Source organism: Dactylosporangium sp. NPDC049140 (genome assembly GCF_040648435.1).
This window is the reverse complement of sequence record NZ_JBEZDS010000039.1, coordinates 56028-113698: the sequence shown is the minus strand read 5'-3', so window position 1 is coordinate 113698 and position 57671 is coordinate 56028. Positions and strand designations below refer to the sequence as shown.

Below are 57671 nucleotides of genomic sequence, written 5' to 3'. Positions count from 1 at the left end.
CGTGATCATGGAGAACTGGGGTCACGAGGACCTGGCGAAGAAGTACATCACCGAGCAGAAGGTGGCCGTCGACTTCGGGCCGACCAAGAACACCGGCTACATCGGCTGGTACGTGCCGCCGTGGCTGGCCAAGCAGTACCCGGACATCACCAAGTGGGAGAACCTCAACAAGTACGCGGAGCTGTTCAAGACCTCCGAGTCCGGCGGCAAGGGCCAGATCCTGGACGGCGACCCGTCGTTCGTCACCAACGACGCGGCGCTGGTCACCAACCTGAAGCTGAACTACAAGGTGGTCTACGCGGGCAGCGAGACCGCGCTGATCCAGGCGTTCCGGCAGGCCGAGGCGCAGAAGAAGCCGGTCATCGGCTACTTCTACGAGCCGCAGTGGTTCTTCAGCGAGCTCAAGCTGGTACGCGTCGAACTGCCGCCCTACACCGCGGGGTGCGACGCCGACCCGCAGAAGGTCGCGTGCGGCTACCCGCCGTACACGCTGAACAAGGTCGTGAGCAAGAAGTTCGCCGACTCGGGCAGCCCGGCGGTGGCCGTGGTGAAGAACTTCAACTGGACCAACGACGACCAGAACCTGGTCGCCCAGGACATCTCGGTGAACAACCTGACGCCGCAGGCGGCGGCGAAGAAGTGGATCGACGCCAACCCCGACAAGGTCAAGGCCTGGCTCGGTTAGGCAGCGTTCGGCCGGCGGTCGCCGCGCCCTTGACGGGCGTGGCGACACGACTGAAAATTGTTGCGTAATACGGTGTGCGTTGCGCAATACGAAACAAGGAGGAGGTGCCATGCCTCGGGTCGTCATCATCGGCGCCGGCATCGTCGGGTGCGCCCTCGCCGACGAGCTGACCGCGCGCGGCTGGACCGACCTCACCGTCCTGGACCAGGGGCCCCTGTTCGCCACCGGCGGCTCCAGTTCGCACGCGCCGGGGCTGGTGTTCCAGACCAACGGCGCCAAGACGCTGGCGGACTTCGCGCAGTACACGGTGCGCAAGTACCTCGCGCTGGGCTGCTTCAACCAGGTCGGCGGCCTGGAGTTGGCCACGACACCGCAACGCCTCGCGGAGCTGCACCGCCGGCACGGCTGGGCCACCGCGTGGGGGATCGAGGCGGCGGTCATCCCGCCGGAGGCCTGCGCCGACCTGCACCCGCTCATCGCGGCGGACCGCGTGCTCGGCGGGCTGTACGTGCCCAGCGACGGCCTCGCCCGCTCCGTCGCCGCCGGCGAGGCGCAGGCCCGCGCGGCGCAGGCCCGCGGCGCGACGTTCCTCGGCGGCCACGAGGTGCTCGACGTGCGGGTCACCGGCGGACGGGTCCGCGCGGTCGTCACCGCCCAGGGCGACTTCCCCGCCGACGTCGTGGTCTGCTGCGCCGGCATCTGGGGCCCGCGCGTGGCCCGCATGGTCGGCATGACGCTGCCGCTCACGCCCCTGGCGCACCAGCTGGCGTGGACCGGCCAGGTCCCTGCGCTCGCCGGGCAGACCGCCGAGGCGAGCCACCCGATCCTGCGCCACCAGGACCGCGACCTGTACTACCGGGAGCGCTACGACCGCCTCGGCATCGGCTGGTACGGCCACCGTCCGCTGCCGATCGACGCGTACGACATCGTCGCCGTGGACGCGGCCGAGACGATGCCGTCGATGCTGCCGTTCACCGAGGCCGACTTCGCCCCCGCCTGGCAGCACACCCTGCAGCTGCTCCCGTCGACGCGGGAGGCGAAGCTGGACACCGGCTTCAACGGGCTCTTCTCCTTCACGCCCGACAACATGCCACTGATGGGCGAGTCCGCGCAGGTCGGCGGCTTCTGGGTCGCCGAGGCGGTCTGGGTGACGCACTCCGCGGGCGTGGCACGCGCCGTCGCCGAGTGGCTCGTCGACGGCGCCGCCACCACGGACCTGCACGACTGCGACGTCAACCGGTTCGAACCGCACCAGCGCGGCCCCGAATACGTGCGCATGCGCGACTGCCAGAACTACGTCGAGGTGTACGACATCATCCATCCGCTGCAGCCGATGCAGGCGCCGCGGCCGCTGCGGACCAGCCCGTTCTACCCGCGGCAGCAGGAGCTGGGCGCGTACTTCCTGGAGGCGTCCGGCTGGGAACGCCCACAGTGGTACGAGGCGAACGCCGGCCTGCTCGACGGCCGTGACATCCCGCAGCCCAACGCGTGGGCGGCCCAGCACTGGTCGCCGATCGTCGGCGCCGAGGCACAGGTCACCCGCGAGCGGGTCGCGCTGTTCGACATGTCGGCGCTCAAGCGCATCGAGGTGAGCGGGCCGGGCGCGCTGGCGTTCCTGCAGCGGCTGAGCACCGGCCAGTTGGACAAGTCCGTCGGCTCGGTCACCTACTGCCTGCTGCTCGACGAGCGCGGCGGGATCCGCAGCGACGTCACCGTCGCCCGCGTCGGCCCCGACGAGTTCCAGGTCGGCGCCAACGGCAACCTCGACCTGGACTGGCTCAACCGGCGGGCGGCCGGGACGGGCGACGGGGCGCCGGGCGTCGTCGTTCGCGACGTCACCGCCGGCACGTGCTGCGTCGGGGTGTGGGGGCCGCTCGCCCGGCAGCTCCTGCAACCGCTCACGAGCACCGACCTGTCCAACGACGGGCTGCGCTACTTCCGCGGCACCCGCACGTACGTCGGCACGGTGCCGGTCACCGCGCTGCGACTGTCCTATGTGGGCGAGCTGGGCTGGGAGCTGTACACCACCGCGGATCTCGGGCTGAAGCTGTGGGACACGCTGTGGCAGGCCGGGCAGCACCTCGGCGTCATCGCCGCTGGCCGGGGCGCGTTCACCAGCCTCCGCCTGGAGAAGGGGTACCGCGCGTTCGGCGTGGACATGACGCCCGAGCACGACCCGTACGAGGCGGGCCTCGGCTTCGCGGTCCGCATGGACAAGGGCGACTTCGTCGGCCGGTCGGCCCTCGACGGGCGCGACGAGCCCGACCGGAAGTTGACCTGCCTCACCATCGAGGACCCGGTCCAGGTGGTGCTCGGCAAAGAGCCGGTCTACCACGGGCAGCGCTGCGTCGGCTACGTCACGAGCGCCGCGTACGGCTACACGATCGGCCGCGGCATCGCCTACGCGTGGCTGCCGGCCGACCTGTCGGTGCCCGGCACGGGCGTGCAGATCGGCTACTTCGACGAGCGCGTCGACGCGGTCGTGAGCGCGGAGCCGCTGTTCGACCCGGGCATGCAGCGGCTGCGATCATGACGGCGCCGACCGAACCGCCGGCCTTCCTGTGGGCCGAGCCCGAGCTCCGGCGCGGATACGACGTCGTCATCGTCGGCGCCGGCGGGCACGGCCTGGCCACCGCGTACTACCTGGCCCGCAACCACGGCATCACGAACGTCGCGGTGCTGGAGCGCGGCTGGCTCGCGGGCGGCAACATGGCCCGCAACACCACGATCATCCGCTCCAACTACCTGTGGGACGAGAGCGCCGCGATCTACGAGCACTCGCTGCGGCTCTGGGAGACGCTCGCCGACGAGCTCGACTACGACATCCTGTTCAGCCAGCGCGGCGTGCTCAACCTCGCGCACAACCCGTCCGACGTCCGGGAAGGCCGGCGCCGGGTCAACGCCAACCGGCTCAACGGGATCGACGCCGAGTGGCTCACCCCGGCCGAGGTGCAGCAGCTCGTGCCGATCATCAACATCTCCGAGGACCTCCGGTACCCGGTCATGGGGGCCACCTACCAGCCGCGCGGCGGCATCGCCAAGCACGACTACGTCGCGTGGGCCTACGCGCGGGCCGCGCACCGCCGCGGCGTCCACCTCATCCAGAACTGCGAGGTGACCGGGTTCGTCCGCGACGGCGAACGGGTCACCGGCGTCACGACGAGCCGGGGAACGATCGAGGCCGGCCGGGTGGCGCTGTGCGCCGCCGGGCACACATCGGTGCTGGCCGCATCGCTCGGGTTCCGGCTGCCGCTGCAGAGCCACCCGCTGCAGGCGCTCGTGAGCGAACTGCTCGAACAGGTGCTCAACACGGTCGTCATGTCCAACGCCGTGCACGTCTACGTGTCGCAGGCGCACAAGGGCGAGCTGGTGATGGGCGCCGGCATCGACGCGTACAACGGCTACGGCCAGCGCGGCTCGTTCCACGTCATCGAGCACCAGCTCGCCGCCGCGGTCGAGCTGTTCCCGATCTTCGCCCGCGCGCACGTGCTGCGGACCTGGGCCGGCATCGTCGACGTGTCGCCGGACGCCTCGCCCATCCTCGGGCTCACCCCGGTCGAGAACCTCTTCATCAACTGCGGCTGGGGTACCGGCGGGTTCAAGGCGACGCCGGGCGCCGGCTCGGTCTACGCCGCCACGATCGCCGCCGGTCGCCCCCACCCGCTCGCCGCACCGTTCACCCTCGAACGGTTCAGCACCGGTGCGCTGGTCGACGAGCACGGCGCCGCTGCCGTGGCGCACTGAGGGGAGGGATCGCCGATGCTGTCCATTCCGTGCCCCTGGTGCGGACACCGCGACGAGACCGAGTTCCGCTACGGCGGGCAGGCCGGCGTCGCCTACCCGCCGGACCCGATGGCGCTGCCGGACACCCAGTGGGCCGAGTACGTCTTCATGCGGGACAACCCCAAGGGATGGTTCGCCGAGCGGTGGTGCCACACGGCCGGCTGCCGCCGCTGGTTCACCGTCACGCGGCACACCGTCTCGAACGAGATCCAGCCCGCCGGACCCGCCACCGGAGACCTGCGATGACCGCGGCGGAACCGTTCCGGCTGCCGGCCGGTGGCCGCATCGACCGGACCCGCGTCGTCACGCTGCGCTTCGACGGCCGGGAGTACCCGGCGCACCCCGGCGACACCCTCGCCTCGGCGCTGCTGGCCAACGGCGTGCGGACCGTCGCCCGCGGCCCGTACACGGGTCGCCCGCGCGGCGTCGCCGACCTCGGCCCGGCCGAACCGCACGCGTTCGTCCAGGTCGACAGCGGTCCGGGTGAACCGATGGCCCGCGCGACCACCCTCGAGGTCTACGACGGCCTGATCGCCCGGTCCCTCGCTGGCAGGGGCGAGCTGCCGGACACCCCGGACTCCTCGCGGTACGACAAGACCTGGATCCACGTCGACGTGCTCGTCGTCGGTGGCGGACCGGCCGGGCTGACCGCCGCACTCGCCGCCGGCCGGACCGGCGCCCGCGTCCTGCTCGCCGACGAACAACCGGAGCTCGGCGGTGCGCTGCTGGCCGAGCGGCCCTCGCCGGCGCTGGACAGGGTGCCGGCGATGGCCGCCGAGCTGGCCGCGCTGCCCGACGTGCGGGTGCTCAACCGGACGGCCGTCACCGGCGCGTACGACCACAACTTCCTCGTCGCGGTGCAGCGGCGCACCGAGCATCTTGGCGACGCCGCACCGGCGCACGTGGCGCGGCAACGGCTCTGGCACATCCGCGCGCGCCGCGTCATCCTGGCCACCGGCGCGCACGAGCGCCCGATCCTCTTCGCCGGCGGGGACCGGCCCGGTGTCATGCTGGCCGGCGCCGCCGTCGGGTACGCCTGGCGCTACGGGGTGCGCACCGGCCGGCGCGCGCTCGTGTTCGGCGCCCACGACGGCGCGCTGCGCGACGCGCTGGACCTGCTCAACATGGGCGTGGAACTGGCCGGTGTCCTCGACGCTCGCGCCGGCGCGCAGGGGCCGCTCATCGAGGCGCTGCGGGGCGGGGGAGTGCCGGTCTGGACCGGGTACGGCGTCACCGGCACGGACGGCGACACCGGCGGCGTGCTCACCGCGGCGCACGTGGCGCCCATCGACGGGCACGGCGCGCCGTGCGGTCCGGCACGGCGGATCGAGTGCGACCTCCTCGCCGTGTCCGGCGGCTGGAACCCCAACGTGCACCTGTACAGCCAGGCCGGCGGGCGCACCACCTGGTCCGACGCCGTCGCGGCGTTCGTGCCCGGCACGGCCGTCGACGGGCACCGCTCGGTCGGCGCGGCCAACGGCACGTTCGACCCGGCCGAGGCGATCGCCGAGGGCGAGGCCGCCGGTCACGGGGCGCCGCCGCGCCCGCGGGCGACGCCGGTGGCGACGGGCGCCGGGGCGACCACTGGGCCGGCCGCGCTGTGGCTGGTCGAACCGGGGCCCGGGCGGGAGGACCAGGTCTTCGTCGACGCGCACCGCGACGCGACCCTGCACGACCTGCGCCGGGCCGTCGGCGCGGGGATGAGCTCCAGCGAGCACGTCAAGCGGTACACCACCATCGGCACCGGCGCCGACCAGGGCCGGTCCACGGGCGTGGCCGGTGCCGGCGTGCTCGCCGCGACCCTCGGCCGGCCGGTCGGCGAGCTCGGCACCACCACCCACCGGCCGCCGGCCACACCGATCGCGTTCGCACTGCTCGCCGGCCGGGACCGCGGCCAACTGCTCGACCCGGTGCGCCGGACCCCGATCCACGAATGGCACGAGGCGAACGGCGCGGTCTTCGAGGACGTCGGGCAGTGGAAGCGCCCCTGGAGCTACCCCCGGCCCGGCGAGGACCTCGACGCCGCGGTGCTGCGCGAGTGCCGCGCCGCCCGCGAGGGCGTGGCGATGATGGACGTCAGCACGCTCGGGAAGATCGACCTGCAGGGCCCCGACGTCGGGGTGCTGCTGGACCGGATCTACACCAACAGGTTCTCCTCGCTCGCCGTCGGCCATTGCCGGTACGGCGTGATGTGCCGCCCGGACGGGATGATCTTCGACGATGGGGTGACCGCCCGGCTCACCCCGGACCGGTATCACCTGACCACCACCACCGGCAACGCGGCCGCGGTGCTCGACTGGCTCGACGAGTGGCTGCAGACCGAGTGGCCGGACCTGCGCGTGCACGCCACCTCGGTCACCGAGCAGTGGGCGGCGGTGGCGGTCGTCGGGCCGCGCGCCCGCGACGTCGTGCGGGTCCTCGCTCCCGACCTCGACGTGTCGGCCGAAGCGTTCCCGTTCATGACGGTGCGTGCGGCGACGCTGCAGACCGCGGACGGTGGCCTGCCGGCGAGGATCTTCCGGATCAGCTTCACCGGCGAGCTCAGCTACGAGATCAACGTGCCGGCGTGGCACGGCCTCGCGCTGTGGCAGGCGGTGCACGCGGCCGGCGCGCCCTACGGCATCACCCCGTACGGCACCGAGGCGATGCACGTCCTGCGCGCCGAGAAGGGGTTCATCATCGTCGGGCAGGACACCGACGGCACCGTCACCCCGGCCGACGCCGGCCTCGGCTGGGCGGTGTCGACAGCGAAGCACTTCATCGGCGAGCGGTCGTTCCAGCGCGCCGACACCGCCCGCGCCGGCCGCAAGCAACTCGTCGGGCTGCTCCCGGCCGACCCGGACACCGTCGTCGCCGAGGGCGCACAACTGGTGGCGGGCATCCCGCCACCGATCCCGGCGGCGATGCTCGGGCACGTCACCTCCAGCTACCGCAGCGCCACGCTGGGCCGGACGTTCGCGCTCGGCCTGCTCGCCGGCGGGCTCGACCGGCGGGGCGAGACCCTGTTCGCGGTGTCGGACGGGCAGGCCCATCCGGTCGTCGTGGTCGAGCCGGTGTTCTACGACAAGGAGGGCGCACGCCGTGACGGCTGACGTCCACAGTGGACCGCACCCGCGCCGCAGTCCCCTGGCGCACCTCGCGGGCCAACTCGCCGCGACCGGCAGCGCGGCGACGGTACACCTGCAGGAACTCGCGTTCCTGCAACAGCTGGAGGTGCGCGTCGAGCCCGGTGGTGCCGCCGCGGCCCGGCTGGCCGCCGTCGCCGCCACCCGCACCCTGCTGTGGCTCGGCCCGAGCTGGCACCTGCTCGTCGACGAGCCCGGCGAGCCGCTGGAACCGTTGCTGCGCAGCGAACTGGGCGACGAGCACTACGCGGTCGTCGATGTCTCCGCGGCGCGTACCGTGCTGCAGCTCGCCGGCCCGTGCTCGCGCGACGTGCTCGCCCACGGCTGCTCGCTGGACCTGCACCCGGAGGCGTTCGCCGTCGGCGGGTGCGCGCAGACCAACCTGGCCAAGGCGCAGGTCGTGCTGCACCGGCCCGGACCGGACCACTACTACGTGTTCGTGCGCGCCTCGTTCGCCGACTACCTGGCCCGCTGGCTGCTCGACGCGATGGTCGAATACGTGACGGCGGGGGTACCGGCATGATCGCGGTGTGCGCCCTCGCAGCGCTGGCGCCCGGCGAAGCCCGGCGGCTCGACGTCGACCCGCCGATCGCGGTGTTCCGCACGGAGGGCGGCGACGTGTACGCGATCGACGACACGTGCACCCACCAGGACGCGTCCCTCGCCGACGGCTGGCTGGAGGGGTGCGAGGTCGAGTGCCCGCTGCACGCCTCGCGGTTCGACCTGCGCACCGGCCGGGTCGACGCGCCGCCGGCGAAACGGCCGGTGCGCACCCACCGGGTCGACGTGGTCGACGGCACCGTGTACGTGACGCCGTCGGTGAGCGCGCCGTGAAACGGATCGTCGTCGTCGGCGCCTCGCTGGCGGGCCTGTGCACCGCCCGCGCCCTGCGAGCGTACGGCTTCGACGGCGAGCTCGTGCTCGTCGGCGCCGAGGCGCACCGCCCCTACGACCGGCCGCCGCTGTCCAAGGAGTTCCTGGCCGGGCAGTACACCGAGGAGGACCTGACCCTGGAGGGCGACGAGGAGGACCTCTCGGCACGCTGGCTGCTCGGGCGGGCGGCGACCGGACTCGACCCGGCGTCGCGAACCGTCCACCTCGACGGCGGCGCCACGTTGCCGGCCGACGGCGTCGTCCTGGCCACCGGTGCCGTCGCGCGCGAACTGCCGGGCCACCCCCGGACCGGGCGGCCGCCGGGCGTGCACACGCTGCGGACGCTCGAGGACGCCCGGGCACTGCGCGCCGACCTGGCGTCGGCGCGCCGCCTCGTCATCGTCGGCGCCGGCTTCATCGGCGCCGAGGTCGCCTCGACCGCCCGCACGATAGGCGTGGACGTCACCGTGGTCGAGGCGCTGCCGACGCCGCTGGCCGCCCCGCTCGGCGTCGCGATGGGCGCGGCGGTCGCGGCCCTGCACGCCGACCACGGCACGACGCTGATCTGCGGCGTCGGCGTGGACCGCCTCACCGCCGGCGGCACCGGGCACGTCAAGGGCGTGGACCTGCGCGACGGCCGGCACCTGCCCACCGACGTGGTGGTCGTCGGCGTCGGCAGCCGCCCGGCGGTCGACTGGCTGGCCGGCTCCGGCCTGACCGTCGAGGGGGGCGTGCGCTGCGACGCGCACGGCGCGACCGGTGCGCCCGGGATCGTGGCGGTCGGCGACTGCGCCAGCTGGTACGACCCGGACCTGGGTGTCCACCACCGCACCGAGCACTGGACCTCGGCGCGCGAGCGGGCCAGGACGGCCGCGGCCACGCTGCTCGGCGCGGCACCACCCGCCCCGACGCCCGCGTACTTCTGGTCCGACCAGTACGGCGTCCGGATCCAGTTCGCCGGGCACGCGCTCGCCGGCGACGACGTCGGCATCGAGGACGGCGACGTGGCCGGCCGCAGCTTCCTGGCGGTGTACCGGCGCGCAGGGCGCCCGGTCGCCGTCCTCGGCATGAACCGCACGCCGGCCTTCTCCCGTTGGCGACGCCGGCTCGCTGCCCCACTCCCCTTGGAGGCGCCGTGACCCTCAGCCTGCCACCCAGTCTCATCGCCACGCTGCCGGGCAACGCGTACACCGACCCGCAGGTGTTCGCCCAGGAGCAGGAGCGCATCTTCGAGGCGATGTGGTTCTGCGCGGCCAGATCCGACGAGCTGGCCGCGCCGGGCGCGTTCCGGACCGTCCAGGTCGGCCGCGAGAGCATCCTGGTCACCCGGGCCCGCGACCAGTCCGTGCGGGCGTACTTCAACGTCTGCCGGCATCGCGGCGCCCGGCTGTGCCCGGAACCGAGCGGCACGGTGCAGCGGGCGTTCCGGTGCTACTACCACGCGTGGACCTACGACCTCGGCGGCCGCCTGATCGCGGCCCCCAACCTGACGAAGATGGCCGATATCGACCGCGACGCCTACGGCCTGGTGCCGGTCCACGTCCGCGAATGGCTCGGGTACGTGTGGCTCTGCCTCGCCGACGTGCCACCGTCGTTCGAGGAGACGGTCATCGGCGCGGTGACCGAGCGCCTCGGCGACCCGGCCGCCATCGAACGGTACGGCATCGAGCAACTGGCCCTCGGCCGCCGGATCGTCTACGACGTCAAGGCGAACTGGAAGCTCATCGTCGAGAACTTCATGGAGTGCTATCACTGCGCGACCATCCACCCGGAACTGGTCGAGGTGCTCCCCGAGTTCGCCGACGGCTACGCGGCGCAGTACTTCGTCGGGCACGGCGCGCAGTTCGGCGACGGCATCGAAGGGTTCACGGTCGACGGCTCACCCGGGCTCGACCGGATCCCGGGCATCGCGCCGGAGCAGGACCGCCGCTACTACGCGGCCACCATCCGGCCGCAGGTGTTCCTCAACCTGGTGCCCGACCACGTGATCCTGCACCGGATGTTCCCGCTCGCCGCCGACCACACCATCGTCGAGTGCGACTGGCTCTACCTGCCCGGCGTCGTGCAGGCCGGCACGGACATCGAGCACTCGGTCGAGCTGTTCCACCGGGTCAACCTGCAGGACTTCGAGGCATGCGAGCGATGCCAGCCGGCGATGAGCTCCCGCATGTACGCGCGGGGCGGCGTGCTGGTCCCCAACGAGCACCACATCGGCGACTTCCACGCCTGGATCACGGCGAAGATCAACACGGAGACCGACGCAGGGCCGGGCGCGCGATGACCGACGTCGACTTCGTCATCGTGGGTGGCGGATCGGCCGGCAGCGTGCTGGCCAACCGGCTCTCCGCCGACCCCGCGCACCGGGTGCTGGTCCTGGAGGCCGGCCGGTCCGACTACCCGTGGGACGTGTTCGTCCACATGCCGGCGGCGCTGACCTTCCCGATCGGTAGCCGGTTCTACGACTGGCGGTACTCCTCGGAACCGGAGCCGATGCTGCACGGGCGCCGGATCTACCACGCCCGCGGCAAGGTGCTCGGCGGATCGAGCAGCATCAACGGCATGATCTTCCAGCGCGGCAACCCGCTGGACTACGCGCGGTGGGCCGCCGCCCCGGGCATGGCCGCCTGGGACTACGCGCACTGCCTGCCCTACTTCCGGCGGATCGAGACGTGCCTGGCCGCCGAGCCGGACGACGCGTTCCGCGGCCACGACGGCCCGCTGGTGCTGGAGCGCGGACCGGCCGGCAACCCCCTGTTCCAGGCCTTCTTCGCCGCCGTGCAGGAGGCCGGCTATCCGCTCACCGACGACGTCAACGGCTACCGGCAGGAAGGGTTCGCGCCGTTCGACCGCAACGTCCACCGCGGACGGCGGCTCTCCGCGGCCCGCGCCTACCTGCACCCGGTGATGCGGCGACCGAACCTGCGGGTGCGGACCCGAGCGTTCGTGACGCGGGTGCTGTTCGAGGGCACCCGTGCCGTCGGCGTCGAGTACCGGCGCGGCGGCACGGTCAGGCAGGTCCGCGCCGGCGAGGTCATCCTGTGCGGCGGCGCCATCAACTCCCCGCAGCTGCTGCAGCTGTCCGGCGTCGGCAACGCCGCGGAGCTGGCCGCGCTCGGCATCGACGCGGTCGCGCACGTGCCGGGCGTCGGCGAGAACCTCCAGGACCACCTGGAGGTCTACGTCCAGCACGCCTGCACGCAGCCCGTCTCGATGCAGCCGAACCTGCAGCGGTGGCGCTACCCGTGGATCGGCTTCCGCTGGCTGTTCCTGCGCGCGGGCCCCGGCGCGACGAACCACTTCGAGGGCGGCGGGTTCGTCCGCGGCAACGACGAGGTCGCCTACCCGAACCTCATGTTCCACTTCCTGCCGCTGGCGGTGCGCTACGACGGCTCCGCCCCGGCCGGCGGTCACGGGTACCAGGTGCACGTCGGCCCGATGTACTCCGACGCGGTGGGCTCGGTCAAGATCAGGAGCACCGATCCACGGATGCCGCCGGCGCTGCGCTTCAACTACCTGTCCACCGAGAAGGACCGGCGGGAATGGGTCGAGGCGATCCGCGTGTCGCGGCACATCCTCGGGCAGCCGGCGCTGCGCCGGTACGACGGGGGAGAGCTCTCGCCCGGCCCCGCCGTGGAGACGGACGAGCAGATCCTGGACTGGATCGGCCGGGAGGCGGAGACGGCGCTGCACCCGTCGTGCTCGTGCCGGATGGGCACCGACGAGCAGGCGGTCGTCGACCCGTCGAGCCTGAGGGTGCACGGCGTCGACGGCCTGCGCGTGGTCGACGCCTCGGTCATGCCGTACGTCACCAACGGCAACATCTACGCGCCGGTGATGATGCTCGCCGAGAAGAGCGCCGACCTCATCCTCGGCAACACCCCGCTCGCGCCCGCCGAGGTCGAGTTCTACCAGCACAGGGTCGCGGACCGGCGGCAAGCATGATCGTCATTACGGGCCATCGAATCGTTACCGACACTCCCGCCCGGCCGCAATGTCCAGGCCATCTGGGTCGTGCCGGCGCCGGTCGGCGGACCGTACACGCTGCGGCTGGTCGACCTGGACCGCTACAGCGGGCAGCCGCACGGCTCAGCCGACATCAAGCTCACGGTTCCGTCGGCCACGCCATCCAGCTCAACGTCGAAACGAGCGCGCACAGGCCGCACCATGACCTGGTCGGTCGCGCGTCCTGAGCCTGGCGGAGGAGGTCGACCGACTGCTGCGGGTCGAGTGCGAGGCGGACGAAGACCTCGTCGAGCGCCGGGTCGGTCCGGCGCGCGTGCTCGGGCCCTTGAGCTCGACCGACCCGCAAAGCGCCCGGATCCGGCCCGGGTAGGCACGGGTAAAGCCGGAAAGGAGTCGCTGGGTGGTTGCCGGATGTCCACGTCCGAGTGGCCCGGCCGGTCACCCGGTCGGGCGATGCGGGCGGCCCCTTGCGTTCCCGCAAGAGGCAGTGCCAGGCCTCCACCGTGCAGCACGGGCGGGTGAGGCGCCGGCGGCGTGGAAACGCAAGTGTCATGGGAGCGAAACCGTCGATGTCGTCAAGACCACGAGATTGTTGATGTGGCGAACATCGTGTCGGCCGCCTGGGAGGTCGCCCGAGCGGCCTGTCCCAAGCACATGGCACACGGCCCCTGCGCCGGCGTGTCGGACTCCGGCATGTGCGAGGTGCCGTCGTTCGGCCCCTGCCCGTACACCGGCGCGTGGCCGTTCCCGATCGCGTTGGAGCCGGCCGCACGCCGGGAAAGCGCGAGGCCGTTCGTCCTCACCGACCTGCCGGCCGCGCCGTTGGACGCCGCGAGCCTGCGGGCGAGCGCGCGCATCCTCTCCGGTTCGGCCGACGCGTTCCTGCTCGGCGACCACGGCGCCGAACGGGTCCAGTTCCCGCCGTCGTACCGCGCCCGCCTCCTTGCCGACGAGGGCGTCGCCGCCTGGCCGGGCGTCAACTGCCGCGACCGCAACCGCGTCGCGCTCGAAGGGGAGCTTGCCGCCTGCGCGGACGCGGGGGCCGCCGGGGTGCACTGCGTGACCGGCGACCATCCGGCGCTCGGCCACCGCCCCGACGCGATGCCGGTGTTCGACCTCGACTCCACCGATCTCACCGCCCTGGCCCGCCGGGAGGGGCTGCGCGTGTCGGTGGCCCACGCCCCGGCGAGCCCGCCGGCCGGGCTGCGGCTGCCGCGCCTGCTCACCAAGGTCGCCGCCGGCGCCGACGTCGTCGTGGTCGACCACTGCGGCGGCGCCGAGCCGGTCCAACGAGCGGTCGACGCGTTGCGGGGCGCGGGGTTCGCCGGGACGGTCCTCGCCTGCGTTCCCGTCGCCACGGATGCGGTTTCCGCAGATGTACTGGCCGGCTTCGCCGCCGGCCGGCTCCCGCCCGGCTACCTGGCGGGCCTGTTCGAGGCCCCGGACCAGCGTGTCGCCGGCATCGACGCGGCGATCTCGCTCGCCCGCGAGCTGCTTGCGCACCCCGGCGTCGACGGCGTCAACCTGTCGGCCGGCACCCGGGCCGGCCACGAGCTCGCCACCGCGCGCGACCTGGCCACGATCGGACGGGAGCTGCGCCCATGACCGGTCCGGAGCGAAGCGGAGGGGCCGGGCATCATGGGCTCAGCTCGGAGGTCGTGCGGCCGGAGCGAAGCGGAGGTCGCATGACCTGGCTGCGCAACGCGACGTTGCCCGACGGACGTCAGTGTGACGTCCGGCTGGCGGACGGCACCATCTCGGCCGTGGTACCGCCGGCAGGTTTGGACGACGGCGATGCCGACCTCACCGGCTACGTACTGCTGCCGTCGTTCGTGGAGCCGCACGCCCATCTCGACAAGGCGCTCACCGCCTCGCAGGTCGACAACCCGACCGGCGACCTGCTCGGGGCCATCCGCGCGATGCAGGCCGCCGCGGACCGTTTCACCAAGGCCGACATCGCCAGGCGGGCCGACAAGGCCCTGCGGGTCATGCTCGCCCACGGCACGACGGCGGTCCGCAGCCACGTCAACGTCGGCTCCACGATGGGCATGCGCGCGCTCGAGGCTCTCGTCGAGGTTCGCGCGGCGTGGGCCGGCACCGTGGACCTGCAGCTCGTGGCGCTCGTCGGCAACCCGCTGGACGGTGCGGCCGGCGCCAACCTCCGCGATGCTCTGCGCAGCGGCGCCGACATCGCCGGCGGCTGCCCGCACCTCGACCCCATGCCGGACCGGGCCGTCGGCATCTGCCTCGACGCCGCCGGGGAGGCGGACAAGCCGATCGACCTGCACACCGACGAGACCTTGGACCCGTCGAAGCTGACCCTCGCCACCCTGGCCGGGCTGGTGCTGCGCACCGGGTTCGCGCACGGCGCCACCGCGAGCCACTGCGTGAGCCTGGCGGTGCAGCCGGTGGCGGTACAGCAGAAGGTCGCCGAGCTGGTGCGCGCGGCCGGGGTGGCGGTGGTCGCGCTGCCGCAGACCAACCTGTTCCTGCAAGGGCGCGACCGGCCGGTGGGCACGCCGCGCGGGCTGACCGCCGTGCACGCGCTGCAAGCCGCCGGGGCGCTCGTGGCGGCCGGTGGGGACAACCTGCGCGACCCGTTCCACCCGGTCGGCCGCGGCGACCCTCTCGAGGTCGCCGCGCTCATGGTTACCGCCGGCCACCTCAGCCCGGCCGCCGCCGTGGCCTCGGTGACGGCGGCCCCGCGGGCGGCGCTCGGCCTGCCGGCGGTCGCCGTCGAGGCGGGCGCGCCGGCCGACCTGGTGGCGCTGCGCGGTGAGGACCTCGTCGCCGCGCTCGGCGCCGCCGACCAGGACCGCCTCGTCTGGCGCGCCGGCCGCCTGGTCGCCACGACGACGGTGACCCGCACGCTGCACGCACCGCCCGCACCCGACTGACCACGAAGGCGAACTCGCTCGAAGGGACCCCATGCCCGTGACACTCGCGACGAAGACAGCACTGCAGTTCAGCAGCGTCGACAAGACGTTCAAGGATGGCACGGTGGCGTTGACCGGCGCCGACTTCGCCGTCGCGGCGGGCGAGTTCACCTCGATCGTCGGGCCGTCGGGCTGTGGCAAGAGCACCCTGCTGCGCATCGCCAGCGGGCTCGACGAGGCCACCGCGGGCCAGGTCCACGTCGGTGCCGACCGGCTCGGGTACGTCTTCCAGGATGCCACGCTCCTGCCGTGGCGCACCGTGCGGGCCAACGTGGAGCTGCTCGCCGAGCTGCACGGCCTGTCGAAGGCGGAGCGGCGCAAACGCTCGGCCGAGGCCCTCGAGCTGGTGGGGCTCACCGCATTCGCCAAGCACATGCCGCACGAGCTGTCCGGCGGTATGCGCATGCGGACGTCACTCGCCCGCTCGCTGACCCTGTCGCCCGACCTGTTCCTGTTCGACGAGCCGTTCGGCGCGCTCGACGAGATCACCCGGGAGCGGCTCAACGACGAGCTCTTGTCGTTGTTCCGCCTGCAGCGCTTCGCGGCGCTGTTCATCACCCACTCGGTGATGGAGGCGGTGTTCCTGTCGACCCGCGTGCTCGTCATGTCCGGCCGCCCGGGCCGGATCCTCGCCGACGTCGAGGTCCCGTTCGACTACCCGCGCGAGCCGTCGTTGCGCTTCGCACCGGAATTCGCGGCGCTGTGCGGTTCGATCTCCGCCCATCTCCGGGGAGCAAAGGCATGAGTGTCCTGGAAGCTTCCACCGACGTCGCCGTGACCAACGTCAGCGAGCTGCCGCCGCGGAGGCGCCGGCGGATGCGGCTGTGGCGCGCACTGCCGCCGATCGGCGTCTTCGCGCTGATCATCGGCGGCTGGTACACGATCTCCTACTACGTCCTGGACGACAGCCGCCGCTTCCTGCTTCCGCCGCCGCACCAGATCATCGACGTCGGATTCCTCGACCCGATCAACTTCCAGAACCTCATGCGCGGCCTGTGGCTCACCACCGAGGTCGCGCTGCTCGGCCTCGCGATCGCCATCGTGGTCGGGGTCGTCGGCGCGGTGCTCATGAGCCAGGCGAAGTGGCTGGAGCTGTCGCTGTATCCCTGGGCCGTCATCCTGCAGACCATCCCGGTCCTGGCGCTGGTGCCGCTGATCGCGCTCTGGACGGGGTTCGGCTTCCAGAGCCGGCTGCTGGTGTGCGTGCTCATCGCGCTGTTCCCGATCATCGCCAACACCCTCTTCGGCCTGCAGTCGGCCGACGCCGGGCTGCGCGACCTGTTCCGCCTGCACGGCGCCGGCCGGTTCACCCGGCTGTTCAAGCTGCTCTTCCCGGCCAGTCTGCCGGCCATGTTCGCCGGCTTCCGCATCTCGGCCGGCCTGTCGGTCATCGGTGCGCTCGTCGGCGACCTGTTCTTCAAGCAGGGGAAGCCGGGCCTCGGCATCCTCATCGACGTCTACCGCTCCCGCTTGCAGACCGAGCAGATGTACGCGGCCGTCTTCCTCGCCAGCCTGCTCGGCATCACGGTGTTCCTGTTCTTCGGCTGGCTGGGCCGGCGCGTCGTCGGCAAGTGGTACCAGGCCAGCCGCGGCTAAGTAGATTCCCACCCCCAGGGAGCGTGTACATGATTCGTCCCAAGTGGACAGCCTTAGTGACAGCCCTCTCCATGCTCGCGCTGGCCGGTTGCGCGACCGACGACGGCGGCGGTTCCGGCGCCCCGGCCGGCCCGTCCGCGTCGGCCGGCAGCCCGTACGACCTCGCGAGCGTCTGCCCGTCGACGATCGTCGTGCAGACCGACTGGAACCCGGAGAGCGAGCACGGCGGCACCTACAAGATGGTCGGCCCCAACCCGAAGATCGACGCGGACAAGAAGCGGGTCACCGGCGCGCTGGTCGCCAAGGACGGCACCAACACCGGCGTCAGCATCGAGATTCGCGCCGGTGGCCCGGCGATCGGCTTCCAGAACGTCGCCGCGCAGATGTACTCCGACACTTCGATCACCCTCGGCTACGGCGGCAGCGACGACGCGATCGCGCTGTCGAAGACCCAGCCGACGCTCGGCGTCTTCGCGGGCCTGGAGAAGAGCCCGCAGATCGTCATGTGGTCGCCGGACGCGCACCCCGGCTGGAAGACAATCGCCGACATCGGCCAGACCGACACCAAGGTCCTGTACTTCCAGGGCGCCACCTACATGGAGTACTTCACCGGCAAGGGCATCCTGAAGAAGTCCCAGGTCGACGGCTCGTACGACGGCGCGCCGGCCAACTTCGTCGCCAGCGGCGGCAAGGTCGCCCAGCAGGGCTTCGCGACCGCCGAGCCCTACATCTACGAGCACGAGATCAAGGCGTGGGGGAAGCCGGTGAAGTACCAGCTGATCGCCGACGCGGGCTTCGACTTCTACCAGCAGATGCTGTCGATCCGCGCCGGCGAGAAGGAGAAGCTGGCGCCCTGCCTCAAGAAGCTGGTGCCGATCATGCAGCAGGCGCAGGTCGACTTCATGAACGATCCGGCGTCGACGAACAAGCTGATCCTCGATCTGGTCAACAAGTACAACAACGGCTGGACCTACAGCCAGGGCGTCGCCGACGACTGCGTGAAGCAGATGAAGGCACTCGGCATCGTCGGCAACGGCAAGGACAGCACGCTGGGCAACTTCGAGGATTCCCGGCTGACGGCGCTCATCGACATCACCAAGCCCATCTTCACCGCGCAGAACAAGGAGATGAAGCCCGACATCAAGGCGTCGGACATTGCCACCAACGAGTTCATCGACCCGTCGATCGGTCTCAAGTAATGAACGCCATCTCTCCGGCCGGGAGCCGTCGCGCTCCCGGCCGGGAGCCGGCCCGGCTGCCCGAGGACGTGCGCCCCGTGCCGGCGTCCACTGTGGATGCCCTCACCGACGACCTCGTCGCGGCGTTCGGTGCCAAGGCGCTGCGCCGCGACGACGCCGGGCGGCTCTCCGCGTCCACCGACTGGGCGCACATGAGCCCGGTTCTCGCGCCGCTGCTGCCCGGCGGGGTCGCCGACGTCGTGGTGTTCCCTCGGGACGCGGACGGGGTCGCCCGCGCCGTGGCGCTCGCGCACCGGCACCGCGTGCCGGTCACGCCGCGTGGGCAGGGCACGGGCAACTACGGGCAGGGCATCCCGCTGTACGGCGGGATGGTGCTCGACACCAGCCGCGCCACCACGATCCATCGGGTGTCCGACGGTGCGATCAGCGCCGACGCGGGCGCGTCGTTCGTCGCGCTGGAGAAGGCCGCCCGGGCCACCGGCCAGGAACTGGCGATCCTGCCGTCGACCGTGGGCAGCACGATCGGCGGGTTCATCGCCGGTGGGTCCGGCGGCACCGGCTCGCTGGCCAACGGCGCGACCTGGACCGGCTACCTGCACGAGTTGCGGGTGGCCGCGTGCACCGACTGGCCGCGTCTGCACGCCGTGCCGTACCCGGACAACACCGCCATGGCGCACGCCTTCGGCGTCAGCGGGGTGATCGCCGGCGCCACCGTGGCGTTGCGCCCGGCCGTCGAGTGGACGGCGCTGTTCACGGCCTTCGACACGCTGGAGCAGGCCGCGGCCGCCGGTGAGGCGCTCTTCGAGCTGTCCCCGACGCCGCGCCTGGTGTCGCTGGACGAGGCCGGCATCGTCGCGACCTACCGGCCGGTGGACCCCGCGATGCCGCCGGGCTCGGTGTCGCTGCGGGCGATCGTCGCGGTCGGCAGCGTGGCCGAGGCGACCGCGATCGTGGTGTCGTGCGGGGGCACGGTGACCGGCGTGCGGGCCAACGGCCCGGCGCTGCTCACCTCGCTGTCGTACAACCATGTCACCCACCGGGTGCGCAAGCTGCGCCCCGACCTGACCCACCTGCAGTGCATGGGCCGCGGCCTGATCCACCGCCGCGCGGAGGTCGCCGCGACGGTTCCCGACTCGCTGGTCCACCTGGAGGGCTTTCGCATCGGCGAAACCCGCACCTGGGTCGGCATGCTGTTCACGCGGTACGTCGACACGCCCTCGCTCTACGCGGGCATGGACGCGTTGGCCGAGGTCGAGGTGTACGTGGACGACCCCCACACCTGGGTGCTGCACCACGACCGGCTCGACCTGGTCCGCGCCGCGGCCCGGCGCTTCGACCCCGATGGCCTGCTCAATCCCGGCAAACTGCCCCGCCGGTAATCGCGCCGAAACGACCCGGGGGCAGCATGTTGGTGTGGTCAACATCGGCACCCGCAACGGGTGGACCGTCGGGGCCGGCGGCGTCGTGGACCTGCGGGCGGCCCCATCGAGTCCCGGGTCGTCACCGTCGCGGCCCGGCCGCAGGCGGTCACCCTCGACCTGGCGCGAGGTAGGTGGTTCGGTGTCGTCGATGTTCCCCGCGCACACGCTGCGCTATCGGGTGGGTCCTCAGTTCCTGCGCCGCGCCGCGGACGCATTTGCCGACGTGGTCGGTGGCCGATCGGCCGGCTTCCCCGGCGCCGACCTGTTGCGCCGCCCGGCGACGCGTCACGAGTTCGGCGAGTTCACCATCCTGCGGCCGGCGGCGGATGACTGAGGACGAGCTTCTGCGCCAGCTCGGCGGCACGATCCGGGCCCGGCGGCGCCTTCTCGGCCTGACGCTGGTCGACGTCGCCGGCCGGGCCGGGCTCAGCCACCCGTTCCTGAGCCAGGTCGAGCGGGGCGTCGCCCGGCCCAGCATGCGATCGCTGACCGCCGTCGCCGCGGCGCTGGACACCACCGCGCAGGCGCTGCTCGCGCTGCCCGGCGCCGGGCCGGTCTCCGTCGTGCCGAGCCGCGCCGCCCTGGCCGAGCTGCCCACGGTGGACTCGCCGGGCGGCACGGTGCGCTCGCTGGTCCACGGCGAGCGGGCGATGCTGCCGCTGGAGTTCACCGGCGCCCCGGACACCTTCGAGGAGTACTACGTGCACGCGGGCGAGGAGTTCCTCTACGTTGCCGAGGGCACCATCGAGGTCGACGTCGACGGCGCGCTCAGTGTCCTCGGCGAGCGCGACAGCCTGTACTACACGGGTGGCATCCGCCATCGGTGGCGCCGCGCCGCCCCGGGGCTTGTGCGCGTCATCCTGGTCCAGGACAACGTCGGCATCCCGGAGTAGTTTTTCTGGCCGAAACAACTCGCTGATTCAGGCGACACCTGCCGGGACCATCGTGGCGAATGTTGATGGGCTCAACATCGGGTGGTGTGCATGCGCGTCGGCATTTTCCTCTTCGGCGGCGTCGAGATGCCGGACGCCGGTGCGGGCGGCCCGGATCCGCTGGACCGGCGCTACGACCAGCAGGCCGTCCTGCACGCCCATCGCGAGCTGCTGGAATGCGGCATCCTGGCCGAACGGCTCGGCTATGACAGCTTCTGGCTGACTGAGCACCACTTCCAGCACGAGGGCTACGAGGTGGTGCCCAACGGCCTGCTCTTCTCGGCGTTTCTGGCCGCGCGGACGAGCCGGCTGCGGATCGGCACGATGTTCAACGTCGTCGGGCAGTGGCACCCGCTGCGCCTGGCCGAGGACTTCGCGCTGGTGCACAACCTCAGCGGCGGGCGCGGCATCCTCGGCGTCGGGCGCGGCACCGTACCGCGGGAGATGCTGCCACTCACCGCCGGGCAGTTCTCGGTCGGCAGCCACGACAACCCGGACGCCGCCGAGGCCGACCGGCGCAACCGCGAGCTCACCGCCGAGGCTCTCGACGTCATCGAAGCCGCAGTCGGCCAGGAGTCGTTCGCCTTCCAGGGCAAGCATTTCAGCCTTCCGCCGCCCGGCATCCCGGACCGCGGCGGCGACGTGGCCGCGCTGACCCTCGTGCCGCGGCCGGTGTTCCCGTTCGAGACGTGGCAGGCGGTCACCAGTCCGCCGACGCTCAAGGAGGTACCGCGCCGCGGCTACGGCGGCGTGTTCTGGCTCAAGGAACGCAACCGGATGCGGCGCGACTGGGACGAGTTCGGCACGCTCTTCGAGCAGCACCACGGCCGGCCGCTCGGGCCGGGGGAGCGGCGCCTGCTGGTCCTCAACGTCGCCGTCGCCGACTCCCGGGAGCAGGCCCTCGACGAGGTCCGGCCCGGCCACGACGAGTTCTGGAGGTTCCTCGGCCCCTACGGCTGGGGCCGGGGCTACAACGGGCCGGACGGTGCGCCCGCACCCGCGGGCTTCCGGCCGACGTTGGAGGAGTCGGTCGACCAGGGCGTGTGGGCCGTCGGAAGCCCGTTCGACGTCGCTTCTGCCATTCAGCGGTACCGCAAGACGCTCGGCCTGCAGGATCTCGTCCTCTTCCCGGCGATGCCCGGCGACCCCTACCCGCGGGTGAAGGACCAGTTGACGCGGATCGCGACCGAGGTGCTACCCCTGCTGGACCGGCCGTGATCCACGTACCGTCCACGGTGGACACCCTGCCCCGCTGCGTCGACCTTCTGGGAGTGTCATGAGACGGTTGGCCTCGCTGACGTCGCCGGCGGTCGCCGCCCTGCCCGCGCACGGGATCGCCGTCCTGCCGGTCGGCGCGATCGAGCAACACGGGCCGCACCTGCCGCTGGTGACCGACCTCCTCGTCGCCGAGGCCATCGCGCAGGACGCCGTCGAGGCCTACGGCGACGAGCACGAGCTGTGGCTGCTGCCGGCGCTCGCCTGCACGAAGTCGAACGAGCACGCCTGGGCGCCCGGGACGCTGTGGCTGTCCGCCGCCACCCTCATGGCGGTCGTCCACGACCTCGGCCGCAGCGTGGCGAACACGCCGTTGCGCAAGCTCGTCTTCCTCAACGGCCATGGTGGCAACACCGCGCTGCTCAACGTCAGCGCCCGCGAGCTGCGGCTCGACTTCGGCCTCGCCACGTTCGTCATGCATCCGTCGCTGCCGCCGGACCACGGCGGCGCGTCGCCGGCCGAGGAGTTCGGCACCGGCATCCACGGAGGCAAGGACGAGACCTCGCTGGTCCTGCACCTGCGGCCCGACCTGGTGCGGATGGACCTGGCGACCCGCAACGTGCCCACCCAGCTCAGCGGCTTCGACCTGGTCCGGTTCGGCGGGCCGGTGTCCTTCGGCTGGTCGAGCGACGACTTCGGCACCGACGGGACCCTCGGCGACCCGACCCTCGCCAGTGCCGAACACGGCAAGGCGCTCTACGACGGCATGCTCCGTCAGGCCGGCCTCGCGTTCGCCGAGATCGCGCGGTTCTCGCACGGTGGCTGACGTCATCGTTGTCGGGGCCGGCCACAACGGGCTGACGTGCGCCGCCTACCTGGCCCGCGCCGGGGTCCGGGTCGTCGTGGTCGAGGCCCGCGACACCGTCGGGGGCTGTGCGTCCACGGTGGACGCCATCGGCGCCCGGGTGAACATCTGCAACTGCGACCACACCATGGTGCTGGCCTCCGGCATCGTCGAGGAGCTGGGCCTGGCCAAGCACGGGCTGACATATCTCGACGTCGATCCGGTCGAGGTGGCGATCGGCTGGGGCGACGAGCCGGCGTTCGTGCAGTACCGCTCGGTCGACCGGACCGTCGCCGGGTTGCCCGCCACCATCGCCGCCGCCTACCGGCGGTATGTCGACGCCACGCTGCCGCTCGCCCGGCTGGTGCTCGCGGCGGCGGCCGCGCCGCCGTCGTTGCGATCCCTGCTGCGGCTGGCCGCGCCGCGGACCGCCGCCCAGCTGCTGTCGTGGCGGCGGCGCAGCCTGCTCGACGTGCTCGGCGAGTTCGGCCTGCCGACCTGGATCCAGTCGGCGTTCGCGACCACCGGCCCCGGCGTGTGGGGCGTGTCGCCGGCGGCGCCCGGGACCGGGATGGCCGCCGCCGGACCGGTCGTGCGTCACCTCGTCGGCGTCGGTCGCCCGGCCGGCGGCAGCGGTGCGCTGCCCGACGCGCTCGCGGCGGTGGTGTCCGCGTCCGGCGGCTCGATCCGCACCGCCAGCCCCGTCGCGGAGCTCGTCGTCGAAGGCCGGGCCGTGCGGGGCGTGCGGCTCGCGGACGGCACCCAGCTGGCGGCGCCGGCCGTGGTGTGCGCGGTGGACCCGCGTACCGTACTCGTCGACTGGCTGCCGCCCTCACTGCGGCGCGGCACCTGGCCGTCGCGAGACGGCTACGAGTCCAAGGTGGACGCCGTGGTCGCCGCGCCGCCGGCGTTCCGCGCCTTGTCCACTGTAGACATCGTCCCGCACATGGCGACGACGGTCGTGAGCCCGCCGCCCGCCGCGATGGTCGCCGGGCCGGCCTCCGCGGTGAGCGATCCGCCGATGTTCCTCGTCAACGTGCCGTCGGTGCGCGACCCGGCGATGCGCCCGCCCGGCGGCGGGCACCTGCTCAGCCTGGAGGTGCTGTGGACACCGTACGGGCTGACCGGCGGCTGGGCCGGCTCCGCCGAGCCGCGGCGCTGGCTCACCCGGCTGGCGTCGCTGGCCGAGCCGGGCTTCCTGGACGGTGTGGGCGCGTGGCGGGCCATGACACCGGTGGACTACGAGCGGGACTTCGGCCTGACCCGGGGCTACGCGCCGTCGTTCAGCGGCGGGCCGCTGAGCGCGCTGCTCGGCCGGCGACGCGAGCTGACCCGCTACCGCACGGCGGTGGGCGGGCTGTTCCTGACCGGTGCCGGCACCTTCCCGGGCGCCGGCGTATGGGGTGCCAGCGGCCGCAACACCGCACACGCCGTGCTCACGGCCCTGGGCCGGGCGACCTACCCGAGCGGGTCGTGAGTCCCTCCAGCACGCCGTCCGCGTCCACCCGCCACGCGCCGCAGGCCGAGGTGGCAGCCGAGAGCGAGCAGGATGCCGCCGGCCAGGAGGCCCCCGCCGAGCGGGGCCGCGACGTTGCGGACGCTCGTTGCCAGCTCGAGGGCGTGATGTTCGCTGGCCTGCGCGTCGGCGTAGGACTCGTCCCCGTGGTCGGTCACGCAGGTGTCACCTGACCGCATGTCATGGCCGGCGCAGGTGGGCCGTTCGGGGCCGCTGAGACCGGCGCCGGCGGCGGCGACGCCGGCCACCAGCAGCGGGACGAGGCTGAGGACGGCCAGCGTGCTGCCGCGGCTGCGCCAGGAACGGAGCCGGGCCGGCAGCTTCGACGCGCCGCCGGAGCCGGGCGGTGTCATCGCTGAGTCTGGTTCTGTGACATGAGGCCACTGTCGTCAACCGGCCTGGCCGCCGGCAGGGCCATCGACACCGGATTCGCCGTGACAAATGTCCCGGTGTCGAGGCGGCTGTGCGCCATGTCGACCGGCCGCGGTGGCGATCGCGTCGTCGCGTTCCGGCGGGTACGCAATCCGCCCCCGCCGCGTAGTGGGTGACGCGTCCGGCGTACAGCGACCGATCCCACGACCAACCGGTCGTGTGTGCCGGAGCCCCGTCGCCGCCGGGCCGCCGGTGGGCGGCGCCGCGATCAGCGTGTTCGGCGGTCGGCACCGCTGTCGCGGACCGCGCAATTGTTGCCAAGCGGATAATACGAATATTCATCTAAAGTCGGACTTTACAGGTATAAAGCGATCGGGTTAGAGTCTCCGGCAGTTGGGGCTGCTTTCGCGAGATTTTGCTGCGGGCCGGTGCCCGACCGCCGCCGTGGAGGCCGGGTGCACTGCGCTGTTGTCCGCATTGCACGAAGCCGTCGTCCTGCTAGCGCCTCCGCCGCGGCCTCGCGCCACGGCCCGGTCGACCGGGCCGGCGACGGCCCCTGGGCCGACCTCGGATTCGGGAGAGCACCCGTCGTGCGGCGGTGCCGTGCCCTCGTTGCTCCGCGTCCGATCCTGCCGGCAGTCCGAGTACCTGAAGGAGATCCGATGCGCACCCGCAGGCCCTCAACGTTGACGGCGCTGATGCTGGGTTGCTTGGCGCTCGTCGTCACGGCGGCCGGCGCGTGCGGCTCCGCCAAGCCGGGCCAGACGCAGCTCGTGGTCGAGATCTTCGGCGACCTGGGATACCACGACCTGTACACCAAGTATGAGCAGAGCCATCCCGGGATCAAGATCGTCGAGCACGTCGTCTCGTACGACGACCACCACAAGAACCTGCAGGCGCACCTGCTGGGTGGATCGGGAACCGGCGACATCGAGGCCATCGACAGCGGCTACATCGCGCAGTTCAAGGTCATGTCCGACAAGTTCGTCGACTTCAGGGACTACGGCGCCGACCCGGGCCAGTGGCTGCCGTGGAAGTCGCAGCAGGCGACCGGCCCCGACGGCAGCCTGATGGGGCTGGGCGCCGACATCGGCGGCCTGGCGATGTGCTACCGCCGCGACCTCTTCGCGCAGGCCGGCCTGCCGACCGACCGCGACCAGGTGGCCGCGCTGTGGCCGGACTGGCAGTCGTACATCGCGACCGGCAAGCGGTTCAAGGCCGCCGCGCCCGACGGCGTGGCCTGGTTCGACTCCGGTTCCAACATCTTCAACGCCATCATCGGCCAGGCCCCGGTCGGCTACACCGCCTCCGGCAACAAGGTGGTGGTGGCGGACAACCCGGCCGTCAAGCAGGCGTTCAACCTCGCGGTCGAGGCCGTGCAGGCCGGCGAGTCGGCGAAGCTGGCGACGTTCAGCCAGCAGTGGAACGCCGGGTTCCAGCAGGGATCGTTCGCCACCGTGGCATGCCCGGCGTGGATGACCGACACCATCAAGCAGAACGCGCCGCAGACCAGCGGCAAGTGGGACATCGCCACGATCCCCGGCGGCAGCGGCAACTGGGGTGGCTCGTTCCTGACCGTGCCGAAGCAGAGCAAGCACGCCAAAGAGGCCGCCGAGCTCGCCAGGTTCCTGACCGCACCCGAGCAGGCGAGCTGGATCTTCCGCACCCAGGGCCACCTGCCCAGCCAGGCCGCGCTCTACGACGACCCGGCCGTGCTCGGCAACACCAACGCGTTCTTCAACAACGCGCCCACCGGCCGGATCTTCACCGCGGCGGCGAGAACCCTGCGGCCGCAGTACCAGGGCCCCAAGGACGGCGACATCGGACCGCTGATCGGCCTCGGCATTACCCGGGTCGACAAGGGCAAGCAGCAACCCGACCAGGCGTGGCACCAGGTGCTCAAGGACATCGCGAATGCCACCGAGCCGTAGACCCGACCAGGCGTGGCAGCAGGTTCTCAAAGACGTCGCGAAGGCCACCGAGCCGTAGAAGGGAACGACGAGCCTGATGGCAGTACTCACACCTCCGTCGTCGATATTGCCCGAGCGGCGGGACACCGCACCGGCAAAGGTTGAGCGGTGGTCCCGGCCGCGCCGTAAGTTCGACGTGACCGGCACGCCGTACCTCTACATCGCACCGTTCTTCGTGGTGTTCGCGGCGTTCGGGCTGTTTCCGCTCCTCTACACCGGCTGGATGGCCGTCACCCAGTGGAACCGTGACATCCCCGGCAGCGACCACACCTTCGTCGGGCTGGGCAACTTCGCGCGGCTCATCCACGACGACTACTTCTGGAACGCGCTGCGCAACACCGCCGCGATCGGCGTGCTGAGCACCGTGCCGCAGCTGCTGCTCGCGATGTGGATCGCCCACCTGCTGCATCGCCGGATGCGCGGCCGCACCCTGCTGCGGATGGGCGTCCTGCTGCCCAACATCACCTCGGTGGCCGCCGTCGGAGTGATCTTCGCCCAGCTGTTCGGGCGGGACCTCGGCGTGATCAACTGGGTGCTCAGCCTGGTCGGCCTGGGCAAGGTCGACTGGCAGTCGGGCACCTGGCAGTCGTGGCTGGCGCTGGCTGTCATCCTGACCTGGCGCTGGACCGGCTACAACGCCCTGATCTACCTCGCCGGGCTGCAGGCCGTGTCGGACGACCTCTACGAGGCGGCGGACCTCGACGGCGCCGGCCAGTTCCAGAAGTTCCGGACCATCACCGTCCCGGCGCTGCGCCCGACCATCATCTTCAGCGTGATCATGTCGACGATCGGCACGATCCAGCTGTTCACCGAACCGCTGATGTTCAACCCGGGGATGAGCCCGACCGGCGGTGACTCCCGCCAGTTCCAGACCCTCGCCATGTACGTGTACGAGCAGTTCTGGACCCACGGCAAGTACTCCTACGCCGCCACGGTCTCCTGGGCCATGTTCATGATCATCGTGCTGGCGGTCGGTGCGAACTACCTGCTGTCCCGACGCATTCGGAGTTCCTCATGACGACCCTGATACCGGTCTCCCGTGCCATGACCGGCGATCGCCGCGGCCGCGGGCCGTCCGCGGCGCCGGGCCAGCGCCGCGCCGGAACGAGGACCTACCTGCTGCTGGGGCTCATCGCCGCGGTGTCGGCGTTCCCGCTGTACTGGTCGCTGGTCGCGGCGTCCAACGACAACTCCACGGCGGGGAGCTGGCCGCCCCGGCTGCTGCCCGGCAGCCACCTGTGGGAGAACCTGCAGCGGGCGTACACCCAGGCGAACTTCGGCCTCGCCCTGCTCAACTCGATGATCGTCGCGACCGCGATCACGGTCTGCGTCGTGCTCACCAGCACGCTGGCCGGTTTCGCGTTCGCGAAGCTGCGGTTCCGCGGCAAGAACGCCCTGCTCGGGTTCCTGCTCGTGACGATGATGGTGCCGGCCCAGCTGGGCATCATCCCGCTGTACATCATGATGTCGCAGTGGCTGGGCTGGACCGGGCACCTGCAGGCGGTCATCGTCCCAGCGGCCACCTCGGCGTTCGGCGTCTTCCTGATGCGCCAGTACCTCTCCGAGGCGCTGCCCGACGCGCTGCTGGAGGCCGGCCGGATCGACGGATGCTCGACGCACCGGCTGTACTGGCACGTCGTGCTGCCGGCGGCGCGACCCGTCGCCGCGGTGCTCGCGCTGTTCACCTTCATGAACGCCTGGAACGACTTCTTCTGGCCGCTGCTCGCCCTGGGCCAGGGCAACCCGACCACCCAGGTCGCACTGTCCACGCTGGCCGGTGGCTACTACATGGACTACTCGCTGGTGCTCGCGGGAACCCTGATCAGCACGGCGCCCGTGCTGCTGGTGTTCCTCTTCCTCGGCAAGCAGATCATCGGCGGGATCATGCAGGGGGCGGTGAAGGCGTGACCTGGACCGTCTGGCTCATCCCGCACTTCCACTACGACCCGGTGTGGTGGAACACCCAGTCCGCGTACACCCAGACCTGGGACCAACCGCAGGATGACACCGCCCCCGACTCGGGCGAGGCGCGCTTCGCCTGGCCCGGGCACAGCGCGTTCACCCTCGTCAAGGCGCACCTGGCGAAGATCCGCGAGGATCCGCAGTACAGCGTCGTCCTCGCCGAGGTCGACTACCTCAAGCCGTACTGGGACACGTATCCCGAGGACCGCGAGTTCATCCGGCGACTGATCGCCGACGGCCGCCTGGAGCTGGTCGGTGGCACCTACAACGAGCCCAACACCAACCTGACCGGCATCGAGACGACGATCCGCAACGCCGTGCACGGCACCGGGTTCCAGCGGCACATCGTCGGAGGTGTCCCGTCCACCGCGTGGCAACTGGACGTGTTCGGCCACGATCCGCAGTTCGCGCAGGTGATGGCCGGCGCCGGGCTGACCTCGATCGCCTTCGCCCGCGGCCCCTACCACCAGTGGGGGCCCATGCTGACCAGCTGGAACATCCGTGAGCATCGCAAGCCGTTCGCGCCGACCCAGTTCCCCACCGAGTTCGAGTGGGTGTCGCCCGGCGGGGACGGCCTGCTCACCCACTACATGGCCGGCCACTACTCGGCCGGCTTCAGCCTCGACGCCGCCCAGGACCCGCAGACCGCGGCGGCCGAGCTGCACGAGCTGTTCACCCAGCTGAGCCCAGCCGCTGCGACCCGCAACGTCATGATCCCGATGGGCAGCGACTTCAGCCCTCCCATGCGCTGGGTCACCGAGCTTCGCGCGGCCTGGGACGAGCGGTACCCGCAGGTGCGGCTGCGATACGGCCTGCCCCGCGACTTCTTCACCGCCGTGCGGGACGAACTCACCGCGAGGGGTGTGCACGCCACGCCACAGACCCGCGACATGAACCCGATCTACACCGGCAAGGACGTCACCGCGATCGACACCAAGCAGGCCCACCGCCAGGTGGAGACGCTCCTGCTGGACGCCGAGAAATGGGCCACCTTCGCCGCCCTGCACGGCGCGGCCTACCCCGCCGCGGCCGTCGACAAGGCGTGGCGGCTGCTGCTGTTCGGCGCGCACCACGACGCGGTCACCGGCACCCAGTCCGACCAGGTCTATCTCGACCTGGTCGCCGGCTGGCGCGAGGCGCACGACCTGGCCGCCGACGTGGACCGGTCGGCCCGCCGGCACCTGGCCGGCCACATCGACACCCGCGGGGAGGGCACCGCGGTCGTCGTGTTCAACCCGCTGGCGCACCCCCGGACGGACACCGTCGACCTGGAGATCGACCTCGACCCGGCCGTGGGTGTCACGCTCACCGACGACGGCGGGGTCCCGGTCCCGTACCTCACCGAGGTCCTCACGCACGCCGCCGACGGCCGGCCGGGCCGGGCGCTGCTGCGGTGGGTCGCGCGCGACGTGCCGTCGCTGGGCTACCGCACCTACCGCCTGCTGCCCGGCACCACAGCGCCGCCGGCGTCCGCACGGCAACCCGCCTGGCAACTCGTCGAGGCGACGAGCATCGCCAACGACCGCTACCGGGTTCGTGCGGACCCCGCCCGGGGCGGCGCCCTGACCGAGATCACCGACCTCGCCAACGGCCGGGACCTCCTCCCGCCGGGCCGGGTGGGCAACGAGCTGGTCTGCGTCGCCGAGCACCGCGACCATCCCGAGTTCGGCGAGGGCCCGTGGCACCTGCTCCCACATGCCGTCGCCTGGCGCAGCGCGGACACCGTGGCGGCCGTCACCGTCGAACGCTGCCCGATCGGCGAGCGCATCACGGCCACCGCAGAGGTCGACGGATGCCGCTACACGCAGCAGACCACCCTGTGGTACGGCATCGACCGGATCGACTTCGCCACGGGCATCGACGAGTTCGCCGCCACCGACCGGCTCCTGCGGGTGCGCATACCCTGCGACGTCCCCGGCGGCATGCCCGTCAGCGAGACCGCGGCCGCCGTCATCGGCCGCGGCTACGCCCTGCTCGACGCCGACGCGGCGGAGCACCCCCGTACCCTGGACAACACGGCGCACCAGTGGTTCGGCCTCGCCGCGGCACTGACCGTCCACCTGCACGATCCACAGGAGCGCGCCGAGCGCTCGCGAGCGGTGTCCATCGCCGAGATCGTCGTCCCCGACGGCGACGAGGGCCTGCCCTCGACCCGGCGGCTCGCCGTCGGGCTGGCCCGGGCGGGTGTCACCGCCACCGTGACGAGCGCGACGGGAAACCGGTACGGCGCGCTGGACACCGACTCCAACCTCCCCGACTGCCGCGTCGCGGTCGGCACCCCGCAGCGCAACGCGTTCGTCGCCGAACTCCTCGACCGGGCACCGGCGCCGTTCACCGCCGAACTGGCCGCTCGGCTCGCGGCCACCGGCACGGCCCGGCTCTGGATCCCGGCCGAGCGGCCGCTCGGCGAGGTCTGGCGGCCGGGCGCCGATGTGCGCTCGATCCGGGACCTGCCCGTCCTGCTGATCGCCGGCAACGACGCGGACGCCGAGCGGCGGGCCCTCACCGAGTTCCTCGACGACGCCGGCGACGCGAACGTCCACGTCACGCAGCCGTCCGCGCTGCACCACGGTGAGACGATCGTCGAGGACTACGCCGTCGCGCTGCTCAACCGCGGCACCCCCGGCTTCGCGGTGGAGCCCGACGGCACGCTGAACATGTCGCTGGCCCGCGCGTGCACCGGCTGGCCCACCGGAACCGCGATCAACTTCCCGGACCTCAACGCACCGGGCGGGCGCAGCTTCCAGCACCACACCAGCAGACGCTTCCAGTACCACCTGGTGAGCGGCCCCGGCGGATGGCGCACCGCCGGGTTCGTCGCCGCCGGTCAGTCCGTCAACCATCCGCTCGCCGCGACCGCCACGCCGGCCGGTGACGGGGCGCTGCCGGCCACCGGATCCCTGCTGAGCGTCGAGCCCGCCGGGCACTTCATCATCACCGCGGTCAAGCCGCTGGGGGAGCCGCTCGCCACCGGCTCTGCGACACCCGCCGACCCGTGCGACAGCCTGGTCGTCCGCGGCTATGAGCCCCACGGCCGGTCCGGCAGCGTCACGATCCGCCTCGCCGGTGGCATCGCCTCGGCCACGGCCGCCGACCTGCTCGACCACCCCGGCGCACCCCTCGAACATGACGACCGGGAGCTGCGGCTCGACGTCGAGGGGTACCGCATCACGTCGCTGGCCCTGTCACCGGCCCGCGCCGAGCGTGGCGGGACAGTGCTCGCGGCGAGCACCGAACCCGTGCAGCCCGTGTTCACCCGCTACTGGCTGCACAACTGCGGCCCCGCGCCCATGGGCAACCTGCCGGTCGCGCTCACCCTCCGGCCGGACGACCAGCCGCGGGACGACGGCGCCGTGGCCGGCGTGCGGCTGTGCGCTCAGATCGTCTGCGACAACACCGACGCCGGCTACGACGGGGACCTGCTCGTCAGTGCGCCGGAGGGCTGGGTCGCCACCCCCCGGTCGAGGTCCGTGACCGTCGCCGCAGGTGGCCACCTCGGCGTGCCCGTCACCGTCACGGCTCCCGACGACGCCGAACCCGGCTGGTACGCGGTCGCGGCGAGCATCACCCACCGGGGGCAGGAGCTGCAGGACGCCCTCGTCGTGCCCGTGGGCCGGCCCGCGCCTGGGCCGCTGCTGCACGCGCGCGCCGAGGACCGGGAGCTCACGCTGACCCCCGGCGCGCGTGGCCACGTCCGCGTGCGGGTGAGCCACGACCTGCGCACCCCGTTGCGGGGGCACGCCCAGCTCATCACCCCGCACTCCATCTGGCCGCTGACGAGCGAGCCGACTCAGGGCTTCACCATCGCGCCCGGGTCCTCACAGAGCATCGAGTTCCCCGTCGCCGTCCCGGTCGGGACGCCACCGGGGGAGTTCTGGGGCCAGCCCAAGGTCTGCGCCTTCGGCCGGATCGCCTACTGCGAACCCGTCCGCATCGTCATCCTCCCCGGCCGCGGCTGACCCCCAGGCCAGCGGCACAAGGGTGGAGCGGCAGTGGGGCGCCTGGGAGGATCAGGGCGTCTGCTGAAGAAGCCCGCCGCCGGGAGACCATCCCCGGCGGCGGGCTCTTTCTTCAGCAGCCGTGCCAGACGACCGGCGCGGTGCGGTCAGAGGCGACGGGATTGCTGTGGTCGCCGGGTGCTCCGGTGGCGCCGATCGCGGCCGTGCCCTCGACCGAGCCGGCCAGGCTGTGCCCGTCGGCGGTGATGCCCGCGACGATGCTGCCGGGCGCGTCGACACCCGCCGGCATCGGGAGGGTGTAGGTCTGGCCGTCCCGCCACACGGCCGGTGCGCCCCCGCTCGTGATGCCGGCGACCGCGCCTGACCCACTGACCCACTCACCACTGATGCCAGGGATCAGCTCGACGGCGCCGGTGCGCAGGTTCCAACGGGCCGCCAGCATCGCGAAGTCGTCGCCCTTGCTGCCGGTGGGCGGCTTGGACGCCGGGCCGGACGCCCAGTCACCTACGGCCGACCGCGGGGCGCTCGACTCAGTGCCGTCCGGCTGCGTCAGCGGGAGGGCCGAGCCGTTGGACGTCCAGCGCATGGGGCGCCCGCTGGACGGCTCGAAGCCGACGGCCACGCCGGTGTCGGTGAGGCCGAGGCCCGACCTCCCGGGCAGCGCCGAGGCGATCGCGGCGCCGCCGGCGGTGCGCCAGTAGACCGCGACGTAGGTCTGGTCGGAGCGCACGAGCGTGCCGAGGACGTCGCCGCCGGCGTTGACCGCGTGGGCCACGCCGCCGAGCGCGCCGTCGGGCAGCGGCAGCTGGATCAGGCGGGCGCCGTCCCAGGCGACCGGGCGCTGCTCGGCCTCGCCGCCGTTGCGGTCGGGCCCGGTGAAGCCGACGATCATCCCGGCTCCGTTGACCGCCTGCGGAACGAACGACTCCGGCAGTACCGCGCCCGCGCCGTCGGTCCACAGCAGCGCCTTGACCGCCCCGCGCTCGCCGGCCTTGCCGATCACGTAGCGGCCGGACGGGTCGATGCCGGTCGCGACCACGCCGCCGGAGACGCCGGGCGGGAGGGTCAGCCGCTCGACCGCGCACCCGGGACCGGCGGCGGTGACCGACGGCCCGGCGAAGGTGCGGACCACCCCGGCCGCCGCGACGACCGCGAGCACGGCCGTCGCGGTCGCCGCCGCCCCGATGAGCTGCATCCGGCGGCGCCGCCGGCGCCGGGCCTCGGCCAGCACCTCGGCCGCGGGCAGCGGCGGCATGGGCACGTCCTGCCGGGCGTAGCGGTACAACGTCTCCTCGATCATGCCGGTCCCCTCCGGTGCGTGACGACGATGGCGGGAGCCGGCGCGTCCTCGGCGAGCACGCTGCGCAGGCCCTGCAGCCCGTGATGGGTGCGGCTCTTCACGGTCCCCTCGGAGCACCCGAGCACCTTCGCGACCTCGGCCACGGGCATGTCGCAGAGGTACCGCAGGATCACGACCATCCGCTGCGCCTCCGGCAGCCGATGCAGGGCGGCCCGCAGCGTGAGCCACTCCTCGACCTGCCCGCTGCCGGACTCGACCGGCGTGTCCGGCGGATCGTCGCGCAGCAGCACCCGCGCCCACCGGCGCCGCCGGTAGCTCAGGCACGCCCGCACGACCATGGTGTGCACGTACGCATCCAGGTTCGCGACGTCGGTGAGCTTGCCCCACCGCCGGTAGAGCACGCTCAACGCATCCTGCACCGCGTCGTCGGCCCGGTGACCGTCGCCCAGTACCAGGCGCGCGACCCGCCGTAACGACGGCAGCCGGGCCTCGACGTAAGCGACGTAATCCTGTTCGGCGCGCAACGGCCGCCTCCCTCGTGTGGACTCCCACCTGACCGATGCCGGCGGCCGGAGCCCAGGTTCAAAATCGTCGCAGCTTTTTCCGCGCCCAGTCGCCGGCCGGCCCGTCGAGGGGGCGCCCGATGAGCCAGTGGTGCCCGAACGGGTCGGCGATGCGCCCCTGCCGCAGCCCGCACGCCTGGTCCGCGCCTGGTGCCGGCCCGCGTGGTCGCGTTCTATCTCGCCCGGCGATAGGTCCGGGCGCCGGCATAGCTCATGCTGAATGCATGGCGCGGGGTGAGATCGAGAAGCTGCCGAGCGGATCGCTGCGCGTGCGGGTGTATGCCGGCATCGACCCCGTGTCGCGGCGGCGGTGGTACCTGCGGCAGACGGTTCCGCCCGGGCCGCTGGCCGAACAGGAGGCCGAGGCGGTCCGGGAGCGCCTGCTCGCGCAGGTGAGCGAGGCCCGCGATGCGCGCGCAAGACCCCGCCGGCCGAACAGCAGGCAGGTGGCCGGCCGCTGGGAACAGGAACGCGAACGGGCGGCGTCGAGGTCGTCTTCTACGGGATGCAGAGCAGCATGGCCGTGGAGATCATGCACGGGGTCGAGAGCGTCGCCAGCGAACGTGGGATGGCAGTCGGCTTCACCGATGTCGTGCACCAGGCGTCGGAGGGCCGCTCCTACACCCGGCTGCTGCTGGCCCGCGAACCGGTGGGCGTCATCGCGGTACACCTTGGCTATGCTCCGGAACAGCACACCATGCTGGCCGCCAGCTCGGTTCCGCTGGTGCTGCTCGACCCGACCGGCGACCCGGAGTACGCGCTGCCGTCCGTCGGCGCGACCAACTGGAGCGGCGGCATCTCGGCCGCCCGGCACCTGCTCGACCTCGGCCACCGCCGCATCGCCGTCATCACCGGTCCGACCGATCGGCTGTGTGCCCGGGCCCGGCTGGCGGGGGCCAAGGCGGCGATGGACTCCGGCGGCATACCGGAGGACCGCCGGCTGGTGCGCAGCGGCCAGTGGTTCGCCTTCGAGGACGGCCTGAGCCACGGCCGGGAGCTGCTGCGCCTGCCCGACCCGCCCACGGCCATCATGTGCGGCAACGACCTGCAGGCCCTCGGGGTCTACGAGGCGGCACGGCTCGCCGGGCGGCGGATCCCGCAGGACCTCAGCGTGGTCGGCTTCGACGACCTCCCGATGACCCGCTGGTGCGGCCCGCCCATGACGACGGTGCGCCAGCCGCTGGCCGAGATGGGCGCCGTCGCCACCCGGATGGTCCTGGCGCTCGCCGAGGGGCGCCCGCCGGCGCAGCGCCGGGTCGAGCTCGCCACGACGCTCATCGTGCGCGACAGCACCGCGCCCCCGGGCGGGGCCGTTCACTAGCCCGGCCCGGGGGCGGCGGCGATCAGGCGGTGGTGCAGGAGCGGACCTGGGGGCGGGTGAAGTTGCCGTTGGCTAGGGTGGTGATGCCGAAGACGTTGCCGCTGCCGTTGGGTTTGACCGTGACCAGGCGGGTGCTGGTGTTGAAGGTGTAGGTGCTGTTCCAGGTGGAGGAGACGGTCTGTGGTGAGGTGAGCGCCAGGACGACGGTCCAGTTGTTGCCGCCGGTGACGGTGACTTCGGTGTTGAAGCGGTCGCTCCAGCGGGTGCCGTCGCGCAGGGTTGCGGTACATGTGCCGCCGGGCGCCGGTGTCGTCGGCGACGCCGAAGTGGGCGGGGAGACGGACGCGGTCGGGCTGGAGGTCGTCGGGGTCAGGGTCGGGGTCGTCCAGTCGCGCCACTGCGACAGGTTGCCGGCCGCCGAGCTCGAGATCCGCATCGCGCCCGGGGCGTTGCCGGTCTTGAGGAGGAACTTCTGGATGTTCTGCTGCAGCGGCGCGGTCCACTCAGGACGGTTGGCGCAGTGGGTACCGTTCTGCACGTCGGACCAGTACGTGATGTTGTCGCCGGCGCCGAGCGCCTTGTACACCTCGGCCCCGCCGAGGGCGGCGACGCTGGCCGACTTGGGGCCCAGGTTGACGATGTGGGGGTTGTCCATGATGAACAGGCCCCGCGGCGCGACCATCGCCACCATCTCGTGCGTGTCGACCGGCAGGTTGTTCGGGTTGCCGGTGAAGGAGCCGAACGCGTCGCCGAACCAGGGCTGCTCGCCGTACGCGCTGCTCAGGCTCTGACCGCCCTCGGCGTTGACGCCGCGCAGGATGGGTACCCCGGCCGTGCCCGACTCGATCGGCATGGTGAGGGCGATGCGCTGGTCGAACACGCCCGCGACGAAGGCGCCCTTGCCGAATCGCGAGCATCCGGTGACGCCCATCGCGTCCGCCTTGAGGATGTTGCCGCCCGACTGCGCGATGACGTCGATGATGCGGCTGACGCCCCAGCCCCACGCCTGCAGCAGCCCGGTGGTGCTCGTCGCGCCGTACAGGGAGTAGAACGCGCCCTCCTTGTTGGCGCGCCCGGTGCCTTCCTTGCCGACCGTGTACGGGTCGTAGTTGATGACGGCGGCGCCGGCGGCCCGGATGGTGGCCGTGTCGGCCCCGAACCCGCCGTAGACGACGACGGCTGGGAACGGGCCCGTGCCGCTGGGCAGGCTGACGCTGGCCGAGAAGCTCGCGCTCTTGCCGTTGTCGTTCACGTTGACGGTGATGCTGGTGCTCGTGACCGAACCGGTGACGGTGGCGGGCCGCGCCGGCTTGGTGCCGTAGATGTACTTCTCCGCCTGCTGCTTGATCTCCTCCCGGCGGCAGCGCCAGTCGGAGGTGCTGGCGATGCGGGTGCCGTTCAGCTTGGTGAAGGGGTCGGGAAGCTTGGCGTTGGCGGTCAACGTGCCCGGCAGGGTCACCGGGCAGTCGGCGCCTTCGTCCTCGACGTTGGCGGTCAGGCCCGTGGTTGCCCCGAGGCCGTTGGTGGCGACGGCCACGGCTCCGCCGATCGCCACGGCCGCCACCGCGGCGACGGCGATTAGTGAGCGGATGTTCACCGGAAGCTCCTTCCGTGAAATGGCGCATTGATACAGCGCGATCGATACCAATATCGCGGAAGAAGAAATCGCTGGCAAGGAAAGATTGCGCGAAAGTACCGAAACATTGTCGGGCTTGCTGCTCCAATCTGGCTCCAGGGTGGGCAAATATGGCTCCACGAACGTTCACATGGCTCCACGCGGCTCCATGCATGGCTCCTTTTCAGAAAGCACAATGGCCGTCTTGCGAGCCCGGAAACAATCTGGCAATCTCACGGTCCATGAATCGATCCCGGCCGATGATGCTGGTGGCTGTGGTGGCCTCGCTGGTCACCGCGGCGGGGGTGCTGACCGCCCCGCCACTGTGGGCGGCGACGCCGGACATCACCGTCGACACCGCCACGACGTACCAGACGATCGACGGGTTCGGGGCCGCGACCCCGATCTTCGGCGGCTCCGGCGACCCGTGGACGACCGCCGAGACCCAGACCCTCGTCGGCCTGGGCCAGGGGCAGCTCGGCCTGTCGATCGTCCGGACCTCGATCTCGCCGGTGTCGAGCGAGTGGAGCCTGCAGCTGAACAGCCTGAAGACGGCGAAGTCGTACGGCTCCGGCGTCGAGATCCTGGCCTCGCCGTGGACGGCGCCGGCGAGCTTCAAGACGAACAACAGCCGGATCAACGGCGGCGAGCTGAAGACCGACTACTACGACGACTACGCCGCGCACCTGAACAGCTATGTCCAGTACATGAAGGGCCAGGGCGTCGCGATCGACGTGACCTCGGTGCAGAACGAGCCGGACTGGCACCCGGCCTATGACTCAATGGCCTGGACCGGCGCGCAGCTGCGGGACTTCGTGAAAAGCCAGGGCGCCAACGTCAAGGACACCAGGCTGCTGCTGGCCGAGTCGCTGCGGTTCGACCGCTCGTACACCGACCCGACGCTGCAGGACACCACCGCCCGCAACAACATCGGCTACGTCGGCGGCCACCTGTACGACGCCGAGAACAGCGGGAACCTGAGCGCCTACCCGCTGGCGAACCAGTACGGCAAGAACCAGTGGATGACCGAGTGGAACCTGCACGCCGCCGACGGGGACGGCTCGAACATCTGGGGCGACCCGGCCAACGCGGCCGCGTGGAACGAGAGCCTCGACGACATCATGCGTACCGTGCACAAGTCGATGGAGTCCGGCTGGAGCGCGTACATCTGGTGGTACGGCCGCCGCTTCTACTCCTTCATCGGCGACGGCGACGCCGCCTACGGCACCACGAAGGGCGCGCCCCTGAAGCGCGGCTACGCGTTCTCGCAGTACTCCAAGTTCGTGCGGCCCGGCGACAAGCGGGTCGCGCTGACCAAGAGCTCGAAGGCGTCGCCGCTGGAGGTCACCGCCTACCAGGGCAAGGACAAGGTCGAGCTGGTGATCCTCAACCGCTCGACGAGCGCGGTCGCCAACACCGTCGTGCAGGTGCCGCAGCTCGTCGGCAGCGCCCAGTACACCGTCACCTCGCAGAGTCAGAGCGCCGCGGCACAGGCGGTGAGCGTCAACGGCAGTCAGGTGACGGTCAGCGTCCCCGCGCGCAGCATCTCCACCATCACCCTGAACACCACGACCGGCAGCAGCTCACCGTCGGCCTCGAAATCGCCGTCGACAAGCCCGTCGCCGAGCCTGTCGCCGAGCGCGTCGCCGAGCCCGTCGACCAGCCCCCAGCCGTCGGGCTCCTGTAAGGTGACCAGTCAGGTCAGCGCGTGGAACACCGGGCTCACGAACAACCTCACCATCACCAACACCGGCACGACCACCGTCAACGGCTGGGCGCTGAAGATGACACTCGCCTCCGGGCAGACCATCACCTCCGGCTGGAACGCCACCTACTCCCCGTCCAGCGGCCAGGTGACCGCCACGAACGTCGCCTACAACGCCGTCATCCCCCCGGGCGGCTCAACCACCATCGGCTACCAGGCCAGCCACACCGGCAACACCGCCGCGCCGAGCGGGTTCACCCTCAACGGGGCGGCCTGCGGCTGAGGAATCCTTCAGTACTGGATGCAAGCGCCGATCAGCCTGTTGTAGAACGGTTTCCGCACAGAACGGGCTGACTCGTGAGTACCACTGCCACCGAGGCCGGGCGGTTCCTGACGTTCACGCTGCACGGCGAGTCCTACGCGCTGGACATCTTCCACGTGACCGACATCATCGAGTACCGGCAGCTCACCGCGGTCCCGATGGCGCCGGACTTCGTGCGCGGCGTCATCAACCTGCGTGGCCGGGCCGTGCCGGTCATCGACCTTGGCATCCGGTTCGGCCAGGGCGCCACCGCGGCCGGCCGCGGCGCACCAGCGTCATCATCGTGCACGGCAGCGACGGCGCGCACGGCGCCGGCAGAACCGGGCGACGTCGGCCAGCAGCGGCGTGAACCGCTGCATCCACCAGAACACGGTGACATGGTCGACCTTGAGCCACGCTCAACAGCAACTGCTCAACGTCCCAATAGGACAGATTGAACCGCAGATACCAGCGTACCCGACCACGATTACCTCCGGCGGCAACCGGAACCCGGCGAACGCCGGCTTCGCGGGCAGCCACCACCGAAGCCGATATCGGCCACGACCTGACCCGGCCCGTGCGCGCGCGGCGCGGACGTGACGTGGCGAAGGTCCCAACTGCCGATCCATCCGCAGCACAACGTGCGTCGTGGCTTTGGGGGCTGTCCCTGTGCGCTCTCGTCCGGCAGGCCTTCGTCGACCCCGACCACCTCGGCGCCGGGTCCTGTATGACGCCGCCGGCCGGCCGGCGCTCATCCAGGACCCGGGCGGCGGCCCGCGACCCCGGCGCACCCACCGGCTCGATCCGGCCGCGGTCCAGGTCGACGTGTGGCGGCTGCAGGGCCTCCTCGACGCGGCCGCGACCGCCGACAACCCCGGCTACCGCCGGATGCTCCTCACGGCGGCAGCTGCCGTCAGCGGTGGCGAACTCGCCGCCGGCTGGACCCACGCATGGCTCGTCGAGGCCCGCGAACGCGTCGCCCGGCACCTGCTCGACATCGCCGCCCACCTCGCCGACACCGAACCCGACCACCCAGCAGCCCTGCAACTGCTGCACCAAGCCCTGCGCCTGGCGCCGATCAACGAACACCTGCACCGCCGAGTCCCGCAACGCCACTCCGCCGCCGGCGACCGCGAGGGCCTGCACCGGGCCGCCGCAACCCTCACCGATCACCTCACCGCGTATAAGGTGCAGGCCCACCCGGACACCGTCGCCCTGCTCGACACCCTCCTCACCGGCCCGCCCGGGCCGGCGGCCGGCGCGGCGAGCCGCCACCCCACGCCCAGCGCAGGCTCGTGACGATGGTCGGCACGGGACGCTGATTATGCCGAAGAGCGAGAATGCGATCTTGCGGGGTTGCCCAAATTTAAGACTATGTTCGGCGACTGCCCCTGCAAGGTACTTCAATCGCCTGGCTGAACCGCCCGTTGATCGCCTGTAAGCCCGACAGGGCCCGCGGCATCGACGAAACTCCGCAGCCCCAGGTCAACATGAATGCGAGGAATATTCACTTCTGAGGCGCGGGCCGCAATGTGTTCGAAGAACGCGAAGAAAGGCGCCCCTCGAATTTTCCGTTCGGCTTCGACAAATGGCTTACACGCTATCCAGGCGGTACGGATTCGATGGTGGACTAGACTCAAGATCAATCGCTCATCAACCACTCCGAATACTACGAGATGTCCGAGGCTAGCGTAGTACCTGCCCACGCGGAGTACATGAATTCGTGCTGTCGTCGGCAGTCCGGACACGCCAAGCTCCGCCGACTCCTCTTCGGCGAGGCGATCAAGTACATAGGCCTCGCTCTCCAGAAAAGCATCATTTATGAGCTCGCGAGTTAACCAGTCAAGCGCAACCACAGTCTCGTTCGAGACCCGCGCAGACCTGATTTGCCGTGCGGCGATGCGGCTCGTGACGACAAGCGCGACCACGGACACGACGAGCGCTAGGACGCTCGTCAGTGAAGCGATTTCCATCTCTCCTCCGGCAGAGCCGTACACCATGAACGGGCCGCTACCTCGAGCTCGATTGTCTCATCGCAGTGCAACGCTGATACGCAGCATTTCATCGGACATGTGACATTCGTGAGTTCCTGCAGCAAGTGGTCGGCTCGCCGGCAGCGGCGACGAGCGTGGCGCGAACATGGCCCCGCCTTCTGGCTACGGATCCCACGGTGTCGGCCCTGAACGTCGGTCTCTCGGCGGTGAAGCACCGTTGCTCCTCCGCATGAACCTGAGGCCCCGGGGTCGCTCGGAGGAGTCGAAGGCAGACGGCTCCGCGGTCGCTTGGCGCCACGCAACCTCCTCCACACGCACCGTCGATCCGAATCCGGTCCAGAAGTCGGCGCCGGGGTCTACGAATGGCCGATCACCGTCCTGGTTATGTGCGTCAGTGCGGTCCCGTTTGTTGATAGTTCCGGTCCCACGGCTCGGCGGCCAGTTTCTGTGTTCGCGACTTCCGGACCCACCCGATCGCATCGATGCGGTGGCGCAACCCGGCGCCGTGCGGGAACACGGCCCAGCCGCTGGCTGGGCGCACGACCGTCGCGCTCGTCGCGTCGCTCGTGGCCGCCGCGGCCTGCGCTCACCCGCTGCTCCGACGCCGCCGGGCCGGACCAGCACGCGTTCAGGCAGGCGACGTTGGACGCCTGTTACAGTCGGCCATGCGCCAACCCGGAGATGGGCACGACTGCCTGGAGCACCTGACCATCGGCCGCCACCATGTCGAGCGCAACGTCTGGGACGTCTTGGGCGCAGCCGGGATCTTGCGGCCGCACGATCGCTGGGAGTTCGTGCCCGCCGCGCACATCGATCCAGCCTCATACATCCCGTTGCAGGTCGGCGCGTCCGTGCCCGTACCCGGCGGGCCCGGCCTGTGGTCCACGCCGCCGCCGCCGGTGGGCAGCGGCTTCACCCCGGAGGGCGTCGTCGACGCGGCGGTGTTCTCCCCGCTGGTCCGGGTGGACGTCCCCCGGATACAGCCGGGGGAGCAGCGGGTGATCGGCCGGCTGGCGCCCGCGGCAGTCAGGACGGTCGACCACCGTGAGGTGGTTCGGTTCCTGCTGCAGGCGGAGGTCGTGCAGACCTACTGGCACATCCACGCCGAGTGCTGCTTGGAGCGGGAGGACCGTACCGACGGTTACCGGGCGGTCTTCTCCGGCACGCACTGGTACGTCACGAACAGCCAGAACTTCGATCCGCTCGCCTTCACCCTCTCGATTTCCGTGGACGGCCTCATCGAGGTGCGCGCCGGCTGAGAACTGGCCGAGCGGCTGGCGCCCACGCCGTCGCCTGCGCGGCGCTGCACATCGGCATCATGCGCGGAAGGCGTGAAGTAGAGCCCCAAGGCCCGTCATGCTGGCCTGGGGCTCGATCATTCGACGCGCGCGGCCCTCGACACGGGTAGAAGACAGACCTCACGAACCGGCGGGAGCTGAGGTTCCGCGCTGGCGCACCACGGAGGCGAGCAGGTCCCGTACCTCGCGGTCGTTGCCCCCGGCACGCAGCACGCGCTCCGCGTCCGCGTACCGTTTCGCGCGCGACAGCGCCCAAGCGGTGCGCAGCAGCGCCTCGACGGACGCCTCGCCCGGATCGCGCCCGGCCCGCTTGCGCACCGCGTTGCCGTGCGCGGCCGTTGCCTCGTCGAACGCCCCGATGTCGGCCAGCAGCGCGGCAGCCAGCTCGTGATCCAGGTCGTCGTCCGAGCGGGCGGCCACGCCGCCCTTCAGCGGGGCGGCGATCGCCGGCTCGTCGCGGAACTCCCACACCGCATGCCTCAGCTGCTCGAGCTTGCCCGTCGCCGCGAGGTCGGCCAGGAGGGCGTTGAGGTCGCCGGCGCGATCCTGGCGGCGCAACAGCCGGATCAGCTCCACGCACTGCATTAGGCCGCCGCCCGCCGTGCCGCGGCGGAGCATCCGCTCGGCCCGGCGGGGGTCGCGGCGGGCGATATCGTTGGCCAGCCAGGCGTGATTGTGCTCGCGGTGTTCGCCAGCGGCGATCTCGTAGCGCAGGAACACCCCGTGCGGCAGCCACTCCGGCAACTCGGCCGCGAGTAGAAGTGCCCCCCACACCAGGCCGACGTCGGGTACCGCCACGAAGATCACCGCGACCCAGCTCCTGGTGGCCATCCAGGTGATCCAGACGCCTGCGAACGGCAACGCCACGACGGCAGGCCGGACTACCCAGACGAGCAGGACCGCTGGCCACAGCCGCACGCCCCAGAAGCTTCGCATCCGCATAATTCGATGATGCCCGGTTGCGTCCACGGCTGACGCAGCCGGGCCGCCAGCACCGTCAACGGCGGCAGCTCGATGCCCACCTCAGCGGCCGTCTCCACCAGCCACCCCAGCCCCCGGTCCCGAATCAGGGAGGCGATGAGACGGTCGTCGACATTTCGATGGCCACGACCAAGGCGCACATCGGCCATCTGCGGACGAAGCTCGGCGCGTGTGACCGGGCGCAGCTGGTCATAGCCGCCTACAAAGCCGGCCTGATCTGATTGTTTCCGCTGGTCGTCGCGGTTGGGCCGTCGATTGGTGAACCTTTGGCCGCTGCGGTGCAACCATCCTGTCGATGGAGGCCGACGAGGATCTGCTCGCGCGGGTGGCGCGCGGCGACGGCGCGGCGCTGACGCGGCTGGCCGAGCGCCACCGCCGGGCGCTGTTCGGCGTCCTGGTGCGGCTGCTCGGCGATCGGTGCAGCGCCGAAGAGGCGTTGCAGGACACGCTGCTGGCCGTGTGGCGGGGCGCCGGCGGCTTCGCCGCCCGGTCGAGCGTGCGGACCTGGCTGTTCGGCATCGCCCGGCGCCAGGCCGCGCAGCGTCTACGCCGTCGTGACCCGCCGCCGGCCGAGCTGGCCGACGAGCTGCGCGACCCGGCACCCGGCCCGGAGGAGGTCGCGGTGCTGGCTGCCGGGGGCAGCGCGGTCGCGGCCGCCGTGTCGCGGCTGCCCGAGCACCACCGGGAGGTGGTGGCGCTGGTGCTGGTGGGCGGGCTGCCGCTGGCCGACGCGGCGGCGATCCTGGGCGTGCCGGTCGGCACGGTGAAGAGCCGCCTGTTCCACGCCCGGGCGGCGGTCGTGGCGATGCTGGCCGAGGAGGAGTGATGCACCCGTTCGACGATCTTCCTGAGTACGCCACCGGCGCACGCGTCGACGCCGGAGTGGCCGCGCACGTCGCCGGGTGTGCGCGGTGCACCGTCGAGGTGGCGGGCTGGCGGGCGCTCGCCGCGATGGCGGGGCCGGTGCCGGACGTGGTCGCGGCGGCGCTGCTGGCGGACCGGCCGCGGGTGGCGGCGGGGCGGCGGTGGCTGCTGTCGGTGCGGCTGGCGGCGGCGCAGCTGCGGCTGATCCCGGCGGCGGCCTGGCTGGTGTGCGCGCTGGGGATGGCGGGCGCGGCGTTGGCGGCCGTGCGGCTGCCCGGCTCGGCTCCGCTGGTCTTTCCGCTGGTTTTGGCGGCCGGCGTGGCGACGGTGGCGGAGCCCGGGCCGGCCGACGAGCTCATCCGGGCAACGGCCACCTCGGCGCGCCTCGTGTTCGCCGTGCGGGTCGCGCTGGTCGTGGCGTTCGACGTGCTCGTGGCGCTGCCGGTGCCGGGACTGCTCGGCGCGGCCGGCGCGGGGGCGGCGCTGCTGGCGGCGCTGGCGCTCGTCGCGGCCGTCCATCGCGACGCGGGCGCGGCGCTGGTCATCGTGGCGACGGTCTGGACGGGGCGCCTGGCCGTGGCCGAGCTGACCGCGCCGGTGCGCGGGCTCGTGCTGGCCGTGTGGTCGGGCGGTGTCTGGACGTACGCGGCCGCCTCCGTCGCCGTCGCCTACGCCGTCTACGCCGCCGGGCGCCGGAATCCGGCCCGCCGGTGAACCGTTCGACGCGGATGGGCCACTACCCCGATATGCGATGGCGACTGTGGACCCACGAGGCGCGCCGGGCCGGGTGGCCGGTCCTGTGCGCGCCGCTGTTCTGCGCGGCACTCGTCGCGCTCATCACCGCCGCGGTCGGGCGGGCCGGCGCCGTCCCGGCGGGCCTGGGGGACCTGGAGGAGATGGGCGTGCCGCTAGCCGTGGGGGTCGGCGTGACGACGCTCGTCGGGCGGGATCCCGTGCTGGAGGTCCAGCTGGCGCTGCCCACCGCCTACCGGGCGACCGTGGCCCGCCGAGCGGCCGCCGTCTTTGCCGCCGGGGTACTCGTTGCGGTAGCCGCCGACGTGGTACTGCGGCTGGGCTGGAGCGCCGCACACGGCGTCGCCGCGGGGCAGCTGGTCTGGTTCGCGCCGGCCGCCGCGCTCGCCGCGTGGGGGCTACTGGCCGCCGCCCTGCTGCGCGAGCCCGCAGCGGCCGCCGCGGTGGTCGCCTGCACCTGGCTCTTCGAGCGGGTCGGCGCCGACCGGGTCCCGGGCGTGGTGTACCTCTTCGACAGCACCGACCCGCGGCCCGGCAGCTGGCCGGTGAACCGGATCGTGTTGCTCGCACTGGCGGCCGGCGCGGGCCTGTGCGCGTGGCTCGCGCTCGGCCGCACCGCGGCCCTGCTGCGTGCGGGCGGTGCCCGATGAAGGTGTGGACGGCCGCCTGCCGGTACGAGTGGCGCATGCAGATCCGCCGCCCCGCGCTGTGGATCGCCTCCGCGCTGGGCGCCGCGATGACGTTCACGATCAGCGGGTACGGCGTGGCGTGGAGCGAACCCGACCCGCGCGTGGCGATGGCCCGCGTGGCGGTCACGTGCGTGATCGTGCCGCCGGTCGTCTACGCCTTCCTCGTCTCCGACCGGGCGTCGCGCGACACCGTCCTGCACGTCGGCGAGGTGCTCGACGCCGGCCCGGCCGGCGGGGGAGCGCGGTTCGCCGGCAAGTATGCGGGCAGCTGCCTGGCTGCGGCGGCCCCGATCGGGCTGCTGTACCTCGGCGGTGCCATCGCCTACGCGGCGGTGCACGGCGCGCCGGCCGCTCTGCTCTGGGCCCTGCTCGGCGCCGCAACGGTGCTGGTGCCGGGGCTGGCGATGCTCGGCGCGGTCGCGCTGTGCCTGCCGCTCGTCCTGCCCGTGACGCTGTCCCGCGTGCTGCTCGTCGGGCTGTGGCTGTGGCTGGGCTGGCTGCTCCCGCCGAAGGCCGTGCCGGGGCCGGTCGAGAGCGTGCTGTCGGCCACCGGCGGCTACGCCATCGACGTCTTCCTCGGCTATCACGGACCGCACGGCGGCGTGGTCGGCTTCGCCGGGCCGGTCCCCGGGGCCGCGTGGAACGCCATCCGCCCGGCGCCCTCACCCGCGACCGCCGCGCTGCAGATCGCGCTGATGCTCGCCGTCGCGGCCGCGGTTCTCACCGCCGTCGCATTGCGCCGACGCAACCGTTAGGAGCCAACGATGATGGACATCGCCGTGCGCGGCGTGACGATGCGTTATCGGCGGGGCAAGCGCGCCCTCGACGGCCTCGACCTCGAGATCCCGGGTGGCATGTTCGGCCTGCTGGGCGCAAACGGGGCCGGCAAGACGACGCTGCTGCGCCTGCTGGCCGGACTGCTGCAGCCGACCGAGGGCCGGGTCGAGGTCGGCGGGCACCCGCTGTCCACGCGCGCCGGGCGCGGTGCCGTGCGGCGCACACTTGGATATCTCCCGCAGGACTTCGGCGTCTATCCGGACCTGACCGCCCGGGAGTTCCTCGACTACCTGGCGTTGCTCAAGGGCGTCGACCGTACCGCCGAGCGTCGCCGCCACGTCGGCGCGCTGCTCGAGCTGGTCGATCTCAGCGGACCCGCCGACGACAAGCTTCGCACGTACTCGGGCGGGATGCGCCGCCGCGTCGGCATCGCCCAAGCCCTGCTCGGCGACCCGCGGCTGGTCATCGTGGACGAGCCGACCGCCGGGCTCGACCCCCAGGAGCGCGTCCGCTTCCGCATCCTGCTGTCCCGGCTCGCAGGCGAACGGACCGTGCTGCTCAGCACGCATATCGTCGAGGACGTCGCCCAAACCGCCGGTCAGGTCGGCGTGCTGGGAGGGGGGCGGCTGCGGTTCACCGGCACCACCCGGGCGCTGACCGCCACCGCGAACGGTCTCGTGTGGAGCGTCACCGCGACCGACCCACCGCCGGGCACCACCGTCGTTTCCGCGCTGCCCGAGGGCGCCCGGACCCGCTACCGCCTCCTGTCGCGCACCGCACCTGTCGAGGGCGCCCAGCCGGTCGAACCGACCATCGAGGACGGCTACCTCGCCCTCACCGGTGCGCTGACACCGCGCCGCGACGTCCGACCTTAGCGGTATGCCGGCGCCGATGTACTACCTCAGCAGTACGGCCGGATGAGTGCTTGGCGTCAATGTCCGGCGACCGGTTCGCGCCTAGCGTCAGGGGCAGTCGGCCTGATCACGAGGGGTGCGCCATGACGTTGACGACAGAGGCTCCGCCGCGCCGGTGGGCGGTGCGGACGACCGATCTGGTGAAGGTGTACGGGTCCGGGGACACCGAGGTCCGGGCGTTGGACGGGGTGAGTGTCCGGTTCGAGCGCGGCCGGTTCACCGCGATCATGGGACCGTCCGGGTCGGGCAAGTCCACCCTGATGCATTGCGCGGCCGGGCTCGACGCGGTCACGGGCGGCACGGTGTGCATCGGCGACACCGAGCTGGGCGGGCTGTCCGACCGGGCGCTGACCCGGCTGCGGCGGGTCAGCGTCGGGTTCGTGTTCCAGTCGTTCAACCTGCTGCCGACGCTCACGGCGGAGCAGAACATCCGGCTGCCGCTGGACCTGGCCGGGGTCCGCGCCGACGCGGCCTGGTTCGCGCACATCGTCGAGGTGCTGGGGCTGGCCGACCGGCTACGGCACACGCCGTCGCAGCTTTCCGGCGGCCAGCAGCAGCGGGTCGCCTGCGCGCGAGCGCTGCTGCCCCGGCCGGACGTCGTGTTCGCCGACGAGCCGACCGGCAACCTGGACTCGCGCAGCGGCGCGGAGCTGCTCGACCTGCTGCGCCGCAGCGTGCACGAGCTCGGGCAGACGGTCGTCATGGTGACGCACGACCCGGTCGCGGCCGGGCATGCCGACCGGGCACTGCTGCTGGCCGACGGGCGGCTCGCGGCCGACCTGGCCGACCCGACCGCCGACGCGGTGCTGGACCAGCTCAAGCGGCTGGGGGGCTGAGATGCTGCGGACGACCCTGGCGGGCCTGCGGGCCCGGCGCTGGCGGATGGTCGCGACCGCGCTGGCCATCGTGCTCGGTGTCGGCTTCGTCGCCGGCGCGTTGGTCTTCGGCGACACGGCCAAGGCCGCGCTGTACGACGAGTACGCGCGGGCCGCGCAGAACATCGACCTGAGCGTGCAGCCGCCGCCGGCGCGCGGCGGCGAGAAGTCCAGGGTGGAACCGGTACTGCCGACGTCCACAGTGGACCGTCTGCGGTCGGTCGCCGGGATCGGCGTCGTCGTCGGCCGGATGAGTGAGCCGCTGCCGCTGCTGGACCGCAACGGGCGGCTTGTCACCAACTTCGGGCAGTCGGGCGTGGCGCTGTCGGGGGGTGACGACCCGCGGCTGCGCGGATACGACGTGACCGCCGGCCGGCCCCCGGCCGCGGCCGGCGAGGCGGCGCTGGACGAGGCGAGCGCGCAGCGGCTGCGGTTTGCCGTCGGCGACCGGATCGTCGTGCTCGACACCGCGCAGCAGCGCCACGAGCTGCGGCTGGTGGGAGTGGTCGGTTTCGGCGCGGCCAAGGAGTACGCCGACCGCTCGGTCGTCGTGCTCACCGAGGCGGACATGACCGCGATCGCTGGGGCTCGCGGCTACCGTGAGGTGGTCGCGACCGTCGCCGGCGCCACCCCGCCTGACCTGCTCCGCCGGTCCAGGGCGGTGCTGCCGTCCGACGCGGTGGTGCAGAGCGGCGACGAGCGCCGCCACGACATCGCCACCAATGCCGTGCACGAGGTCGACACGTTCCTCACGGTGCTGCAGATCTTCGCCGGGATCGCCGTGGTGGTGGCGGCGTTTGTGATCGGGAACACCTTCAACATCCTCATCGCCCAGCGGCTGCGGGAGCTGGCGCTGCTGCGCTGCATCGGCGGATCGCGCGGCCAGGTGCTCGCCTCGGTGCTGCTCGAGGCCGCCGCGGTCGGGCTCGTCGGCGGCATCGCCGGACTCGCCTTGGGTCTCGCGGTGGCGTACGGCATGTTCAGCGGGGCCAACGCGCTCGGCGCCGCCCTGCCCAGCCATGCCCTGGTGCTCACGGCCACCCCGGTCGTCGTCGCCGTCGTCGTCGGCCTGGTCGTCACCGTCGCCGCCGCGCTCGTACCGGCGTTCCGGGCCGGCCGGGTGCCGCCGCTGGCCGCCTTGCGGGCGGTTCCGTCGGCGCGGGTCGGGTCGCGCGGGAACCGGATCTTACTGACCGTGGTGGTCGTGCTGACCGCGGCGGCCGGTGTCGCGCTGACCGTCCGGGGCGAGCAGAGCACCGATCCGAAGACCGGCACGCTGCAAGTGGTGGCGGGCGGGGTCGTCGCGTTCCTGGCGGTCGTGCTGCTGTCGCCGCTGTACGTCGGGCCGCTGATCGCCGCGCTGGGCTGGCTGCCCGGCCGGATCCTCGGTACCCCGGCCCGGCTCGCCACCGCGAACGCCCGCCGCAGCCCAGGCCGGACCGCCGCCACGACCGCGGCGCTGATGATCGGCGTCGGCCTGATGGCCGGCGCTGTCGTGCTCACCGCGACCATCCAGGCCACGGCGACCGCCCAGCTCGTCTCGCACTATCCGGTCGACTTCATCCTGCAACCAGCCGACACCGGCCAGCGGGACGTCAGCGTGCCGCCCGGCGCCGTGGCCAGGCTCCGCGCCGACCGTCTCCTCGGCGCGGTCGGCGAGGTGCGCCTCGACACGGCGACCAGCAACGGCAGCCGCACCCAACTGGGCAGCTTCGACCCGGCCGCGCTGCGGACGCTGGCCGCCTTCCCGATGGCCGCCGGCTCCCTCGACGACCTTCGGCCGGGCACCGTGATCCTGTTCACCGGCGCGCCCGAGAACCGGACCCACCGGCTCGGCGACCACATCGCGGTGGTCAGCTCGGCCGGCAAGCGGCTGGACCTGACCGTCGTGGGGCTGATCGCCGGGACCGCGCGCACCGGCGACACGCTCGTCTCGTGGGACGACCTCACCGCCCTGCGACCGGCCGGCGGCGACGACATGGTGCTCATTAAGGCGGCCGCCGGCGTCCCGCCGGACGCCTCCCGCAACGCCGTCGACGCTGACCTGGCCGACTACCCGGCGGTCGCGGTGAACAGCATCGCCAGCTGGCGCGACGAAATCACCAGCACCGTCGACCAGCTCATCGGGGTGGTCGCCGCGCTGCTCACGTTCGCGATGCTCATCGCGCTTATCGGGATCATGAACACAATGTCGTTGTCGGTGTTCGAACGCACCCGCGAGTCCGCGCTCGCCCGCGCGCTCGGGCTGACCCGGGGCCAGTTGCGGGCCACTCTGCTGTACGAGGCATGCCTGATGGCGCTCGTCGGCGCGCTCGTCGGGATCGGGTTCGGCGTCACCTACGGATGGCTGACCGCCCGGACCATGTTCGCCACCATCCAGCCGCTGATCCGATTCCCGTACGGGCAGCTGCTCGTGCTGCTCGCCGTCGCCGCTCTGGCGGCGATCGTGGCGGCGGTCCTGCCGGCCCGCCGGGCCGCGAGCGCGTCGATCGTGTCGGCGATGGCCGAAACGTAGGCAGTCCGTCAACCGGGCTGGGCGGCGCTCCCGCTCAGCCCGGCGCGGCGGGCCGGACCATGCCCGTCTCGTATGCCAGGACCACCAGCTGCACCCGGTCCCGCAGGTCGAGCTTGGTCAGGATCCGCCCGACGTGCGTCTTGACCGTCGTGTCGACGATGTGCAGCCGGGCCGCGATCTCGGCGTTGGACAGTCCCTGGGCCACCAGCAGCAACACCTCCTGCTCACGCTCGGTCAGCCCGGCCAGCGCCGCCTGGGCCGGCCGGGGCGGCGCGAACTGCCCGGCGAAGCGGTCCAGCAGCCGGCGCGTCATCCGGGGCGCGACCACGGCGTCACCGGCGGCCACGATCCGGATCGCGGCCAGCAACTCCTCCGGCGGCCCGGTCTTGAGCAGGAACGCGCTCGCGCCGGCCTGCAGCGCCGCGAACGCCTCCGCGTCCGTGTCGAACGTGGTCAGCACCAGCACCCGCGGCCCGCCCGGCCCGGCGCACAGCCGCCGGGTCGCCTCGATGCCGTTCATCACCGGCATCCGGATGTCCATCACCACCACGTCGGCTGGCTTCCCCTGCAACAGCCGCAGCGCCTCTGCCCCGTCGCCGGCCTCGGCCGTGAGGGTCATGTCCGGCTGTGCCTTGAGCACCATCCGGAACCCGGCCCGCACCAGCGGCTGATCGTCCACCACCATCACCCGGATCGTGGTCCCGGCCGCGCTCATGTCACCTCCTGCACCGGCAGCGTGGCGTCCACCTGCCAGCCGCCGCCGAACCGAGGACCGGAGCTGAACTGCCCGTCGTGCACCGCGATCCGCTCCCGCATCCCGATCAGCCCGTGCCCGGCCGCGCCCGTGGAGCTCGCGAGCCGGCCGCCCCCGTCGTCGATCACGCTGATCCTCACCAGGCGCGGACTGTACTCCAACCGGATCGCCACCTTGGCCTCCGCGCCGGCGTGGCGGATCGCATTCGTCAGCGCCTCCTGCACCACCCGGAACACCGTGAGCTCCTCCGCCGCCGACATGTCCGGCGGGTCGCCGACACTCTCGTACGTGACCGCCAGCCCGGTCGACCGCGCCCGCTCGACCAGCACGAGCACCTGCCCGATCGTCGCCACGCCCCGATCCGGGTCGACCGCCGGCCCGTCGCCGCGCAGCACCCCGACGATGCGATGCATGTCGCCCACCGCGTCCCGGCCCGTCGCCGCGATGGTCCGCAGCGCCTCCTCGACCTGGGCCGGGTCGTCCGCGAGCGCGTACCTGGCCCCCTCGGCCTGCACGACCATCACGGCGAGGGTGTGGGCGACGACGTCGTGCAGCTCCCGCGCAATCCCCGCCCGCTCGCCGGCCAGAGCCAGCTGCGCCAGGTGGTCACGCTCCCGCTCCGCCGTCGCCGCCCGCTCCTCAAGACTGCGCAGATACCGCCGGCGGGTGCGCAACGTGTATGCGACCAGCCACACCGCCGTGCAGAAGCCGAACAGCAGCAGGGCCGAGTACCACCACCGGGACGTGAGGTGCCGGACCTGCTCGATGACCAGCCCGACGGCGACGATGCCCGCGGCCACGAACCCGTGCCACAGCACCGGCGCGTACTTGACCACCGAGTACATCGCGATCAGCACCGCAATGTCGAAGCTGGTCGGGTCGGGCCGCCCGAGGATCACCAGATGACCCAGAGCGAGGGCCGAGAGGACCAGCATCACCGCCAGCGGGCGAAAGCGGCGGAAACCCACGGCGACCGCCATCGCCGCCCCGAACAGGACATGCGGACGGTACACGTATGGCACCGTCAACATCGCCACGCCGCCGGCCACCGCCAGATCGAACAGCACGGACCGGACGGTGACGCGCTCCGCCCCGGCCACCATGCGCACAGCTTAACCAGCCGAGACGTTCAACCGGCCACGCCATTGCGGCTCGAGCGCGTCATGACTGTGTTGTTCTCACCGATCGGTTTGACGTAGCTGACCGGCCTGAGGTTGCCGCGCTTCGCGGCGTTGATGAACTCCACCTCGTCGCGGAGGTCTGCCGCGCGCGCCGCGGTGCCCGGAGCCGGAGCGTAGGTCAGCCACCCGGGTGCGCTGCGCGGCGAGCAGATCCGCGGCGACGGTAGCGGCTGGTGTGGTGGTGACCCAGGTCGAAAACGCCGCCGGTACGGGCACTGCGGGCAGGTACGTCCACAGCGGTGGGGCTGTGATGGTGACGTCGGCTGGGTGGCAGCGGATGAGTTGGTTGATCAGCGTGGTTTTGCCGGTGCCGTCGACGCCGTCGATGTAGACGACGACCATCGCGGGCTCACCGGGTTGGTGCGGGTGTGTGGTGGCGGTGGATGAGGTCGTCGATGGCGTCGGCGGCATGGGTGGCGAGGTGCTCGGCGGTGTCGAGGTCGGGGGCACCGGCTCGTCGGAACGCGTCGTAGTCGCGCAGCAGCTGCCCGATGGGGGAGCCTGGGTGGCGCTGGCACAGGGGTGCAGCCCGCTCCGGCCGGCTCGACGACGCTCTCCGGCGACGGCTTCACCCTTGCCGTCCCCAAGCCGTTCGGCGGTGACGAATGGGCCGACCGCGGCCTGCTGTACGTGAAGCTGTTCGGCAAGGATCCCCCTGGACGGCATCCTCACCGTCGACTACGGCGGCAGCAGCAAATCAAGGACCCGGCGCAGTTGCTCGCCACTCCGGAGAACGTGCTACTGATCCCGGAACGCGAGAGCTACCAGCGCATCGCACTCAGGCCCGTGTCACCTACCGAGCCGGCCTCGCCGTGGACTGGGAGGGCAGCTACGGCGGCCGCGTCCGCATGCACTTCGCCAACCGCGTCGTCATCCTGCCCGACGGCCGGCGGCTCACCATCCACGTCAACGGTCGCGAGCAGAACTTCAGCCGCCTGATGCCGTACCTGCAGGCCGCCCTGGCGACGTTCGACCCCCGCTTGAGTTCCCCCGCTGAGCGACGATCCGGCCCTGGCTCATACGGCCCATTCAGGGTACTCGGGATGGTCGAACCACACCGTTGCGTCGTTGCGAAGCTCCCGGCATGGCGCGGGCTCATTACAGGTTCGGCACCAGTTCGGCTCGCGCGGCTCGTCGTCCTGAACCAGCACCTCGATCGCCTTGCCGTCCTCGCGCCGGTACACCTCGTAGTGTTTGCCGTACTCGAGTTGACCGCTTGGATAGCTCGGCTTGTGTCGCTCGAGCCGCCGCCGCTTGGCCTCCACCTCGCGGAGCACCCGGGCGGGATCGTGACGGGCGATATGGGTGTGCTGGTTGCGACTGCCCGGCACGACCGCGACCGGCTCACCGCCCTCGTCGCGCGCCTGCGAAGGGTCCTGGATGATCGTACGGTCGGACGGTCGGATCTCTCGCCAGCCGCCGGGCTGGTCCGGTTTGACGCTCCACACCTGCGGTGCATAGCCGCCGGCCGAGATCATACTGGCGATCGACTCGTCCTCGGCCAGCCGTGCCTCGATGAAAGCCACCAGCTCGTTCGTCATGCCCTCGATTCTCCTCAGGCGGCGGCGATGGCGGTCCGGATTCTGCTCCCATCTCGTTGAGTTCGTCCAGGTGGGACGTCGCGTAAGCGTGCGGGCGGCGGGGCGCACCGTTCGCTCGCAGTTCGTGATAACGCCGCGCGAGCCGCCCGCAGGGTGAGACCGTAGACGCTGTGACGACGCGCGAGGTGGAGTTCGGTGACGGGACAGCGGGGGTCGTGTCGCTCAACACGCCCGTCCTGCGGTATCCGGCCAACCCGATCCTGACGGCACACCAGGTCAACGTCGTGTGGCAGGAGCCGCACCTACAGGTGGTGACGGTGCATAACGCCGGCGCGGCGGCGGCGGCGGACCAGACCGTGCTGCTGTTCCGGTCGCACCTGCGTTGCGGGATCAGCGTCCTCGGCCTGGCCACGAGCCCGGACGGCGTTTCCGGGTGGGTGGTCCATCCGCGGCCGGTGCTGTCCCCCGCGACCAAGGGCGACCTGTACGCGGCCGGCATCGACTGGCAGGACATCGTGGAGATCGAGTCCGGCGGCGTCGAGGACGCCCGGATCAACCCCGTCGAGGACACGTTCGCCGTCACCTACAGCGCTTACCACGCCGGAATCCGCAACCGGGTACGTGTGTCGCTGGCGCTGACCGACGACCTCACCACGTTCACCCGGTACGGGCCGGTGCTCGACCGCGACATGCGCAACGTGGTGCTGTTCCCGGAGCGGATCGACGGCAGGTACGTCGGCCTGTTCCGGCCCAACGACGTCAGCGCCGGCGACACGGGCGGCGCGTTCACGCAGGTCCGCATCGGCTACGCGGAGGACTTCCGGACCGGGCCGTGGAAGATCGCCGACGAGCCCATCATGCGGACCGGCGCGGGCCCGAGCGCCTTCGCCGACAAGATCGGGCCGGGCGCGCCGCCAGTACGCACCCGTCACGGCTGGCTCAACGTGTTCCACGGGGTGCGCACGACGATGGACGGCAACCCGTACGTGCTCGGCGTGGCGCTGCACGACCTCGACGATCCTCGCCGGGTACGCATGTCAAGCATCCCGGTGCTGTTCCCGTCGCGGGCCGACTGCCGCGTCGCCGACACCGACTACGTGCACGTGCCGAACGTCGTCTTCTGCTGCGGCCTCGTGCGCCGCCCCGACGGCACGATCGTCATCTACTACGCCGGCAACGACACGGTGATGAACGTCGGCCTCGCGCACGAGGACGTGCTCGCGGAACTGTGCGACCGGTACGGCCAGGATCCACTCACCGGCAGGCTGTTGTACGACCTCGCCCCCGCAGAAATCCAAGATCATTGAGGCGACCCGGTCAGACTACGTGCGGACAGCCCTGCCGGACGTCGACAACGGCGCCGGCACGGGCAGGCCCGGCCAGCCAGCGCCGCACAGGCGGTGGCCTACCGCCGCGGCCACATCAACGTCGAGGACCTCTTTCACCGCCGCCACCCCGCCGGCCGCGGTCACCCGCCAGCTGCGGTTCATCGTGCCCGCTGCCAGCACGTCCACACTGCGCACTGGGCCGAGCCCGAACGCGGCCGTCACGTCAGCCAAGGTGTCGACGGTGTCGGGCCGGGCGTCAGCGGGCTTCACCAGCGCCGGTAAACACGTCGAGGAGCATCCGGCCGTACCCAGCGTCGCGCTCGACTGGCGGATCGACCGCCAGACCGATGACGCGCCCGTATGCGCTACCCCAGGCGGGTCTGGTCACCAGAACGTCCGGGGTGAGCCGAATCGTCCAGATCCGCGGTGCCGTGGTGCAGCCGCGCTTCGTGGTGGCTTCGTCCGTGTGAACGGGGCCCAGATGTTCGCGGCATTGGGGCCCGGGTCGAGCGGTTTTTCTTGATCAGTGTTGCTGACCTTGGGGCCCATCTCTGCGGTTGCGGGACTTCGCCGAGGTCACGTTAGAACGGTGGAGCAGCGTCCGGACGGGTGACGACGACGGTGGTGCCGGGCAGCGGCAGCGCGGGGATGTCGTGGCTGGTGGGATGGGTCCATCCGCCGATCGGTCGGCGGATCGCGTGCGCGGCGTACTCGACGACGCCGGCGACCCCGGCGATCTCGATATCGCTGATCACGAAGGTGGTGCCGTTGTTGTCCTGCTTGACCACCAGGTAGGGATGCGATTCCGGCGGTGCGAGGACCGCGCCGACCGAGGGAAGGTGGCGCATCTCGCCATCCCATCGGACATGGTCAGCGACGTCGACGAGGGCGAGGGCGGCCTGCAGGGCCCACTGGGTCCGGGGGACGGGGTCAGCGGTGATCCAGTCGGGTAGCGGCGTGAGTGCGTCGGAGTCGTCGACGGGTTCGGTGAGCGCGTAGACGACCATGACGGAGGCTGGTGGGTGGTTCATTTGCTGGTGTTGGCGAGTTGGTGGCGCGTTTTGGCGAGCCGGTAGGAGTCGGTGCCGGTCTCGATGATGTTGCCGCCGAAGGTGAGCCTGTCGACGATCGCGGCGCAGAGCCGCGGATCGGTGAACGTCTTCGTCCAGCCCGAAAAAGCCTTATTTGAGGCAATCGCGACGGAGGCTTTCTCCTCCCGCTCGGTCAGAACTTGGAAGAGCAGCTCAGCGCCGCGCTTATCAAGTTCCATATACCCAAGTTCATCAATGCAAAGCAGGTCGACGCGGCCGTAACGGGCGATCGTCTTCGCCAGGATCTTCTCGTCGGCGGCCTCGACGAGCTCGTTGACCAGTTTAGTCGCGAGCACGTAGCGGACCCGGAAGCCGGCCATGGCGGCTTCGGTGCCCAGGGCGATGAGCAGATGGCTCTTGCCGGTGCCGGAGTCACCGATCAGGCAGAGCGGCAGGCCCTTGCGAACCCAATCGCAGCTGGCCAGGGTGTGGACCACGGCCGGGTCGACGTTCGAGTTCGCGTCGAAGTCGAACGCGCGCAGGCTCTTGTCCCGCGGGAACGCGGCGGCCTTGATCCGGCGTTCGGAGCGGCGCCGGGCCCGGTCGTCGCACTCGGCCATGAGCAGCTCGGCGAGGAACCCGCGGTAGGTCATCTGGTCGCGGGCGGCGGCCTCGGCGAGGTCGGGGAACTGACCACGGATGGTGGGCAGGCGCAGCAGCCGGCAGGCGGAATCGATCGCCGCGTCGGCGGCCTGTTCGGTGAGTCCTCGATGACGGGTCATGGCCTGTTCCCTTCTGCGGTGCGACGGTGGCGGAGCAACTGGTCGTAGGCGGCGACCGACGGCGGCGGCCGGGTGTCGGCCGGCAGTTGAGCGAGGCGGCGCTCGGTCAACGACACGACCTTGCCGGCGGGCCGGCCCGGTTCGACCGCTTGGGGACGGTCGTCGGTCTCGGCGAACTTGCGGGCCTGCAGCGCGACCGCGTCCGCGGTCAACGCGCCCGCTTGCAGGCCGGCGGCCA

The 57671-nt window shown here is 71.8% G+C and carries 50 protein-coding genes and 3 pseudogenes (2 of these 53 cut by a window edge); 38 read left to right on the top strand and 15 right to left on the bottom strand.

Annotation, left to right across the window (positions count from 1 at the left end; all coding sequences use genetic code 11):
- The 21 genes from AB0B76_RS42465 to AB0B76_RS42365 all read left to right on the top strand — a co-directional run.
- Positions 1-685, top strand: the 3' portion of a protein-coding gene (locus tag AB0B76_RS42465; protein ID WP_360386582.1) for an ABC transporter substrate-binding protein. 296 nt of this gene lie to the left of the window's left edge; the window shows 685 of its 981 coding nt (coding positions 297-981); the start codon falls outside the window, past its left edge; the stop codon is at positions 683-685.
- 109 nt (positions 686-794) lie between these two features.
- On the top strand, positions 795-3218 hold the full coding sequence (locus AB0B76_RS42460; protein ID WP_360386554.1) for an FAD-dependent oxidoreductase: 2424 nt from the start codon (positions 795-797) through the stop codon (positions 3216-3218).
- Positions 3215-4429 (top strand): sarcosine oxidase subunit beta family protein, encoded by a 1215-nt coding sequence (locus AB0B76_RS42455; RefSeq protein ID WP_360386551.1) that lies wholly within the window; start codon positions 3215-3217, stop codon positions 4427-4429. Before AB0B76_RS42460 ends, AB0B76_RS42455 begins: the two co-directional genes overlap by 4 nt.
- Positions 4430-4444: 15 nt before the next feature.
- A complete protein-coding gene (locus AB0B76_RS42450) occupies positions 4445-4714 on the top strand; it encodes a sarcosine oxidase subunit delta (protein ID WP_360386548.1) in 270 nt (89 codons plus the stop codon).
- The gene (locus AB0B76_RS42445) at positions 4711-7560 is read left to right on the top strand and encodes a 2Fe-2S iron-sulfur cluster-binding protein (protein ID WP_360386546.1); all 2850 of its coding nucleotides are present in this window, start codon (positions 4711-4713) and stop codon (positions 7558-7560) included. Before AB0B76_RS42450 ends, AB0B76_RS42445 begins: the two co-directional genes overlap by 4 nt.
- Entirely contained in the window at positions 7550-8116 is a 567-nt protein-coding gene (locus AB0B76_RS42440; RefSeq protein WP_360386544.1) for a sarcosine oxidase subunit gamma family protein, read from the top strand. Before AB0B76_RS42445 ends, AB0B76_RS42440 begins: the two co-directional genes overlap by 11 nt.
- On the top strand, positions 8113-8427 hold the full coding sequence (locus tag AB0B76_RS42435) for a bifunctional 3-phenylpropionate/cinnamic acid dioxygenase ferredoxin subunit (protein ID WP_360386541.1): 315 nt from the start codon (positions 8113-8115) through the stop codon (positions 8425-8427). The genes AB0B76_RS42440 and AB0B76_RS42435 overlap by 4 nt, the downstream gene beginning before the upstream one ends.
- Positions 8424-9605, top strand: a complete 1182-nt coding sequence (locus AB0B76_RS42430) for an FAD-dependent oxidoreductase (RefSeq protein ID WP_360386538.1) — start codon at positions 8424-8426, stop codon at positions 9603-9605. Before AB0B76_RS42435 ends, AB0B76_RS42430 begins: the two co-directional genes overlap by 4 nt.
- The gene (locus tag AB0B76_RS42425; RefSeq protein WP_360386535.1) at positions 9602-10747 is read left to right on the top strand and encodes an aromatic ring-hydroxylating dioxygenase subunit alpha; all 1146 of its coding nucleotides are present in this window, start codon (positions 9602-9604) and stop codon (positions 10745-10747) included. Before AB0B76_RS42430 ends, AB0B76_RS42425 begins: the two co-directional genes overlap by 4 nt.
- The gene (gene betA / locus AB0B76_RS42420; protein ID WP_360386532.1) at positions 10744-12408 is read left to right on the top strand and encodes a choline dehydrogenase; all 1665 of its coding nucleotides are present in this window, start codon (positions 10744-10746) and stop codon (positions 12406-12408) included. Before AB0B76_RS42425 ends, betA begins: the two co-directional genes overlap by 4 nt.
- Before the next feature lie 618 nt (positions 12409-13026).
- Positions 13027-14034 carry a methylenetetrahydrofolate reductase C-terminal domain-containing protein gene (locus tag AB0B76_RS42415; RefSeq protein WP_360386530.1) on the top strand — a complete coding sequence of 336 codons (1008 nt, stop codon included), beginning with the start codon at positions 13027-13029 and terminating at the stop codon, positions 14032-14034.
- Positions 14035-14114: 80 nt separating this feature from the next.
- Complete coding sequence (locus tag AB0B76_RS42410; protein WP_360386527.1) at positions 14115-15326, top strand: amidohydrolase family protein; 1212 nt, start codon at positions 14115-14117, stop codon at positions 15324-15326.
- Positions 15327-15357: 31 nt separating this feature from the next.
- Entirely contained in the window at positions 15358-16110 is a 753-nt protein-coding gene (locus AB0B76_RS42405; protein ID WP_360386525.1) for an ABC transporter ATP-binding protein, read from the top strand.
- Positions 16107-16961 (top strand): ABC transporter permease, encoded by an 855-nt coding sequence (locus AB0B76_RS42400; protein WP_360386522.1) that lies wholly within the window; start codon positions 16107-16109, stop codon positions 16959-16961. Before AB0B76_RS42405 ends, AB0B76_RS42400 begins: the two co-directional genes overlap by 4 nt.
- Positions 16962-17017: 56 nt before the next feature.
- Positions 17018-18160 (top strand): hypothetical protein, encoded by a 1143-nt coding sequence (locus tag AB0B76_RS42395; protein ID WP_360386519.1) that lies wholly within the window; start codon positions 17018-17020, stop codon positions 18158-18160.
- Positions 18160-19539, top strand: coding sequence for an FAD-binding oxidoreductase (locus tag AB0B76_RS42390; protein WP_360386516.1), 1380 nt, complete (start codon positions 18160-18162; stop codon positions 19537-19539). The genes AB0B76_RS42395 and AB0B76_RS42390 overlap by 1 nt, the downstream gene beginning before the upstream one ends.
- Positions 19540-19720: 181 nt before the next feature.
- Entirely contained in the window at positions 19721-19915 is a 195-nt protein-coding gene (locus tag AB0B76_RS42385; RefSeq protein WP_360386513.1) for a hypothetical protein, read from the top strand.
- Entirely contained in the window at positions 19908-20474 is a 567-nt protein-coding gene (locus tag AB0B76_RS42380) for an XRE family transcriptional regulator (RefSeq protein ID WP_360386510.1), read from the top strand. The genes AB0B76_RS42385 and AB0B76_RS42380 overlap by 8 nt, the downstream gene beginning before the upstream one ends.
- A gap of 90 nt (positions 20475-20564) precedes the next feature.
- Positions 20565-21731 carry an LLM class flavin-dependent oxidoreductase gene (locus AB0B76_RS42375; protein WP_360386508.1) on the top strand — a complete coding sequence of 389 codons (1167 nt, stop codon included), beginning with the start codon at positions 20565-20567 and terminating at the stop codon, positions 21729-21731.
- Between the two features lie 58 nt (positions 21732-21789).
- Entirely contained in the window at positions 21790-22554 is a 765-nt protein-coding gene (locus AB0B76_RS42370) for a creatininase family protein (protein WP_360386506.1), read from the top strand.
- Positions 22547-24049 carry an NAD(P)/FAD-dependent oxidoreductase gene (locus AB0B76_RS42365; protein ID WP_360386504.1) on the top strand — a complete coding sequence of 501 codons (1503 nt, stop codon included), beginning with the start codon at positions 22547-22549 and terminating at the stop codon, positions 24047-24049. Before AB0B76_RS42370 ends, AB0B76_RS42365 begins: the two co-directional genes overlap by 8 nt.
- Here the strand turns inward: AB0B76_RS42365 and AB0B76_RS42360 are convergent.
- The gene (locus AB0B76_RS42360) at positions 24031-24441 is read right to left on the bottom strand and encodes a hypothetical protein (RefSeq protein WP_360386501.1); all 411 of its coding nucleotides are present in this window, start codon (positions 24439-24441) and stop codon (positions 24031-24033) included. The genes AB0B76_RS42365 and AB0B76_RS42360 overlap by 19 nt on opposite strands.
- A gap of 681 nt (positions 24442-25122) precedes the next feature.
- Here AB0B76_RS42360 and AB0B76_RS42355 point away from each other — a divergent pair.
- The 4 genes from AB0B76_RS42355 to AB0B76_RS42340 all read left to right on the top strand — a co-directional run bounded on the left by AB0B76_RS42355 (position 25123) and on the right by AB0B76_RS42340 (position 32351).
- Positions 25123-26391 carry an ABC transporter substrate-binding protein gene (locus tag AB0B76_RS42355; protein WP_360386498.1) on the top strand — a complete coding sequence of 423 codons (1269 nt, stop codon included), beginning with the start codon at positions 25123-25125 and terminating at the stop codon, positions 26389-26391.
- Between the two features lie 175 nt (positions 26392-26566).
- A complete protein-coding gene (locus AB0B76_RS42350) occupies positions 26567-27448 on the top strand; it encodes a sugar ABC transporter permease (protein WP_360386496.1) in 882 nt (293 codons plus the stop codon).
- The gene (locus AB0B76_RS42345) at positions 27445-28338 is read left to right on the top strand and encodes a carbohydrate ABC transporter permease (RefSeq protein ID WP_360386493.1); all 894 of its coding nucleotides are present in this window, start codon (positions 27445-27447) and stop codon (positions 28336-28338) included. The genes AB0B76_RS42350 and AB0B76_RS42345 overlap by 4 nt, the downstream gene beginning before the upstream one ends.
- Entirely contained in the window at positions 28335-32351 is a 4017-nt protein-coding gene (locus tag AB0B76_RS42340) for a glycoside hydrolase family 38 C-terminal domain-containing protein (RefSeq protein ID WP_360386490.1), read from the top strand. The genes AB0B76_RS42345 and AB0B76_RS42340 overlap by 4 nt, the downstream gene beginning before the upstream one ends.
- Before the next feature lie 112 nt (positions 32352-32463).
- Here AB0B76_RS42340 and AB0B76_RS42335 read toward each other — a convergent pair whose 3' ends face one another.
- Together AB0B76_RS42335 and AB0B76_RS42330 are read right to left on the bottom strand one after the other, a co-directional pair.
- The gene (locus AB0B76_RS42335; RefSeq protein WP_360386488.1) at positions 32464-33651 is read right to left on the bottom strand and encodes a hypothetical protein; all 1188 of its coding nucleotides are present in this window, start codon (positions 33649-33651) and stop codon (positions 32464-32466) included.
- Positions 33648-34175, bottom strand: coding sequence for a SigE family RNA polymerase sigma factor (locus AB0B76_RS42330; protein ID WP_360386485.1), 528 nt, complete (start codon positions 34173-34175; stop codon positions 33648-33650). Before AB0B76_RS42330 ends, AB0B76_RS42335 begins: the two co-directional genes overlap by 4 nt.
- Positions 34176-34731: 556 nt before the next feature.
- On the opposite strand from AB0B76_RS42330, the gene AB0B76_RS42325 reads away from it, so the two are divergent.
- On the top strand, positions 34732-35535 hold the full coding sequence (locus AB0B76_RS42325; RefSeq protein WP_360386482.1) for a substrate-binding domain-containing protein: 804 nt from the start codon (positions 34732-34734) through the stop codon (positions 35533-35535).
- Between the two features lie 22 nt (positions 35536-35557).
- On the opposite strand, the gene AB0B76_RS42320 is transcribed toward AB0B76_RS42325, so the two are convergent.
- Entirely contained in the window at positions 35558-37132 is a 1575-nt protein-coding gene (locus AB0B76_RS42320) for a cellulose-binding protein (protein ID WP_360386479.1), read from the bottom strand.
- 260 nt (positions 37133-37392) lie between these two features.
- Here AB0B76_RS42320 and AB0B76_RS42315 point away from each other — a divergent pair, with 260 nt between their 5' ends.
- Entirely contained in the window at positions 37393-39138 is a 1746-nt protein-coding gene (locus tag AB0B76_RS42315; RefSeq protein WP_360386477.1) for a cellulose binding domain-containing protein, read from the top strand.
- A 74-nt stretch (positions 39139-39212) separates the two neighbouring features.
- A pseudogene (locus tag AB0B76_RS42310) lies at positions 39213-39374 on the top strand (chemotaxis protein CheW); the annotation flags it as partial.
- A 108-nt stretch (positions 39375-39482) separates the two neighbouring features.
- On the opposite strand, the pseudogene AB0B76_RS42305 reads toward AB0B76_RS42310, so the two are convergent.
- Positions 39483-39692, bottom strand: a pseudogene (locus AB0B76_RS42305) (IS6 family transposase); the annotation flags it as partial.
- Between the two features lie 133 nt (positions 39693-39825).
- Between AB0B76_RS42305 and AB0B76_RS42300 the strand changes: the two are divergent.
- The gene (locus tag AB0B76_RS42300; protein ID WP_360386475.1) at positions 39826-40455 is read left to right on the top strand and encodes a bacterial transcriptional activator domain-containing protein; all 630 of its coding nucleotides are present in this window, start codon (positions 39826-39828) and stop codon (positions 40453-40455) included.
- Between the two features lie 104 nt (positions 40456-40559).
- On the opposite strand, the gene AB0B76_RS42295 is transcribed toward AB0B76_RS42300, so the two are convergent.
- Positions 40560-41156, bottom strand: coding sequence for a hypothetical protein (locus AB0B76_RS42295; protein WP_360386472.1), 597 nt, complete (start codon positions 41154-41156; stop codon positions 40560-40562).
- 659 nt (positions 41157-41815) lie between these two features.
- Here AB0B76_RS42295 and AB0B76_RS42290 point away from each other — a divergent pair.
- The gene (locus AB0B76_RS42290; RefSeq protein ID WP_360386469.1) at positions 41816-42409 is read left to right on the top strand and encodes a hypothetical protein; all 594 of its coding nucleotides are present in this window, start codon (positions 41816-41818) and stop codon (positions 42407-42409) included.
- Between the two features lie 159 nt (positions 42410-42568).
- Here AB0B76_RS42290 and AB0B76_RS42285 read toward each other — a convergent pair whose 3' ends face one another.
- A complete protein-coding gene (locus tag AB0B76_RS42285; protein WP_360386466.1) occupies positions 42569-43390 on the bottom strand; it encodes a hypothetical protein in 822 nt (273 codons plus the stop codon).
- 334 nt (positions 43391-43724) lie between these two features.
- Between AB0B76_RS42285 and AB0B76_RS42280 the strand changes: the two genes are divergently transcribed.
- The 7 genes from AB0B76_RS42280 (at position 43725) to AB0B76_RS42250 (ending at position 50816) form a co-directional block, all read left to right on the top strand.
- Entirely contained in the window at positions 43725-44255 is a 531-nt protein-coding gene (locus AB0B76_RS42280) for a sigma-70 family RNA polymerase sigma factor (RefSeq protein ID WP_360386463.1), read from the top strand.
- A complete protein-coding gene (locus AB0B76_RS42275) occupies positions 44255-45007 on the top strand; it encodes a hypothetical protein (protein ID WP_360386461.1) in 753 nt (250 codons plus the stop codon). The genes AB0B76_RS42280 and AB0B76_RS42275 overlap by 1 nt, the downstream gene beginning before the upstream one ends.
- A 32-nt stretch (positions 45008-45039) precedes the next feature.
- A complete protein-coding gene (locus AB0B76_RS42270) occupies positions 45040-45696 on the top strand; it encodes a hypothetical protein (RefSeq protein ID WP_360386458.1) in 657 nt (218 codons plus the stop codon).
- On the top strand, positions 45693-46490 hold the full coding sequence (locus AB0B76_RS42265; RefSeq protein ID WP_360386455.1) for a hypothetical protein: 798 nt from the start codon (positions 45693-45695) through the stop codon (positions 46488-46490). Before AB0B76_RS42270 ends, AB0B76_RS42265 begins: the two co-directional genes overlap by 4 nt.
- 9 nt (positions 46491-46499) lie before the next feature.
- The gene (locus AB0B76_RS42260; RefSeq protein WP_360386452.1) at positions 46500-47387 is read left to right on the top strand and encodes an ATP-binding cassette domain-containing protein; all 888 of its coding nucleotides are present in this window, start codon (positions 46500-46502) and stop codon (positions 47385-47387) included.
- A 122-nt stretch (positions 47388-47509) separates the two neighbouring features.
- Complete coding sequence (locus AB0B76_RS42255; RefSeq protein WP_360386449.1) at positions 47510-48262, top strand: ABC transporter ATP-binding protein; 753 nt, start codon at positions 47510-47512, stop codon at positions 48260-48262.
- A 1-nt stretch (position 48263) separates the two neighbouring features.
- Positions 48264-50816, top strand: a complete 2553-nt coding sequence (locus AB0B76_RS42250; RefSeq protein ID WP_360386446.1) for an FtsX-like permease family protein — start codon at positions 48264-48266, stop codon at positions 50814-50816.
- Between the two features lie 34 nt (positions 50817-50850).
- Here AB0B76_RS42250 and AB0B76_RS42245 read toward each other — a convergent pair whose 3' ends face one another.
- From AB0B76_RS42245 to AB0B76_RS42230, 4 genes are all read right to left on the bottom strand, one after another.
- Entirely contained in the window at positions 50851-51531 is a 681-nt protein-coding gene (locus AB0B76_RS42245; protein ID WP_360386443.1) for a response regulator transcription factor, read from the bottom strand.
- Positions 51528-52673, bottom strand: coding sequence for a sensor histidine kinase (locus AB0B76_RS42240; protein ID WP_360386441.1), 1146 nt, complete (start codon positions 52671-52673; stop codon positions 51528-51530). Before AB0B76_RS42240 ends, AB0B76_RS42245 begins: the two co-directional genes overlap by 4 nt.
- A gap of 75 nt (positions 52674-52748) precedes the next feature.
- Positions 52749-53093, bottom strand: coding sequence for a hypothetical protein (locus AB0B76_RS42235; RefSeq protein ID WP_360386438.1), 345 nt, complete (start codon positions 53091-53093; stop codon positions 52749-52751).
- A gap of 674 nt (positions 53094-53767) precedes the next feature.
- Positions 53768-54292, bottom strand: a complete 525-nt coding sequence (locus tag AB0B76_RS42230; protein WP_360386435.1) for a DUF6221 family protein — start codon at positions 54290-54292, stop codon at positions 53768-53770.
- A gap of 170 nt (positions 54293-54462) precedes the next feature.
- Here AB0B76_RS42230 and AB0B76_RS42225 point away from each other — a divergent pair, with 170 nt between their 5' ends.
- On the top strand, positions 54463-55599 hold the full coding sequence (locus AB0B76_RS42225; protein WP_360386432.1) for a hypothetical protein: 1137 nt from the start codon (positions 54463-54465) through the stop codon (positions 55597-55599).
- 15 nt (positions 55600-55614) lie between these two features.
- On the opposite strand, the gene AB0B76_RS42220 is transcribed toward AB0B76_RS42225, so the two are convergent.
- The 4 genes and pseudogenes from AB0B76_RS42220 to istA form a co-directional block, all read right to left on the bottom strand.
- Positions 55615-55851, bottom strand: coding sequence for a hypothetical protein (locus tag AB0B76_RS42220; protein ID WP_360386430.1), 237 nt, complete (start codon positions 55849-55851; stop codon positions 55615-55617).
- A gap of 350 nt (positions 55852-56201) precedes the next feature.
- Positions 56202-56627, bottom strand: coding sequence for a hypothetical protein (locus AB0B76_RS42215; RefSeq protein ID WP_360386428.1), 426 nt, complete (start codon positions 56625-56627; stop codon positions 56202-56204).
- A gap of 20 nt (positions 56628-56647) precedes the next feature.
- The gene (istB, locus tag AB0B76_RS42210) at positions 56648-57433 is read right to left on the bottom strand and encodes an IS21-like element helper ATPase IstB (protein WP_360386425.1); all 786 of its coding nucleotides are present in this window, start codon (positions 57431-57433) and stop codon (positions 56648-56650) included.
- Positions 57430-57671, bottom strand: a pseudogene (gene istA / locus AB0B76_RS42205) (IS21 family transposase); it runs 1368 nt beyond the window's last position. The gene istB and the pseudogene istA overlap by 4 nt, the downstream one beginning before the upstream one ends.

Excerpts from the sequence above, each read along its gene's own strand:
- AB0B76_RS42460 (WP_360386554.1), top strand. The coding sequence starts at position 795 with ATGCCTCGGGTCGTCATCATCGGCGCCGGCATCGTCGGGTGCGCCCTC.
- AB0B76_RS42455 (WP_360386551.1), top strand. The coding sequence starts at position 3,215 with ATGACGGCGCCGACCGAACCGCCGGCCTTCCTGTGGGCCGAGCCCGAG.
- AB0B76_RS42450 (WP_360386548.1), top strand. The coding sequence starts at position 4,445 with ATGCTGTCCATTCCGTGCCCCTGGTGCGGACACCGCGACGAGACCGAG.
- AB0B76_RS42445 (WP_360386546.1), top strand. The coding sequence starts at position 4,711 with ATGACCGCGGCGGAACCGTTCCGGCTGCCGGCCGGTGGCCGCATCGAC.
- AB0B76_RS42435 (WP_360386541.1), top strand. The coding sequence starts at position 8,113 with ATGATCGCGGTGTGCGCCCTCGCAGCGCTGGCGCCCGGCGAAGCCCGG.
- betA (WP_360386532.1), top strand. The coding sequence starts at position 10,744 with ATGACCGACGTCGACTTCGTCATCGTGGGTGGCGGATCGGCCGGCAGC.
- AB0B76_RS42410 (WP_360386527.1), top strand. The coding sequence starts at position 14,115 with ATGACCTGGCTGCGCAACGCGACGTTGCCCGACGGACGTCAGTGTGAC.
- AB0B76_RS42405 (WP_360386525.1), top strand. The coding sequence starts at position 15,358 with ATGCCCGTGACACTCGCGACGAAGACAGCACTGCAGTTCAGCAGCGTC.
- AB0B76_RS42400 (WP_360386522.1), top strand. The coding sequence starts at position 16,107 with ATGAGTGTCCTGGAAGCTTCCACCGACGTCGCCGTGACCAACGTCAGC.
- AB0B76_RS42390 (WP_360386516.1), top strand. The coding sequence starts at position 18,160 with ATGAACGCCATCTCTCCGGCCGGGAGCCGTCGCGCTCCCGGCCGGGAG.
- AB0B76_RS42380 (WP_360386510.1), top strand. The coding sequence starts at position 19,908 with ATGACTGAGGACGAGCTTCTGCGCCAGCTCGGCGGCACGATCCGGGCC.
- AB0B76_RS42375 (WP_360386508.1), top strand. The coding sequence starts at position 20,565 with ATGCGCGTCGGCATTTTCCTCTTCGGCGGCGTCGAGATGCCGGACGCC.
- AB0B76_RS42370 (WP_360386506.1), top strand. The coding sequence starts at position 21,790 with ATGAGACGGTTGGCCTCGCTGACGTCGCCGGCGGTCGCCGCCCTGCCC.
- AB0B76_RS42360 (WP_360386501.1), bottom strand. The coding sequence starts at position 24,441 with ATGACACCGCCCGGCTCCGGCGGCGCGTCGAAGCTGCCGGCCCGGCTC.
- AB0B76_RS42355 (WP_360386498.1), top strand. The coding sequence starts at position 25,123 with ATGCGCACCCGCAGGCCCTCAACGTTGACGGCGCTGATGCTGGGTTGC.
- AB0B76_RS42345 (WP_360386493.1), top strand. The coding sequence starts at position 27,445 with ATGACGACCCTGATACCGGTCTCCCGTGCCATGACCGGCGATCGCCGC.
- AB0B76_RS42335 (WP_360386488.1), bottom strand. The coding sequence starts at position 33,651 with ATGATCGAGGAGACGTTGTACCGCTACGCCCGGCAGGACGTGCCCATG.
- AB0B76_RS42325 (WP_360386482.1), top strand. The coding sequence starts at position 34,732 with ATGGCCGTGGAGATCATGCACGGGGTCGAGAGCGTCGCCAGCGAACGT.
- AB0B76_RS42315 (WP_360386477.1), top strand. The coding sequence starts at position 37,393 with ATGAATCGATCCCGGCCGATGATGCTGGTGGCTGTGGTGGCCTCGCTG.
- AB0B76_RS42295 (WP_360386472.1), bottom strand. The coding sequence starts at position 41,156 with ATGGTGTACGGCTCTGCCGGAGGAGAGATGGAAATCGCTTCACTGACG.
- AB0B76_RS42290 (WP_360386469.1), top strand. The coding sequence starts at position 41,816 with ATGCGCCAACCCGGAGATGGGCACGACTGCCTGGAGCACCTGACCATC.
- AB0B76_RS42285 (WP_360386466.1), bottom strand. The coding sequence starts at position 43,390 with ATGCGGATGCGAAGCTTCTGGGGCGTGCGGCTGTGGCCAGCGGTCCTG.
- AB0B76_RS42280 (WP_360386463.1), top strand. The coding sequence starts at position 43,725 with ATGGAGGCCGACGAGGATCTGCTCGCGCGGGTGGCGCGCGGCGACGGC.
- AB0B76_RS42275 (WP_360386461.1), top strand. The coding sequence starts at position 44,255 with ATGCACCCGTTCGACGATCTTCCTGAGTACGCCACCGGCGCACGCGTC.
- AB0B76_RS42270 (WP_360386458.1), top strand. The coding sequence starts at position 45,040 with ATGCGATGGCGACTGTGGACCCACGAGGCGCGCCGGGCCGGGTGGCCG.
- AB0B76_RS42265 (WP_360386455.1), top strand. The coding sequence starts at position 45,693 with ATGAAGGTGTGGACGGCCGCCTGCCGGTACGAGTGGCGCATGCAGATC.
- AB0B76_RS42260 (WP_360386452.1), top strand. The coding sequence starts at position 46,500 with ATGATGGACATCGCCGTGCGCGGCGTGACGATGCGTTATCGGCGGGGC.
- AB0B76_RS42255 (WP_360386449.1), top strand. The coding sequence starts at position 47,510 with ATGACGTTGACGACAGAGGCTCCGCCGCGCCGGTGGGCGGTGCGGACG.
- AB0B76_RS42250 (WP_360386446.1), top strand. The coding sequence starts at position 48,264 with ATGCTGCGGACGACCCTGGCGGGCCTGCGGGCCCGGCGCTGGCGGATG.
- AB0B76_RS42245 (WP_360386443.1), bottom strand. The coding sequence starts at position 51,531 with ATGAGCGCGGCCGGGACCACGATCCGGGTGATGGTGGTGGACGATCAG.
- AB0B76_RS42240 (WP_360386441.1), bottom strand. The coding sequence starts at position 52,673 with ATGGTGGCCGGGGCGGAGCGCGTCACCGTCCGGTCCGTGCTGTTCGAT.
- AB0B76_RS42235 (WP_360386438.1), bottom strand. The coding sequence starts at position 53,093 with ATGGTCGTCGTCTACATCGACGGCGTCGACGGCACCGGCAAAACCACG.
- AB0B76_RS42230 (WP_360386435.1), bottom strand. The coding sequence starts at position 54,292 with ATGACGAACGAGCTGGTGGCTTTCATCGAGGCACGGCTGGCCGAGGAC.
- AB0B76_RS42215 (WP_360386428.1), bottom strand. The coding sequence starts at position 56,627 with ATGGTCGTCTACGCGCTCACCGAACCCGTCGACGACTCCGACGCACTC.
- istB (WP_360386425.1), bottom strand. The coding sequence starts at position 57,433 with ATGACCCGTCATCGAGGACTCACCGAACAGGCCGCCGACGCGGCGATC.